Source organism: Caballeronia udeis, from assembly GCF_001544555.2.
Taxonomy (GTDB): Bacteria; Pseudomonadota; Gammaproteobacteria; order Burkholderiales; family Burkholderiaceae; genus Caballeronia; species Caballeronia udeis.
In genome coordinates this window covers 1-52,028 of the sequence record NZ_FCOK02000072.1, presented here as the reverse complement: position 1 = coordinate 52,028, position 52,028 = coordinate 1, and the positions used below count along the sequence as shown (strand labels likewise).

49 protein-coding genes and 7 pseudogenes are annotated in these 52,028 nt (G+C 58.2%); 39 read left to right on the top strand and 17 right to left on the bottom strand.

Annotated elements, in window-relative coordinates; genetic code table 11:
* Window positions 1-113: pseudogene (locus tag AWB69_RS48195) on the bottom strand (IS110 family transposase); the annotation flags it as partial.
* A gap of 255 nt (window positions 114-368) precedes the next feature.
* Window positions 369-954 (bottom strand): annotated as a pseudogene (locus AWB69_RS35255) (FadR/GntR family transcriptional regulator).
* 303 nt (window positions 955-1,257) lie between these two features.
* Between AWB69_RS35255 and AWB69_RS35250 the strand changes: the two are divergent.
* Both AWB69_RS35250 and AWB69_RS35245 read left to right on the top strand, forming a co-directional pair.
* The gene (locus AWB69_RS35250; RefSeq protein ID WP_062091421.1) at window positions 1,258-1,779 is read left to right on the top strand and encodes a DUF302 domain-containing protein; all 522 of its coding nucleotides are present in this window, start codon (window positions 1,258-1,260) and stop codon (window positions 1,777-1,779) included.
* Between the two features lie 7 nt (window positions 1,780-1,786).
* Complete coding sequence (locus AWB69_RS35245; RefSeq protein ID WP_062091420.1) at window positions 1,787-2,512, top strand: hypothetical protein; 726 nt, start codon at window positions 1,787-1,789, stop codon at window positions 2,510-2,512.
* 235 nt (window positions 2,513-2,747) lie between these two features.
* Here AWB69_RS35245 and AWB69_RS35240 read toward each other — a convergent pair whose 3' ends face one another.
* A complete protein-coding gene (locus tag AWB69_RS35240) occupies window positions 2,748-2,993 on the bottom strand; it encodes a hypothetical protein (protein ID WP_062091419.1) in 246 nt (81 codons plus the stop codon).
* A 134-nt stretch (window positions 2,994-3,127) separates the two neighbouring features.
* Between AWB69_RS35240 and AWB69_RS35235 the strand changes: the two genes are divergently transcribed.
* From AWB69_RS35235 to AWB69_RS35205, 8 genes and pseudogenes are all read left to right on the top strand, one after another.
* On the top strand, window positions 3,128-3,463 hold the full coding sequence (locus tag AWB69_RS35235) for a MarR family winged helix-turn-helix transcriptional regulator (RefSeq protein ID WP_331712707.1): 336 nt from the start codon (window positions 3,128-3,130) through the stop codon (window positions 3,461-3,463).
* Window positions 3,464-3,513: 50 nt separating this feature from the next.
* Window positions 3,514-5,013: an efflux transporter outer membrane subunit gene (locus tag AWB69_RS35230; protein WP_062091418.1), complete on the top strand. Its 1,500-nt coding sequence runs from the start codon at window positions 3,514-3,516 to the stop codon at window positions 5,011-5,013.
* Window positions 5,014-5,070: 57 nt separating this feature from the next.
* The gene (locus AWB69_RS35225) at window positions 5,071-6,231 is read left to right on the top strand and encodes an HlyD family secretion protein (protein ID WP_062091417.1); all 1,161 of its coding nucleotides are present in this window, start codon (window positions 5,071-5,073) and stop codon (window positions 6,229-6,231) included.
* Window positions 6,232-6,310: 79 nt separating this feature from the next.
* Window positions 6,311-7,867 (top strand): DHA2 family efflux MFS transporter permease subunit, encoded by a 1,557-nt coding sequence (locus tag AWB69_RS35220; protein ID WP_062091416.1) that lies wholly within the window; start codon window positions 6,311-6,313, stop codon window positions 7,865-7,867.
* 105 nt (window positions 7,868-7,972) lie between these two features.
* Window positions 7,973-8,137, top strand: a pseudogene (locus tag AWB69_RS51115) (IS6 family transposase); the annotation flags it as partial.
* 18 nt (window positions 8,138-8,155) lie between these two features.
* Window positions 8,156-8,505 (top strand): annotated as a pseudogene (locus tag AWB69_RS46315) (transposase); the annotation flags it as partial.
* Between the two features lie 207 nt (window positions 8,506-8,712).
* The gene (locus tag AWB69_RS35210; RefSeq protein WP_062091414.1) at window positions 8,713-9,030 is read left to right on the top strand and encodes a DUF4148 domain-containing protein; all 318 of its coding nucleotides are present in this window, start codon (window positions 8,713-8,715) and stop codon (window positions 9,028-9,030) included.
* A 480-nt stretch (window positions 9,031-9,510) separates the two neighbouring features.
* Window positions 9,511-9,888, top strand: coding sequence for a copper resistance CopC family protein (locus tag AWB69_RS35205; protein ID WP_062091413.1), 378 nt, complete (start codon window positions 9,511-9,513; stop codon window positions 9,886-9,888).
* A gap of 548 nt (window positions 9,889-10,436) precedes the next feature.
* On the opposite strand, the gene AWB69_RS35195 is transcribed toward AWB69_RS35205, so the two are convergent.
* Window positions 10,437-10,646, bottom strand: coding sequence for a hypothetical protein (locus AWB69_RS35195; protein WP_062091411.1), 210 nt, complete (start codon window positions 10,644-10,646; stop codon window positions 10,437-10,439).
* 419 nt (window positions 10,647-11,065) lie between these two features.
* Between AWB69_RS35195 and AWB69_RS35185 the strand changes: the two genes are divergently transcribed.
* On the top strand, window positions 11,066-11,314 hold the full coding sequence (locus AWB69_RS35185; protein WP_062091409.1) for a hypothetical protein: 249 nt from the start codon (window positions 11,066-11,068) through the stop codon (window positions 11,312-11,314).
* A 28-nt stretch (window positions 11,315-11,342) separates the two neighbouring features.
* On the top strand, window positions 11,343-11,789 hold the full coding sequence (locus tag AWB69_RS35180) for a hypothetical protein (protein WP_062091408.1): 447 nt from the start codon (window positions 11,343-11,345) through the stop codon (window positions 11,787-11,789).
* A 472-nt stretch (window positions 11,790-12,261) separates the two neighbouring features.
* Here AWB69_RS35180 and AWB69_RS35175 read toward each other — a convergent pair whose 3' ends face one another.
* From AWB69_RS35175 to AWB69_RS35165, 3 genes are read right to left on the bottom strand one after another with little or no spacing between them, the layout of a single operon-like run.
* On the bottom strand, window positions 12,262-12,507 hold the full coding sequence (locus tag AWB69_RS35175) for a hypothetical protein (protein WP_062091407.1): 246 nt from the start codon (window positions 12,505-12,507) through the stop codon (window positions 12,262-12,264).
* Window positions 12,504-13,043 carry a sigma-70 family RNA polymerase sigma factor gene (locus AWB69_RS35170; protein ID WP_062091425.1) on the bottom strand — a complete coding sequence of 180 codons (540 nt, stop codon included), beginning with the start codon at window positions 13,041-13,043 and terminating at the stop codon, window positions 12,504-12,506. The genes AWB69_RS35175 and AWB69_RS35170 overlap by 4 nt, the downstream gene beginning before the upstream one ends.
* Window positions 13,044-13,103: 60 nt before the next feature.
* Window positions 13,104-13,439, bottom strand: coding sequence for a porin (locus AWB69_RS35165; protein WP_062091406.1), 336 nt, complete (start codon window positions 13,437-13,439; stop codon window positions 13,104-13,106).
* 499 nt (window positions 13,440-13,938) lie between these two features.
* Between AWB69_RS35165 and AWB69_RS35160 the strand changes: the two genes are divergently transcribed.
* From AWB69_RS35160 to AWB69_RS35145, 4 genes are all read left to right on the top strand, one after another.
* Window positions 13,939-14,202 (top strand): DUF4148 domain-containing protein, encoded by a 264-nt coding sequence (locus AWB69_RS35160; protein ID WP_062091405.1) that lies wholly within the window; start codon window positions 13,939-13,941, stop codon window positions 14,200-14,202.
* 32 nt (window positions 14,203-14,234) lie between these two features.
* Entirely contained in the window at window positions 14,235-14,567 is a 333-nt protein-coding gene (locus AWB69_RS35155; RefSeq protein ID WP_062091404.1) for a DUF4148 domain-containing protein, read from the top strand.
* Window positions 14,568-14,911: 344 nt separating this feature from the next.
* A complete protein-coding gene (tatA, locus tag AWB69_RS35150; RefSeq protein ID WP_062091403.1) occupies window positions 14,912-15,151 on the top strand; it encodes a Sec-independent protein translocase subunit TatA in 240 nt (79 codons plus the stop codon).
* A gap of 384 nt (window positions 15,152-15,535) precedes the next feature.
* Complete coding sequence (locus tag AWB69_RS35145) at window positions 15,536-16,090, top strand: cytochrome b (protein WP_062091402.1); 555 nt, start codon at window positions 15,536-15,538, stop codon at window positions 16,088-16,090.
* An 852-nt stretch (window positions 16,091-16,942) separates the two neighbouring features.
* Here the strand turns inward: AWB69_RS35145 and AWB69_RS35140 are convergent.
* From AWB69_RS35140 to AWB69_RS35115, 6 genes are all read right to left on the bottom strand, one after another.
* Entirely contained in the window at window positions 16,943-17,824 is an 882-nt protein-coding gene (locus AWB69_RS35140; RefSeq protein WP_062091401.1) for a copper resistance D family protein, read from the bottom strand.
* Window position 17,825: 1 nt separating this feature from the next.
* Entirely contained in the window at window positions 17,826-18,206 is a 381-nt protein-coding gene (locus tag AWB69_RS35135) for a copper resistance CopC family protein (RefSeq protein ID WP_062091400.1), read from the bottom strand.
* A gap of 14 nt (window positions 18,207-18,220) precedes the next feature.
* Complete coding sequence (locus AWB69_RS35130; protein WP_062091399.1) at window positions 18,221-19,117, bottom strand: hypothetical protein; 897 nt, start codon at window positions 19,115-19,117, stop codon at window positions 18,221-18,223.
* Window positions 19,118-19,225: 108 nt separating this feature from the next.
* A complete protein-coding gene (locus AWB69_RS35125) occupies window positions 19,226-19,606 on the bottom strand; it encodes a DUF2946 domain-containing protein (protein WP_062091398.1) in 381 nt (126 codons plus the stop codon).
* A gap of 163 nt (window positions 19,607-19,769) precedes the next feature.
* The gene (locus tag AWB69_RS35120; protein ID WP_062091397.1) at window positions 19,770-20,114 is read right to left on the bottom strand and encodes a cupredoxin domain-containing protein; all 345 of its coding nucleotides are present in this window, start codon (window positions 20,112-20,114) and stop codon (window positions 19,770-19,772) included.
* 36 nt (window positions 20,115-20,150) lie between these two features.
* A complete protein-coding gene (locus tag AWB69_RS35115; protein ID WP_062091396.1) occupies window positions 20,151-21,095 on the bottom strand; it encodes a metallophosphoesterase family protein in 945 nt (314 codons plus the stop codon).
* A 388-nt stretch (window positions 21,096-21,483) separates the two neighbouring features.
* Between AWB69_RS35115 and AWB69_RS49820 the strand changes: the two genes are divergently transcribed.
* The 7 genes and pseudogenes from AWB69_RS49820 to AWB69_RS35080 all read left to right on the top strand — a co-directional run bounded on the left by AWB69_RS49820 (window position 21,484) and on the right by AWB69_RS35080 (window position 28,461).
* On the top strand, window positions 21,484-21,630 hold the full coding sequence (locus AWB69_RS49820) for a DUF4148 domain-containing protein (RefSeq protein ID WP_231937334.1): 147 nt from the start codon (window positions 21,484-21,486) through the stop codon (window positions 21,628-21,630).
* A gap of 280 nt (window positions 21,631-21,910) precedes the next feature.
* Complete coding sequence (locus AWB69_RS35105; protein ID WP_082913726.1) at window positions 21,911-22,714, top strand: MFS transporter; 804 nt, start codon at window positions 21,911-21,913, stop codon at window positions 22,712-22,714.
* A 726-nt stretch (window positions 22,715-23,440) separates the two neighbouring features.
* Window positions 23,441-23,980, top strand: coding sequence for a sigma-70 family RNA polymerase sigma factor (locus tag AWB69_RS35100; protein WP_062091395.1), 540 nt, complete (start codon window positions 23,441-23,443; stop codon window positions 23,978-23,980).
* On the top strand, window positions 23,980-24,765 hold the full coding sequence (locus AWB69_RS35095; RefSeq protein ID WP_062091394.1) for an anti-sigma factor family protein: 786 nt from the start codon (window positions 23,980-23,982) through the stop codon (window positions 24,763-24,765). The genes AWB69_RS35100 and AWB69_RS35095 overlap by 1 nt, the downstream gene beginning before the upstream one ends.
* Window positions 24,766-24,967: 202 nt before the next feature.
* A pseudogene (locus tag AWB69_RS48190) lies at window positions 24,968-25,110 on the top strand (IS6 family transposase); the annotation flags it as partial.
* Between the two features lie 1,057 nt (window positions 25,111-26,167).
* The gene (locus tag AWB69_RS35085; RefSeq protein WP_063977975.1) at window positions 26,168-27,865 is read left to right on the top strand and encodes an adenylate/guanylate cyclase domain-containing protein; all 1,698 of its coding nucleotides are present in this window, start codon (window positions 26,168-26,170) and stop codon (window positions 27,863-27,865) included.
* Between the two features lie 368 nt (window positions 27,866-28,233).
* Window positions 28,234-28,461 carry a hypothetical protein gene (locus AWB69_RS35080; protein ID WP_062091392.1) on the top strand — a complete coding sequence of 76 codons (228 nt, stop codon included), beginning with the start codon at window positions 28,234-28,236 and terminating at the stop codon, window positions 28,459-28,461.
* 110 nt (window positions 28,462-28,571) lie between these two features.
* On the opposite strand, the gene AWB69_RS35075 is transcribed toward AWB69_RS35080, so the two are convergent.
* Entirely contained in the window at window positions 28,572-28,784 is a 213-nt protein-coding gene (locus AWB69_RS35075) for a hypothetical protein (protein WP_062091391.1), read from the bottom strand.
* Between the two features lie 156 nt (window positions 28,785-28,940).
* Here AWB69_RS35075 and AWB69_RS35070 point away from each other — a divergent pair, with 156 nt between their 5' ends.
* The 8 genes and pseudogenes from AWB69_RS35070 (at window position 28,941) to AWB69_RS35030 (ending at window position 39,055) form a co-directional block, all read left to right on the top strand.
* Entirely contained in the window at window positions 28,941-29,984 is a 1,044-nt protein-coding gene (locus AWB69_RS35070) for a patatin-like phospholipase family protein (RefSeq protein WP_062091390.1), read from the top strand.
* A gap of 883 nt (window positions 29,985-30,867) precedes the next feature.
* A complete protein-coding gene (locus tag AWB69_RS35060; RefSeq protein ID WP_231937333.1) occupies window positions 30,868-31,077 on the top strand; it encodes a sporulation protein in 210 nt (69 codons plus the stop codon).
* Window positions 31,078-31,994: 917 nt separating this feature from the next.
* Window positions 31,995-32,328: pseudogene (locus AWB69_RS35050) on the top strand (DUF3734 domain-containing protein); the annotation flags it as partial.
* A gap of 697 nt (window positions 32,329-33,025) precedes the next feature.
* Complete coding sequence (locus tag AWB69_RS35045; protein WP_062091386.1) at window positions 33,026-34,699, top strand: FAD-dependent oxidoreductase; 1,674 nt, start codon at window positions 33,026-33,028, stop codon at window positions 34,697-34,699.
* Between the two features lie 797 nt (window positions 34,700-35,496).
* Complete coding sequence (locus tag AWB69_RS48185) at window positions 35,497-35,634, top strand: hypothetical protein (RefSeq protein ID WP_156529068.1); 138 nt, start codon at window positions 35,497-35,499, stop codon at window positions 35,632-35,634.
* A 12-nt stretch (window positions 35,635-35,646) separates the two neighbouring features.
* Window positions 35,647-35,922, top strand: a pseudogene (locus tag AWB69_RS49815) (DHA2 family efflux MFS transporter permease subunit); the annotation flags it as partial.
* Window positions 35,923-36,918: 996 nt separating this feature from the next.
* Window positions 36,919-38,373: a catalase gene (locus AWB69_RS35035; RefSeq protein ID WP_197500387.1), complete on the top strand. Its 1,455-nt coding sequence runs from the start codon at window positions 36,919-36,921 to the stop codon at window positions 38,371-38,373.
* Window positions 38,374-38,440: 67 nt separating this feature from the next.
* Window positions 38,441-39,055, top strand: coding sequence for an ankyrin repeat domain-containing protein (locus AWB69_RS35030; protein ID WP_062091383.1), 615 nt, complete (start codon window positions 38,441-38,443; stop codon window positions 39,053-39,055).
* Between the two features lie 615 nt (window positions 39,056-39,670).
* Here the strand turns inward: AWB69_RS35030 and AWB69_RS35025 are convergent.
* Window positions 39,671-40,360 (bottom strand): TetR/AcrR family transcriptional regulator, encoded by a 690-nt coding sequence (locus AWB69_RS35025; protein WP_231937332.1) that lies wholly within the window; start codon window positions 40,358-40,360, stop codon window positions 39,671-39,673.
* A 75-nt stretch (window positions 40,361-40,435) separates the two neighbouring features.
* Between AWB69_RS35025 and AWB69_RS35020 the strand changes: the two genes are divergently transcribed.
* The 3 genes from AWB69_RS35020 (at window position 40,436) to AWB69_RS35010 (ending at window position 43,266) form a co-directional block, all read left to right on the top strand.
* Window positions 40,436-41,452: an alcohol dehydrogenase catalytic domain-containing protein gene (locus tag AWB69_RS35020; protein ID WP_062091381.1), complete on the top strand. Its 1,017-nt coding sequence runs from the start codon at window positions 40,436-40,438 to the stop codon at window positions 41,450-41,452.
* Between the two features lie 160 nt (window positions 41,453-41,612).
* Entirely contained in the window at window positions 41,613-42,590 is a 978-nt protein-coding gene (locus AWB69_RS35015; protein ID WP_062091380.1) for a zinc-dependent alcohol dehydrogenase family protein, read from the top strand.
* 76 nt (window positions 42,591-42,666) lie between these two features.
* Window positions 42,667-43,266: an NADPH-dependent F420 reductase gene (locus AWB69_RS35010; RefSeq protein WP_062091379.1), complete on the top strand. Its 600-nt coding sequence runs from the start codon at window positions 42,667-42,669 to the stop codon at window positions 43,264-43,266.
* Between the two features lie 206 nt (window positions 43,267-43,472).
* Here AWB69_RS35010 and AWB69_RS35005 read toward each other — a convergent pair whose 3' ends face one another.
* Together AWB69_RS35005 and AWB69_RS35000 are read right to left on the bottom strand one after the other, a co-directional pair.
* Window positions 43,473-44,900 carry a cytochrome P450 gene (locus AWB69_RS35005; protein ID WP_062091378.1) on the bottom strand — a complete coding sequence of 476 codons (1,428 nt, stop codon included), beginning with the start codon at window positions 44,898-44,900 and terminating at the stop codon, window positions 43,473-43,475.
* Between the two features lie 617 nt (window positions 44,901-45,517).
* Complete coding sequence (locus AWB69_RS35000; RefSeq protein WP_062091377.1) at window positions 45,518-46,447, bottom strand: LysR substrate-binding domain-containing protein; 930 nt, start codon at window positions 46,445-46,447, stop codon at window positions 45,518-45,520.
* A 190-nt stretch (window positions 46,448-46,637) separates the two neighbouring features.
* Here AWB69_RS35000 and AWB69_RS34995 point away from each other — a divergent pair, with 190 nt between their 5' ends.
* The 5 genes from AWB69_RS34995 (at window position 46,638) to AWB69_RS34975 (ending at window position 51,294) form a co-directional block, all read left to right on the top strand.
* On the top strand, window positions 46,638-47,576 hold the full coding sequence (locus tag AWB69_RS34995) for an amino acid ABC transporter permease (RefSeq protein ID WP_062091376.1): 939 nt from the start codon (window positions 46,638-46,640) through the stop codon (window positions 47,574-47,576).
* Complete coding sequence (locus AWB69_RS34990) at window positions 47,573-48,376, top strand: amino acid ABC transporter ATP-binding protein (protein ID WP_082913725.1); 804 nt, start codon at window positions 47,573-47,575, stop codon at window positions 48,374-48,376. Before AWB69_RS34995 ends, AWB69_RS34990 begins: the two co-directional genes overlap by 4 nt.
* A gap of 49 nt (window positions 48,377-48,425) precedes the next feature.
* Window positions 48,426-49,748, top strand: coding sequence for an LLM class flavin-dependent oxidoreductase (locus tag AWB69_RS34985; RefSeq protein WP_062091375.1), 1,323 nt, complete (start codon window positions 48,426-48,428; stop codon window positions 49,746-49,748).
* A gap of 71 nt (window positions 49,749-49,819) precedes the next feature.
* Window positions 49,820-50,320: a flavin reductase family protein gene (locus AWB69_RS34980; RefSeq protein WP_062091374.1), complete on the top strand. Its 501-nt coding sequence runs from the start codon at window positions 49,820-49,822 to the stop codon at window positions 50,318-50,320.
* A gap of 59 nt (window positions 50,321-50,379) precedes the next feature.
* On the top strand, window positions 50,380-51,294 hold the full coding sequence (locus tag AWB69_RS34975) for an ABC transporter substrate-binding protein (protein WP_062091373.1): 915 nt from the start codon (window positions 50,380-50,382) through the stop codon (window positions 51,292-51,294).
* Window positions 51,295-52,028: the final 734 nt, after the last annotated feature.

The following is a 52,028-nucleotide window of genomic DNA, read 5'->3' as shown; positions in this document are numbered from 1 at the left end:
ATTAAATCGTCGCGTCCGAACCGGCGGTTGGCTATCTCGCCAGTTAGCGCGTCGACCCAGTACATCTGGAACACCCGCTTTGCAACATCCAGTCCATATGTCGTAGCATTCATTTAGGGCCTCCGTTCCTCAAGTGGTTGTGTCGCAACTCCACTTTGGCACATTGATGCCGTTCGGTTCTGGAGGCCCTCCATCAAGCCCACTTCCCCGAAGGGAGGGCGGTGTCCATTCCATCTCGGCCACGACGCGCCTCAGCTCACCGGTTTTATTGCCAGTAGCCTGACACGAAGGATCAAGCCGATATCCCTCGCCCTGCTGCGGACGGCACCAATCCGTACATCCCACATTGTGAAGACGTTTGAGACTTTTTATTTTCCGCTGACACTTTTAATTTTTACGATCACCGCGCCGCCCGCCATGATGGCCGAAAAGATGCGCTGATGATCTTCCTGTGAAGCCGCGCGCAACGCGGACGTATGGGAGTGCTCCTCAATTTTTTCCACAACGGGTCGGCGCGCGAGTTGTCCTACATCGTGGTCACCACGAGCCGGAGCATTTCGTTTCCCGCCTCCCGCGCAATCGCCAGATGGAACTTGCGGACAGCGGTCTCGTTCGAGGCCTTGTCGTTTATGTTTTCCCGCATCGCGCAACGCAGAGAAGAGCCGGTCGAGGTCCGAATCCTTGCGTTCGGTCGCGGCGAGCGCCGCGATTTTGCTTTCGATCTCCGCCCGCGTGCGCAGCGTCTCGATCGGGCCTGGCCCGCGCGGCACTTCGAACGTCACGGACCGCGACTCGGGTGCTTCGGCCACCTAGATGCCCGACCCTACACGCACGTCGCACACCCGGCACTTCCAGCGCGATGATCGCCTCCCTCACCTGCATGCGGCTCACGCCGATTGAACGATGAAGGCTTCTCCAGCGATATGAAGCACGCGGGCGACTTTCGAAACTAATCTCCTCGGAGCAACAAACTAATGCTCCTTTCAAGAATTGTTTATCCGCTCGGGCGGTACTAATCTTTGTGTGGTTGGATGCCTTCAGGCAACAGTGACAGACCGGACGACTGGTGCATTCACCATTGCGAACCTTGCCTTGGACCGAAGCGGCGTCATTACTCAAAAGCCAGTCAGGCGACGAGAGCTCGAAAACGAATCCCGATTCTGCTGCTGCACAAACCATTGACTGCCACCCAAACCGGGTGGCCCGACTGCTTCCGCGAGCGATGCTTCACGGCTCAGAAAATTGAGGAATTTCACGATGAAGAACGAACCCAAAGTAACAGAAAGAAGTTTTGCCGGCGTACGTGTGGAGGTTGCGACGACGGCCTCCTTTGATACAGTCCTGTCGCGACTGCGCGACCTGACCGGACAAGTAACTGTCTCAGGAGTGGTTGATCTTGCAAAGACCGACATCTCTGAGGCGGAATACGTCAAGGAAGTCGAGCGGAAATTTGTCGGATCCAGCGGTTTTATGGTCTTTAGCGCGATCGATCACGGGGGATGGATTGCCAAGTTTGGCATTAAACGGCGCACCATCCGCTGGATTCTGGGTAATCCTTTGATCGCGATCACCATGATTCGTCATGATCTGACGGCGGGGTTGTTTGCTCCGGTAGAACTTTTGCTCACTGAGTGCGCGGGCGGTGAAGGTTGCGCGGTGACGTACGTCCGTCCGTCATCTCTCATCTCGATCGACGATGCTAATCCCGACCTTAAAGAGGCTGCACTGAAGTTGGATGCGAAGTTCGACGCTCTGATCCTTAATGCCACGACGGTTTAAGAGAACCATGAACGAACTACTGCAACTCGCTTTGGATGCGCATGGTGGCCTCGAAAATTGGCGCAAAGTCGAACGCGTCGACATCCGTCTAAATCTGTCGGGTTTCCTCTTTGAAAAAAAGAAACATCCTGACGGACTGAACAACGTACTGCTAAGCGTAGATACGAAGCACATGCGTACGTTGATCTCGCCGTTTCCCGCACGTGGATTCCAAGGCGTTTTCGAGAACGGGAAAGTCTTCATCAAGACAGATGCGGGAAAAATTGTCAGTCAGATGGACAATCCGCGGGAGAGCTACGAAGGGCATACGCGGGAAACCCCATGGACCGACCTGCAGTTTTTGTATTTCATCGGCTACGCATTCTGGAACTACCTGAATATGCCATTCATCTTTACGTCCGAGGGCGTAAAGACCGAAGAGATCGACCCGCACGAAGAAAACGGCCAGACCTGGCGTGTGCTAGCCGTGAGCTTCCCTCCGTCAATCGATACGCATTGCGCGCAGCAGAAATTCTACTTCAACGAGCAGGGCATCTTGCAGCGGCACGACTACTTCACAGACGTGGCAAAGGGCGATGCTGCACACTATTGCTACGACTCTCGCATCTTTGACGGATTCACCTTTGCAACGCGTCGTCGGGTGGTGGGAAAAGACAAAACGGGCTACGCCAATCTAAGTGGACCGTCGAGCGTTTGGGCCTTGGTGGAAGCAATCGTTGTTCACAAGGAGTGAGCTTGGCGCACGCGACGGTACTGCCGGCGCGTGCCACTCGTTCACCCTGTGCGCTTGGGGCAAGCATTTCATTCGTAGTGAAACTTACGGCGTCGAAACGAATGAGGCCGGGTAATTGAACACTCGACGATTCAACGGATTTTGCCCAGACCACTGTCATGAATTTTCATGATATTTCGGTCTCGATCTCAATCCGAACCCACTGGGCAGGATGGTCCTTACATCCGCCCGTCTGTTATCGAAATCGCGCTTTCGCGAGCCTGAAATCATTGAGATCGATCGAGACCATCAAGTGGTCACGACGCAGTTGCAGGTCGTCCGCGCCCAGATAAGCGCGCCGCTTCGTCGGAAAACGCAAACCGTCCACCTCAACGAAGTCGTAGACGTACTGCTCTGCGCCATCCCCCTGGGCCACGTCCACGCTGTAGTTCAGCTCTTGATTCTTGCGCCCGACGTTAAAAATTGATGCACCGACGAGCATTGATCGCGCACCGCAGCGCCACTACATTTGTGCACATGCACAGTAGAACACCCGAAAACGACGACTGCTTCGCGGTTCGTCAAGCGGCTCGGCACATTTCCCAGTTGTACGACCGGCACCTGTCCCAGGTGGGCATGACGACGACTCAGTTCAGCATCCTTGGTGCGCTCGACGGTGGTTCCAGCTTGACGATGATGGAACTGGCGCGCGCAATGGTGATGGATCGAACCACACTGGTGCGCGTGCTGGGACCGTTGTTGCGGAATGGTTTTGTCGCCAGTGAGCCTGACTGGCGGGTGAATCGCCGTCTCCAATTCGCTCTCACCGGAAGCGGCCGCGTGAAGCTGAATGAGGCAATGGTGCATTGGCGTGCTGCGCAGGACGAGTTCGAACGCAAGTTCGGGCCTGAGCAGGCGGCCTTTCTAAGATGCGAACTGTTCCGCGTTACGAGAGACGTTTCGAATACCTAAAGAAATATTTAAATGACGGAAACAACTTTTTGAACTAATAGGAAATCGCGATGACTATTCCTCAGACTTTGGTTCGCGTCCGAACAAGCCGCGCAGCCGCCGCAGTGATGGCTTTGGCTCTTGCAGGGTGTGTGAACTACGCTGGCATCCGGAGCGACAAGCATATATCGTCGCCGGCACAGTACGAGTCCAGCCGGAGCCTGCCAGACGAAGGTGGCCAATGGCCGTCGCTGGATTGGGCCAGCCAGTTCGGTGACCCGCAGTTGCCTCGGTTAATCGATGAATCGCTGCAAGGCAACCCGTCGATCTCCCAGGCCCGGGCTCGAATCGAAAAGGCAGCCTCGTATATCGATTCGTCGAAATCGGCGCTCTACCCGAAGGCTACCGGCAGCTATTCATGGAGCCGGGAACTGTTCTCGGGCACCGCGCTTTACCCCCCGCCATATGGCGGAAACTGGTACAGCGAGAACAATGTGCTGGCGAGCGCGTCGTGGGATCTGGACTTGTGGGGCAAGAACCGTGAGCGTCTCGGGCAGGCGGTGTCGCAGGAAAAGGCCACCGAAGCGGACCTGCAGCAGGCCCGCGTGACGCTCGCCGCTTCAGTGGCGAGCACCTATAACCAGCTGGCGCGGTTATACGAACTGCGTGACATTGCCTCGAATGAAATCCGCGATCGCCAGGACATCAGCCACATAACTAACGGGCGAGTCACAGCCGGGCTCGACACCAATGTCGAGAAGCAGACGGCGCTAGGCGACATTGCGACGAGCCAGACGAACCTGAGCGATCTCGATGGCCAGATCACCGTGGTGCGCTATGAGCTCGGCGCACTGCTCGGCAAGGGACCTGACCGTGGCCTGCAGATTACACAGCCAGCCCTCACGACCGGCAATGTCGTCGCGCTGCCGGATAAGCTGCCAGCTGATTTGGTGTCGCGCCGCCCGGATATCGTGGCCGCACGCTGGCAAGTCGAAGCCGCGCTGCATGACGTGAAGGAAGCCAAGGCGGAGTTCTTCCCTGACGTCAATCTAGCTGCCGGTCTTGGTTTCGATGCGTTCGGCTGGGGACGCTTCCTCACGTCTGCGAGCCGTCAGATCCAGTTTGGTCCGGCGGTGCATCTTCCGATCTTTGATGCCGGTGCCCTTCGCTCGCAACTGAAGGGTCGTTATGCGGATTTTGATCTCGATGTCGCGAACTACAACCAGACGCTGATCAACGCGCTGGCAGACGCGGCGACACAGATCTCGACGATCCGTTCGATTGACCAGCAGTCGGGCGACGCGCAGCGTGCGCTTGACGCATCAACGAAAGCGTATCAACTGGCAGTCGTCCGCTACAAGGCTGGCCTATCCGAACAGTTGCAGGTGCTGAATGCCGATCAGAACCGTCTCGCCGCTGAACAGACGGTGACGAACCTGAAGATGAGTCGCCGCAGTATGCAGATCGCTCTGATCAAGGCGCTCGGTGGCGGTTTCGATGCAACGCAGACGGGGCTTGTCGTGCCGACAGACGCGCCAGCCACCCCGTTGAAGCAGACCGCAGCTAACTGAACCCTTAACATCCACCCGAGTAAATAACACGCATCGAGAAAACCAAGGAGCATATTCATGAGTACGCCTGATAAATCCACAGAAAGTATAAAGCCGGCAAGCAATCGCAAACGCAAGATAACGATGATTCTTCTTTTCATCGTCATCCTGATCGCCGCTGTCGCCTATGGCCTCTATTACTTCCTTGACGCACGCTTTCATGTTGACACAGATGATGCATACGTAAACGGCAATGTTGTACAGATTACGCCGCAGGTCACCGGTACGGTTGTCGCAGTGAATGCGGACAACACGCAGACAGTCAGGATGGGCGAGCCGGTAGTAGTGCTGGATCCGGCTGACGCGCGCATTGCGCTGCAGCAGGCGGAAGCCGATCTCGCGCAGACCGTGCGCCGCGTGCATGGCCTGTATGTCGACGACGATCAATACCGCGCAGACGTCGCGCAGCGGGAATCCGACCTTTCAAAGGCGCACGATGACCTGCAGCGCCGGTTGGCGACGGGGATGACAGGCGCTGTTTCCGATGAGGAAATCTCACACGCGCGTGATGCGCTGAGATCGGCGCGGGCTGGACTCGACTCTGCGCAACAACGGCTCGCTTCGAACCGCGCTCTCACCATGAACACGACGATCGAGCGGCATCCCGACGTGCTTGCCAGTGCCGCAAAGGTCCGCGATGCGTATCTGGCCTATGCCCGCAACACGCTGCCGGCGCCTGTAACAGGCTATATCGCAGAGCGTTCGGTACAGGTTGGCCAGCGGGTATCGCCGGGCACGCCGCTGATGTCAGTCGTGCCGCTTGAGCAAGTCTGGATCGACGCAAATTTCAAGGAATGGCAGCTCAGAAATATTCGGGTGGGACAACCCGTCTTGCTCACGGCGGATGTCTACGGTTCGTCGATCACATTTCGCGGCAAGGTCGTAGGTTTTTCTCCTGGGACCGGGTCCGCGCTTGCACTGCTGCCGGCTCAGAATGCGACCGGCAACTGGATCAAGGTAGTGCAGCGTCTTCCCGTGCGGATCGAGGTGGACCCGCGGCAACTCGGCCGGCATCCGCTGCGCGTTGGCCTGTCGATGAATGTTGACGTCGATATCAAGGATCAGAGCGGTGGCCAACTCGGCGATCCACCGCACTCAAGCTATACGACGAACGTGTTCGCAAAGTACGGCGACGAAGCTAACGCCGAGATCGAACGCATCATCGCGGAAAACAGGTAATCGGGTGTAGCCGGCGCGCCGCAGGTTGAGGCGGCCGTGCCGGTTACGCAAGGACAGGTTGCATCTAGTCGAGAACGCTATGTCAAAAACTCAAACGATTCACCCTCCGCTGACGGGAGCGAAATTAGTTCTAGGCTCGCTCGGCGTCGGTCTTGCCGGCTTCATGACCGTGCTCGATTCATCGATTGCCAACGTTGCCATTCCTACCATCTCCGGAAATCTCGGCACGTCCGTGGACATAGGCACATGGGTCATCACCGTGTTCGCGGCGTCGAACTCGGTGTCGATTCCGCTGACCGGGTGGTTGACCCAGCGGCTCGGTCAGGTTCGCCTTTTTATCGGGTCCATTTTGTTGTTCGTTCTGTCTTCATGGCTGTGCGGGGTCGCGCCGTCGCTACCGGTGTTGCTCTTCGCGCGTGTGCTGCAAGGGGCGGTTGCAGGACCGCTGATCCCGATGTCGCAAGCGCTCTTGCTCAGTTCGTGGCCGAAAGAGAAGTCCTCGATGGCGCTTTCGCTGTTTTCCATGATTGTTATCACCGGTCCAATCGTCGGGCCCGCGCTTGGCGGCTGGGTCACCGACAGTTACAGCTGGTCGTGGATTTTTTATGTCAATATCCCGGTCGGTCTCTTCTCTGCTGCCGTTGTCTGGGCTCTATATCGCGAACGCGACACGCCAACCAAGAAACTGCCGGTGGATCTCGTCGGGCTGTTGCTGCTGATCACTTGGGTGGCATCGCTGCAGGTAATGCTTGATCAGGGCAAGGACCTTGACTGGTTCTCGTCGACGACAATCGTCGTATTGGCCGTAGTGGCGTTGATCGCCTTCGCATTTTTCGTCGCGTGGGAGCTGACGGACAAGAATCCGGTGGTCGACTTGTCGCTGTTCAAGCAGCGTAACTTTCTCGGCGGCACGATCTCACTCTCGATAGCTTACGGAATATTTTTCGGCACTCTCGTGTTGCTGCCTCAGTGGATGCAAGAGTATTTGGGTTACCGTGCGCTCGACGCGGGGTTTGCCACTGCACCGCTCGGCTTCTTCGCAGTGCTCGGTGCTCCTATTATGGGTAGGATTCTGCCGCGCTCCGATGCACGAATTCTCGCCACGTGTGCGTTCATTGGATTCGCGATTGTGTACTACATGCGGTCGTATTTCTACACCGACATCGATGTCGGTCACATCGTCCTTCCGACGCTACTACAGGGCATTCCCATGGCACTGTTCTTCGCGCCGTTGACCGTGATCATCTTGTCGGGACAGCCGCCAGAAAAAGTGCCTGCGGCAGCAGGGCTGTCCACCTTTGGCCGGATGTTTTGTGGAGGAGTGGGGACATCGATCGCAAACGTGGTGTGGAATAATCGGACCATCATGCACCACGAGATCCTGACGGCGCAGTCCAATCCCACCAACCCGCTTTTCAATCAACAACTCCACGGCTATCACTCCCTCCTGGGACTCAATACAGGGTCTTCGTATGCGTTGTTCGATAACCTTGTGCAGACACAGGCGGCAATGATGGGCCTGGACGATATCTTCTATGCATCGGCGATCATCATGATCGTGATCATTCCGTTAATCTGGATTACGAAGCGAGGCAAAGCTAGCAGTGCCGATGCCGCTGCGAGCGCCGCGCATTGATGTGACAACCGGTGCTTTCACGTGCCGGTTCTCGCGGGTGGTTCTGTCGCTGTAAGCCGATCTGGGCGTTGTCAGGTTGCGTGACCCGCCGGATAAGATAGGGCGATGAAGAAATCGAAATCGTTCTATCACGGTCACCGTTTCCGGGCTGGTGTCATCAGCTGCGCTGTTCGATGGTATTTCCGCTTTCAATTGAGTCTGCGCGACATCGAGGAACTGCTTTTCGAGCGCGGCGTGATCGTGACATGCGAGACGATCCGATGCTGGTGTCTACGAAACAGGTTCATGCGGATCTATCCAACTGTACTGGGATTGCAGGCGATGCGTGGCGTGCAGTTCACTATAGCCGTAGGCATGCTTTCTGAGGTCGGCGATCTGTCGCGCTTCGAGCACCCGCGTCAATTGATGGCTTGGATGGGCGTTACGCGACCGGAACATTCATCGGGCGACAAGCAGCGCCGGCGCAGCATTGCAAAAACTGTCAACAGCTACGGCAGGCAGTTGCTGGTCGAGGCGGCCTGGAGCTACCGATATCCTACGTGTGTGAGCCCGAGATCCAGCGCCGGCGCAAGGGCATCCCGACGCTCATCATTGATCGCGCCTGGGACGCGCATGCTGGACCATGTCGGCGCTATCGCATTCATGGTGTCTCGCTGGTTCCAGGGCATTTGAGTCGAGGCAGTTGAATTACCCGGAAGTGTCAACCATGACCCCGGGTTATACATCCTGCGAAACCGAATTGGGAATAAGGAGGACGGTCTGGCGGTTTACCAGTGCAGGGCGTCATGCTGCGCAGTCAAGTCGATTGTGGACATCATTCGCTCGAACATTCAAGGAGTATTGACATGAAATCGAATTCGCTGAATCGGCTTGTTGTTCATTCCACGCGTGGTTCGCTCATCGTGAGTGCAGTGCTGATGACAACCTCGGCCTGTGTGTACGCGCAAACGTCGCTGGAACCCGGCACACATCAGCTCACCCGTGCAGAAGTGCGGCATGAACTCAAGGAGTTGGAGTCGGTTGGATATCGCCCGATTCCCAATGATCTCTACTACCCAGGTGACGTTCAGGCGGCGGAACAAAGGCTGGAGACCAAACATCAAGCGGAAAAGAATGCGCTGACAGGTGGAAACCAGATAGCGCAGACTAAGACCGGGCCCTGAATCCGGCGGATTGCGAGTACAGCTCGCGCCCCGTGCTCGATGCTGGCTTGGGTCGGTCTGAGGGGCGCGTGTCGATGGTTCCGAACAAGGCTTTCGGCTTGGCCAAGAATGCAAGAAAAAGGTGCAGGTGTCGAGTGGCTTAGCAAACGACAGCCGGACTTTGGATATTGCCGGTGAGAAGGCCACGACGCGAGGCGTCTGGCAGGCTAATCTCGATAGCGAGCATCATCCGGAGTGAACAGTTTGATCGCGAAGCGCTGATGGACCACGCCGAAGTGCATGGCATTGGCCAAATCATGAAATTTGTGTTTCAACCTGTGAACCATACGCACGACTTTGGGGCGGTAGGCGGCACCTCCGATTGCTTCGCCGGTTTGCTGACGGCTCCGGCTAACGGGTCGGTGGTGGCCGTGTCTTTCCGGCCTCGAAGGATGTCGATGACCTGTTTCCCAACTCTCCAGGAAAAACGCTGATCTATCCATGAAAACCTCTTTCCTGACTGCACCGACCGCGCGCGGCCTCGTTGCGTCGCTGACACTGGCGATCACGCAACTGGCACACGCTCACGCCTTTCCGAAGCACGAAGTGCCGGCCGCTGGCTCCACGGTGCCCAGTTCGCAACAGGCGGTGACTATCGATTTTGATGACGGACTCGAATCGGAATTCAGTGCGATCACCGTGACTGATGCGCGCGGCATGTCCGTAACGAGTGGCAAGGCGGTGGTCGATTCGTCGAACGCGAAACACATGTGGGTGGCGCTGAACGCATTGATGCCCGGGGTGTACACGGTCACGTGGGTGGCGGTCGCCGCGGACGGGCACCGTACGCAGGGTGAATACACCTTCACGGTCAAGTAGCGATGGAGTCGCTCGTCGACGTGGAACCCGTAGTCGCCGTCGTGCAGGGCATACTGTTCGGGATCGTGGTGGTGGGCACTCGCGGCCGCCGGCGCGGTCGTCTATGCGGCGCTATCGAAGTCAATTGCGACCGCTCGTCTACGCTCAACACCAATTCGGCCTTCGGTTGTCCCATTGACATGCTGGTACCTCCCGTTCCGTTGATACCAGCATCCTACGCAAACATAGGTCAGCTACTGTAACAACAGAACGGAACACCAGATTCAATGAACGAAAGTATCGGGTTGAGAAGCAACAGCGAGGCTGGTCTTTAGCTGCAGGCAGTGTGCATTATCGTAGCCGGCTAAGGCGTGGCCAGTGCCAATTGGGGCTACACGCAATCGCGGATGCAGTAGCGGCGCAAGGTACCGCGACGCACGAGCAGGTGCACCTGCAATTGCTCGAAGCGGAAAGGGGCTTATGCCTATCGACGACGTGACCTACCAGGATCTGGTGAGCGCATACGCATAACGGATTCAGATCGGCCGGTCAGCGTCGTACCGCACGGCTTACGCCGCGGACCTTTTCCTATGCGTGGTGCGCGGTTTTTTTGCGGGCTTCTGATTGCCGTTTTGGTCCGCCGTGGCTTGACGTACCGCATCGGCAAATTGCTGCAATGCCCACAGCGAACCACATACGCTCTGGTATTCCTCGCGACCGATCCTTCCGTCGAGAAGGACCGCCATTCCCGACGCACGGGCCATGTCGATGAGGTCCATTGTGACGCCTCCCTTTCGTGTCTTTTCACTGTGCAAGACTGTCGGTTGCGGTCGGTTATTCCCGAATCTACCGCGGCTACGGGAGCGACTCCTGAGCAACGCGGGTGCCTAAAAGCAACGGCGCTGCGTTCATGCTGCCGTCGGGGTGCCGCTGCGGCGAGCGGACGCACCACCTTGTGCAGAGATAACGGCTAACCCGACTAACGAAGCAACCTGTCACGATGACTTCACCGCGTATCAGCAGTAGTTGCTGAACCGCTGGCCGAACGTGGGAAGTTCCGAAAAAATTGCGACTCGGGAATAAGACGGACACTGCGGTGGTCTGCTCAGTGTACGCCGCACGGTTGACAAGTTCTGGCATACCGCTAGTGACCAGCCCACCGGCGTGAGTAGTGAGGCCGAAGTGGAAGGAGAAGGACATGAACATCGCCGAGAAGTCCCTGCGTTTCCTGGTAGAAAAATGGCTCGCGCCCGCTCCGACGATGCGGATCCGCGTAGTCCAATCTGGTCGAATGGGCTTACGCAAGAGACGCTATGTGCGCGTCGAGGCCTCAGCCGCGACCGGTTCGCGAGCAATTTTTTTCTTTCGGCACGACGACGGCTCGTGGTGTGTGTTTCCGCCTGCGATCGCGCGCCCGGCAATGATGGGTTATCGGCTTGCAGCGTAAGAGGGCCATAAGGCAGAAGGAGCATGAGATGAAAACGGAAACGACAGCTTTCCTGAGCCACCAGGAGATCTTTGATCGTGCTGCCATGCACTTGCAGCAGCAGGGTCGGGCGGGTCTGTTACAGCGCGGCGGCGGCGCCTACTGCGGTTACCTCGGCGGGTGCCCAGTGGGTCGCCTGATCCAGCCGCGCGATTACAGCACGACGATGGAAGGGGTGCCCGTTCGATTTCTCGCGAAGGCGTCGAACGAGATTCCCGCCTATATGGATGCCGGGGTCGCAGCGTTGAAAAAAGCTCTATTGCGCGCGCACATCAATGTGTATGACCCGACAACGATCGCTTTGCTGAGTTGCCTGCAGAACGTCCACGACGTCTTTGGCACATGGGAATGGCAAGCACGTCTCATTTCCATCGCCAGGCAGTTCGGCGTGAGTGCCGAGCGAGTGACTTCGGCGATCTGGCGCATTGCCTCTTGACCCGAGGAAAGTGTGCGAGCAGGGGCTGCCTGTAGCACGATTGCCCCTCTGAGGAAAGGGTCCGGCGCGACAAGAACAGCAGGTCGAGTGGCGACCATACGTGAAGTACCAGTTGCGTGGGGCGTGAGCCGTGCGCCCGTCGGATTTTCGTGCATAAACTGGTCACCAGGCGCACTTCGCCCGGCAACAGACGCCCGCCGACCAACGAATAACAGGCCTCCCGACTTGATGGCACCCACAGCGAATGGTTCAGACGTTTCGACAGGCAACTGTTCAGATGTTCTTCTTCGGTGACCGTGACCTCGACCGGATGATGCCATTTGGGCGCATAGACCGGACAGGCGACGTCGACGTGTTTTGCGAGCGTCATTGGATAGTTGACGATGCCGTTGTTGATCCAACGCGATGCCAACGCACCGAGCGCGAGCGTCACGTCTGTTCCGGGCACGAGCAAACACGCCGCGATGCAGATTCACCACCAAGGGTCTGGGGCATGTACAACGACGGACGGATGTTCATGCGCGGGAGCGCTGAATAGCGCTTTTAGCGTGGACTTCTGCGCACGCCAGGCCGCGACCTGCGCGGCGGCATGGGGATCGTTTACAAGACGCGCGAGTACGCCAGCGCGCTCCGCATCCGGCAACTCGTCGTCGACGAACGCCGACAGCGTGGGCAGTTCGGGTCTGAGCAGGTAATCAGGATCATCATTGTTGTTCATAACGGATCTCTCACTACTTGCTGTGGTGAGTACTTGCTCGTCGATCCCTCGGTCAGCAACACGCGAAGGTGTGCACGCGCGCGCAGGCGTTCACGCGCGCGCGACAGCCGCGACATCACCGTACCGATAGGCACGCCGAGCACGCTCGACGCTTCCTGGTATGTCAATTCCTCGACGCAGACGAGCAGCAGCACTTCGCGCTGTTCGACCGGTAGCCGATAGAGCGCCCGTTGGACGTCGCGCAGCACGAGCCCGTCGAACTCGCCGCGGGGCGCCTCCAGATTGCACCACGGCGCGTGTTCATCATCAACGGCAATCTCCCGACGTACCCGCAACTGATCGATGTAGAGGTGCTGAAGGATCGCGAGGAGCCACGCACGCAGGTTACTGCTCGGACGGAATGTCGTGCAGCGCGTGAGCGCGCGCTCGGCGGTGTCCTGTACCAAATCGTCGGCCCACGCGGGATCGTTCGTTAGTCCACTCGCATCGCGGCGCAACTGCGGGAGCCATGAAACGACCTCCGCTTCGAAACTCATCGAACGAATTCCAGAGCTACCGACGGGCGATTCGCCCGAGAGGACGCGGGACATCTTCATTTAGTCGCTCCTTCTCTCACGCATTTTAGCCGTGCCGTTGCGTAGTGCGAATGATGTTCTTTCTGTTTGCGCCGGGCGGCTACCGGCTTCGAAATAACCGGCTTCGAAATCGCCGAATTCGAAATCGCCGAATTCGAAGTCTTCCAGATAGTCCGCCGCGCCGGCGTACTGACGACCCAGCGTGACGGTTCCGTACCGATTGCTGCTCAGGCCGACGATGGCCTGGCGTTCGAACTTGGCACCGCCCTGGCCGAGCTTTCCGGTATTGAGTTCATAGCCGTTCTCAAGTGTGAATACCGCGACCGGACCACCGCCCTGATCCCCGGTGCCTCTCAACCCCCACGGGACTGTTCAGACCGAAGGTTGTATCGAGTAAGCACTGTCGACTGCCGGTGGTCTTGCCGGTCACGCGCATATTACTTAGCGCCTCGAGGCCTTTATCGATCAGGCCATATGGCGTCACACGACTTTGCGCACGCATAGTACCCGCCGGTGGGCACAAGATTACCAATGCGAGAAGCTGCTTCTTCATTGAGTGATCCCCAAAGCACTAGACGGGCTTTTAAGAAATTGGAACACCGGGCCAACGAGTGACCGACTTCCAGCTTTCGTCATGCACGATATCCCGATGACGCCGCAGCCGTTCGCGCGGCACTCCAGCGGGCGAAATACGCGGCCGGACAAGAATGTTTACCTTGATCACAGGGCGTTTATTCCCATCGCACTTGAAATTATCTTTAGGCTCTGCGAGCCGCATTTTTTGAGTGGCGTGGGAATATCCAACGCCGAAACGGCGTCTACTCATTGCTACCGCACAACACACTCAGGAGCTGCAATGAAGAAATCTGCAATGGTTGCCATTTCTCTGGTCGTTCTCGCATCGTCGAGCGCATTTGCTCAAGGCAAGACCCGCGCCGAGGTCTATCAGGAACTGATCGAAGCACAACAGAATGGCCTGAACTACATCACTGAATCTTCGTACCCGGACGTCAACCCGCTGTTTGCAGCACAGGTCGCCCGCATGAAGGAGAAGCACCTGACCCAACAGAACGCATCCAAGGCGCCAAATACCGGAACGGCAGAGAGCACCGCCAATTGACATCCAAGGTCCGAAATACAAGGAGTACTGACGTGAAATCGAAATATTTGAGTGGATCTATCGTCCAGCCAATGCTTGGTTCGCTCATCGTGAGCGTAACGCTGATGGCAACGTCCGGTTGTGTGTACGCGCAAACGTCGACGGAATCCAACAAGCATCAACTCACTCGAGCAGAAGTGCTGCATGAGCTCGAGGAGCTGGAGGCGGTCGGTTACAACCCTTCTCAGGGCGACGACGGAGACTACCCCGCCGACCTTCTTGCGGCGGAACAAAAGGTTGCAGCCAAACATCAAGCGGAAAGGAACGCGCTGGCGGGCGTAGGCCAGGCCGCGCAGATAAAAACGACGTCTCAGCCGTCGCCTTGAGTCGGCGCGAGCGGATCCGCATCTACGCCAGATTACCGTCCAGATCCGATAGGTGAGCACCGTACGGCACTAAGGCGGTGTGCGATCTGATTGAGAAGTGCCTGGGTGCGTGGAGGGGGCTACCTGCCGAAGCAGCCAGTGACGCTGGGCGTCACAGCCGAGAAGGCCGTGAGCTGCGCGTCGCACCAGCGTGGATCGCGCGACCAGGGAAGCCCCGCCCTAGCTCATTTCCGTGCAACGGCACCCGATGTCACGCAGATCAGGAATACGCGGTTCGATTCAGGCCGCAAGGCACAAGATATTCGCCGTGTAGAAACGCGAGGGCGGGGCCAGGGAGAAAAGTCATGGGTTCGTTGAGTATTTGGCATTGGCTGATCGTTTTGCTGATCGTCGCGCTGGTGTTTGGCACGAAGAAGCTGCGCAATATCGGCAGCGACTTGGGCGTTGCGGTGAAGGGCTTTAAGGAAGGCACGAAAGAAGCAGAGACGCTAGCGGCCGATGCGCAGCAGCGCGAACTGCCGCGCAACGACACCGTCGATGTCGACGCGAAGAAAAAGAGGCCGCGCTTTGGTGATTGCCGCTAAACCCCGGTTACATCGCGGGCTGGCTTATACCTCATTTCATGCTGGGCCTCCGTCTGGTTGCAGCGCGAGAGGGTCGGGAATAAAAAAGCGGGTTTCGCAGTCTATCCGTGCGAAGCGTGTCTCCACGGAGTTCAATCGGCTATGGGCATCACCGGTCAGAAGGTCAAAGGCGCAATGACGTGAAATCAATTTCGCGAGATCGGCGTATCGCCCAATCGATCCGTGGTTCGCGCATCGCGAGCGCAGCGCGGACCCACGGTGCGGGCCTTGACGGCAACTCCGACCCAGTAGTTGTCCCCGCAGCGCCGAACCACCCGGCAACCCCCGTAAAGAATCATCACCAAACACAAGCACCATTTTTCTCCCAAGAGAGGGAAACAGCTAATGAATAAACACACTACTCACTATAGTTTTCCCGCTCGCTCGCTGCACTGGCTCATGGCAGTGCTCATTGCCGCGATGTTGATCATTGGTCTGGACCGGAACCTGCTCGGGCTCCACAAGCCGTTGGGCATCTTGATACTGGTCCTGGCGGTGATCCGCATCGTCGTGCGGCTGAAGAACGGCACGCCGCCGCTGCCACGCGACATGCCCGGCTGGCAGCGTCTGGCGGCTTCGCTATCGCACCTTGCGCTGTACGCGCTGATGGTGACGATGCCGCTGGTGGGCTGGTCAATGCTTTCCGCCGAGGGCCATCCGATTGTGCTGCTGGGCTCGCTGCATCTGCCGCCGATTGCACCGCATGACATGCACCTCTACCTGATGCTGCGTAAGGCCCACATGTTTCTCGCGCTACTACTGTCCGGGACTTTCCTGATGCACGCGTCGGCGGCGTTGTTCCACGGATTGATCCGCAGGGATGGCGTGTTTTCCAGCATGGCGAGCGGAGGCGAAGCGCCCAATGTTGATCGACCGAAGCGTGGTGCACGGGTGACGTGACAAACGCACAGCGGCTATTGATTTCGCTTTCGCTTTCCATCAGATACTTCTACTCGCCTTGTTGCCGGCTGATGCGACAGAACCCGCCTAGTCGGCCCGGACCGAGCCAAAATTCGAAATCTTAAGCTTTTTGAGGGGCACGTTGTGATGGAACGTCATCATCGGTGTTCCCTCAGCACGACACGGTCGAGTGAACGGTCGCGCTGCAGGACGACCGTGCCGAGCAGCACCAGACGCCTAGGCTGAATAATGTCAGCCTCGCGTCGCATCGCGTCTTACTCAAGCAATTTGGCTACGAATTTCGAATGGTTGCGAGGTGCCTGAAAATCGCTTGCCAACATCCGTCGTAGCGAAGTGGTCGTACGCCGGGTGGCGCGATCGAGTTCGCCACGATCATGCCGTCGATCAATTGGACGAAAGACGCCGGATTTCGGGGAATCAATGCGGTGACCAAACGAGTGGCGGCGATTCACACGCCAGTGTCATTAACCCGCTAAGCCGCACAGGTCGGCAAGAAAAATTGTCCCGGCGAACCCTGATCGTCCAAAGGCGAACCTTTGGACGAGATCGCCAAAATGTCCGACAAGCTATCGCAATGGGGATATTCATCCAGCCGATCGACAGGGTTGAACTGCTATGGCGATAGCCTCTTTTCGTATTTGCTGGACTGGGCTCGATGAGGGCCGACAAGGGCGTGGTCATCGTTCGTGGGCTCACTTCCGACCATCCAGTGCGGGCAGCCAACCAGCGAAAACGCGACACCTAAGCTGTCGTCAGCGATCTCGACATCATGGGACAGACGTTGACTCGTGACGTCACGAGCGTCGCCGATACGGAAACGGTGTATGGCGGTTAGCCGGCCGCGGCAGGGATGCTGTGTCCCAGAACCGCGGCCGCCGTCAGCACGATGAGCATCAGGACGGCCTCTACCTTTACTAGCCGCATAAAGACAGGTAGTGCACGAGAATCGCCCATGCGTATGCGTTTCATGAAGGCGAAGCGATTAATCGCCCCGATCGTGATGACCACAATCACAATTAGCACCTTCGCTTGCAGCAGTTGGCCCCAGAGGCTGTTGGTCAGCGGAGCCAGCGATCCGCCGAGTCCGCGATACGCATTCATGAGGCCGGTCCCGATCGCGAACAAGAACGTGAGCGTTGCCACGTTCGACAGTCGCGTGATGTGCGCGACAGCGTTCGGCGTGACCGTAAATGTTCGTCGTAACGGCCAAGCCGCAGCGATAACTACACCCGCCCATCCTGCTGTCGCCAGCAGATGGATGAAATGCACCAGTTCTGCAGCCGAGAAGTTACCAGCATCTGCCGCGTGCGTCGAAGCGGCATGGGCGAGGGCGACAACGATCAATCCGGTCATAAGCAGACTCGTCCAAGTCGACCTTTTTTTTGCCGGGCGCAGCGCAAACGCCGCGATCAATGCGGTGAATCCGGCTGCGGTTCCAATCGTCCACATTAGCCCAAAGTGTGACTTCGTGATCACGAGCGGAATCGCGGGCAAGGCATCGCCAAGTGTCATGCCAGACATCACGCTCGCCTGCAAAGGCAGATAGAGTCCTTGCAAGGCGAGCCACACGACAAGCATTGTCCGCATGGCACGAAGGCGCACTGCGCCTCCAACGGCGAGTAAGGCGGATCCCACCGCAATCGCGAACGCAATGTCAGCGCCGGCAGCTAGCACCATCTGCGCGATGACGGGCGAGTCGAAGGTGTGTTGCACGCTATTTCACGTCGAATGAATAGTCGCCATGGGTACGATGCCCATCAGAGGCCACAGCGGCCCAATGTACGGTGTAGTGACCCGCCGATAGAGAAGGCAGGGGGACGGAAATTACCGTCGGTTGCTGAGCATCAACGGCGGCTTTTACGGTGTTCACCTGCTTACCGCTGGTATCAGTTACCGTCAAAGTGCTAAAGGACGGCTCCAGTTGCCCGTCAAATGCAATTTTGATCCGCTGGGGCGACGCGACCGTTGTGCCGGCTCCTGGCTCCTGCTTCTGCGGGAAAACATGAGCGAACGCAACGCTGGCGAGGCAGAGCGCCGCGACAGACGCAAGACACTTCTTCGCTAGCTGCCGACAAACGTTTCCGTGCTCTTTCATCGTTTGCTCCTTCATCACTGGAATAGCGGCTTGCCGATCGTAGTCGGCGCTACATCGTCAAAGAAAATGTGGGCCTGCATCAGGATACCCACGCGTGAACCGCTCGCCCGGTTGATTGGAATCTGAGCCTCGATGCCAAATTGACCGTAGCGGTTGATCCAGATGAGGCCTGGGTTGACGGTCCCCGTCGTCTGGCCCTGGCTTCTCGACAATGGGATTTCGACGAGCGGGATAGTGTTCGCCAGCGGTTGCGGCAAACCGATGTCATGCACGTGCTGCTGTAGATAGGGCAGGCTGTATTGCGCCGTAAAACCATAGTTGAACGCGTTAGGTTGCCCTGCGCCAGTGGCTAACGCGGGGCCAGCCTCGCCCGTCACGGCGATCGGACGCAAATAGGCAAGTGAATCAGGCAGATCGCCAAATCCCTTGCCAACGAACACTGTCGGAGAAATGGTCGAAAAACTGGCGGCAATTGCCTTGCTTCCTGTGCCACCTAGCTCTGCATTGACGCCGATGGACGACATGAATTCGTGCGGCTCGTTGACATACAGCAGATACTTCAATCCAACCCCAAAGTTATCAAAGCCGCGGGCCGTCGGATTGTTTTGCAACACATACGTGCCATCGACCGATAGCGCCAGCCTCTGCGTGATCAGCTTGTCATATTCGAATTGGAAGGTGTTGATGCTTTGATCGCCGTTGTCACCGGGAACGCGTTGATGACCATATTCAAGGTTAGCTTCGTCACCTACGCCGGGATCGTCCACGGCGAGTGTCGACGGAAACACACGGTCTCCAGCGATCGCGTGAGCGGTGGCGAGCGAGGGCATGAGCAGGGTTGCATTTGCTGCAGCCGAAACGATTGACGCCGCGAGCAACGGTTTCCCGCGGCGCGTTGAAATGATATGCATGGTTCTGGTTCATCCTTATTATGGGTCGTAGTAAGCCCTCGCGCATCTGTGAAAAAACGTGCGACGACATCGCGATGCGGTAAATGCATCGCTTCGGTGTGACTCAAATCAGGACGAGACTGGAGGAGCCCGAGGCTGCGAGGAGGTGATCGGTTCGATGTGGCGGACGCTCTCGAAGCGAGCCGTTACGCGGTGCGCGGCTGCCCTGACCGTGATGGCGAAAGGCGCTTGCACACTGGGCACCACTGGCATGTGCGCAAGCAGACTGCAATAACAGCAGGTCTGCCCGTCGGACATCAATGACTGCGGACCGGACTTGATGTCTGGCACATGGTCTCGCATCGAAGGCATGGAACAATGCGCACTCGACACGGTGTTCACACGTCGACTCGCGGCGAGCGCTTGCGAGACCGTCGGCGCGAGCGTCGCCATCAGGATCGCAAGCAATCCTAAAATGCCGCCAATCTTCCGGTGGAAACGACTGAGCATATGCCAGGCGGACGCAGATAATGCAATGACGATAGGGCGCGCTTAATGGGAAGGTGTGAGCGCCGCCAAGGCCCGCGATCAAGTTCGCGACGGCCCCGTCCTCGAACCTCGGCTTGCAAACGGTCTCCCGATTTCGCGCGGCGCTAGCTCCGGTAGAGCGTACTTACTGGACGGTAATGGTCTCCTTCATATTCGGGTGTATGCCGCAGAAGATTTTGTAGACACCCGGTTTATCGAAGGTGTACTTGTAGGTGTCGTTCTGATCGAGCGCGCTGGAGCGGAATAGGCCGGAATCGTTGACAACTGTGTGCGGTTCGCCATCAAGATTTTTCCACGTCACGGTCGAGCCGGCCTTGATCGTGAGCGACATCGGCGAGAACATGAAATTCTTCAAAACAACGGCGTTGGTCTCCTGTGCTTGCACGACGGAGAAATCAGCGGATGCCGCCATGAGCATCCCGACCCCGAGGGAGAGGAAGAAGGCGCGGCGAAGAGCGGTGGTTAACATGACGTGGTTCCTGGTTGGTGAGCGCGATGTGGAAATTCAGACGAGTGTCGTGTCAGAGAGCGTCGCTTTGAGCGGATGGCGCACGATCTTGATGCTGGTCACGCCAAGCATCTTCGGAAGCTGATCGCTCGCCACCTTCAGCGGCCCAGGTCCAGGCCCGTTGCCGGCCGTCGGTTGCGGATAGGCCGTCGAGCGCGCCGTATGGAAGGTGATATTTCCTTCCACCTTCGACACGATCTGATGGATATGTCCATTCAGGACCGTGACCGAGCCGAAACGCTTCAGATAGCTCATCGCCTGGCCAGCATCGCCAGTGCCCCAACCCCACGGTTCGTAGATCGTCCACATCGGCATGTGCGCAAAGACGACAATCGGGGTGCTGGACGAGCGGCCCTTCAGATCATTTTCCAACCAGGCGAGTTGGTCGTCGCCCAGACCACCCAAACCGTTTGGCTTGAAATGCATGACATTGACGAGACCGATAAAGTGCACGCCGTTGTGGTCAAAGCTGTAATAGCCTTTGTTGTCGGAGGCTTGGCCGAAACGCTTGAAGTATTCCGTTCCTGTCCCATCGGTCACATCATGTTCGCCGGGCACGGTATGCAACTCGGTGATATTCAAACCTGACATCAATTGGGCTGCCAGGTCGAACTCTTCCGCCTTGGAGAGATGCGTAATATCGCCCGTGTGAATCGTCAGCGCCGGCTTGATTGGCATGGCGTTCACGTAGTCAATCGTCTGCTTGAGCGTGCCCGCGACGTCGGGATTGGCTTCCTTGTTGAAGCCAATATGAGAGTCGCTGATCTGGAGGAACAGGGGGATCCCCGAGGCAACTGACGAATCCTTCGCCGTGGCGGCGAGAGCCAGGTCCACCGGCGCGAGAATACCGCCGGCCAACACAAATACGGTGCCCACGCCACCGAAAGCGAGACATTTCAACGCGCCGCGACGGGATGGATCGGATGGAAGATTTGACGACATAGTGACCTCACGAATAGATTCAAGAGGTAGATCGCCGGAGTATCCGACGGGCCTTTTGAATGGGTTCGATAGCTAGACTGTCGGGCCTTTCGTTTTATTCCAGGATGCGTGACATTTCGACTGAGGCCGTGGGTTCCGCGTGACCGGTTCCCGTCCTGGTTGACGGCAGTGCCCGCTTAACTGGCCGTGCACCTGGGTAGCATTGGCCAGGTGCGTCGCGACGACGTGATCAGACCGCTGGCGGATACGGACCTGCTGTCTGATGCTGGTTAGCCACTGCCGAGCTGATTTAACGGACGCTCAATGTTTTTATTGAAAGCGCGGGAATATTTTGCGAGGAACCGGCGTCTATTCATTGCAGATCGCACAACAAGCTCAGGGGGCTGCAATGAAGAAATTTTCCATGATCGCCACTTCTCTAGCGGATTTCACGTCGTCGAGCGCGTTTGCTCAAGGTAAGACCCGCGCCGAGGTCACTCAGGAAATGATCGACCCGCAGCAGAACAGCCTGAACCACATCACCGAAACCTCGTAGCCAGACGTCAACCCCCCGATGTTCACGGCGCAGGTCGCCCGCATGAGGCAGCAGTTGGCGCAACAGGATGCAGCCATAGGGAACAGCGCCGCCAATTAAACAGCAAGCGTATCGTCCCGACTGCCCAGGCGTAGCGGATGTTGCGCGAGTTGTGAAGTAAGCAGCGAATGGAACTTGGGGATAAGGAAATCGGCTCGGCTGTTTTGTTGTACAGAGCGTCGCTTTGACTAACCAAGTCGATAGCAGGCCTCACGCTTTCGATACCTTGAGGAGCGTTGACATGAAAATATTCTTCGAGAGAGTGAGCGTGAAGCATCGTAAGCTGGCGGCGCTCTTCGCGATGTCAGTGTTCGGCGGCTTCGCTATGTTCTCGCTGCTGTTCGACGTCCCACTCTTGTTCCAGGGAGGCTTTGGCATGTCTCCGGTCCACTCCGGCATGCTGATCACCCCCCTCGTAATGGGCACGACCGTGGGTAGCACTATCAACAATCGGATTGTCACGCGGGTCAAGCGAGCTAACATCACGATGTATGCCGGTTTTGGCCTGTTCACGATCGCCTGCCTCTGCGTGATCGCCATCACGAGCAAGATGCCTCATCTCGTCTGGGTGATGTGCATGGGCACCAGCGGGATCGGACTCGGTTTGGTGGCGTCGAACCTCACGATCTTTTCACAGCAAATTGTAGCGCGCGGTCATCTCGGTGCGGCCACCGCGTTGCTGCAATCGCTTCGGACTTTGGGCGGCATCCTCGGTACCGCGATGACCTGCTCGCTGCTAAGTCACTTGTACGTGCGCGGTGTGCACAGCTCGCTGGACTCCTATCAGGCGATGCAGTGGTTCAAGTCGTTCGCGAGTCCGGCACTGATGATCGACCGGACAGAGCAGGCGGCGCTGGTCAGTCGACTTGTCGAGGCAGGCCACGCTGGCGATGCAATCATGAATTCGGCGCGCAGCGCACTTATTGAATCGATCCACGTCGGTCTTGCGCTTGCAGCCGCAGCGGCGCTCATCGGGCTGTGCATCACGTGGTTTGTGCCGCCGGTGCGAATGAGCGATCTCAATTTCAAAGTGCGGGGCGAATAGCGGTGGCTGAGGCTTGCATCAACGCCGCCGGCGAAGGCCGGTAGCCTCTTGCGCAAGACGATGTCGCGCAGCGGACTCTAACTGCATTCTGTTGCAACCAGCCACCGTTCAGCTTGTCGATTCAGTGCGCCTCAAGGGTTCGCTTGGCCGGACTCACGCCCGCTCTTGACTCGCCAAACCGCCCACCGAGAATTCGAAAGAGGCACTACTCTTCTATCTGAAGCGGCTGTGATCGATGTGGAGGCGCAGCGCGAGTCGGCATCGCGTCCGAAATCGCGGCTTGCGGCGCTGGAGCGGGGCGTCGGTTACGGGACAGGTCGCCCGTGAAGACGATGAAGTCAGCTCGTTGCGGGAGGCGTTGTTGACGCCTGAGACGGCTTTCTGCCGGGCACCGTGTGCGTTGGGTTTTAGCACCCACTCAAAGCCACGGTTATTGTCTGACAGTTGTATGAAAAAACGTCGGATTGTCTGCCGCACTAGCCCAGTCCGGCAGTCGACCACCCGATCAGGCCGGAGGCGAAAACGACTCCGGCAAGTCCGACTGGGTAGATGAGATTGCGTATGTTGAGGGTGTTCTTCGCATAGGTCTACGGATCACTTGACCGGTGCTTGTTATGCCTGAACAACTTGGGATCTGTTTGTGGCGATGGGTCCGGGAATAAAAATGGCATGCCGGCGGTCTATTAACTGTCGGTCACGGATTGCGGATACTGCAGGAATTTGACAATGGCCGATCCAGTCAACGCGCAGCGCTTTGAGAAGCTCGTGTTACCTCATATGAATTCGGCCTTCAATGTTGCGCGATGGCTGACGCATAACGATCAGGATGCCCAGGACGTCGTACAGGAGGCGTACCTTCGCGCGTTCAGATTTTTTGGCGGATTCCGCGGCGAGGATGCCCGCGCCTGGCTATTGAGTATCGTGCGCAACACCTTCTACACGTGGCACCAGCAGAACCGGGGCCACGCGGCGGACACCACCGAGTTCGAGGAAGACATGCATAGCCTTGAGACGAGTACCGCGGAACACGACGACAGCCCTGAGGCAATGCTCATACGCAGCCAGAGCCAGAAGCGGGTGCATAAGGCGCTGCAGAGTTTGCGGCTGGAATACCGGGAGGTGGTCGTGCTGAGGGAGCTTGAAGAATTGTCGTATAAGGAAATCGCCGCCATCGTGGGCATCCCGATGGGCACGGTGATGTCTCGCCTCGGGCGCGGACGCCAGCAACTCGCGGCGCTGCTGGCACCGACGGATCAGGAGGCGTGATGGACCACGAACAGTCGTTTGAACTACTGCCAGGCTATATCGACCAGGAACTGAGCCTGTCCGAGGCGCTCGAGTTCGAGCGCCATCTTTCCGGCTGCGAAGAGTGTCAGCGGGCCTACGAGGAGCAGCGTCAAGTCAGCGTGCAGCTCAGACAGGCTCATTTGCGCGTAGAGGCGCCGGCGGAGCTGGTGAAGCGTATCAAGGCTGCGTTGCCAGGCCGGCGCTCGCTCTGGCAGCGGATGGGCGACCGATTTGGTCAATGGAGCGGTGGCGGATCGTTGGGCTGGGCTCCGGTTGGCGCGATGGTGATGAGTGTGGTCGCCTTGAGCTGGAGCGCGGGGTTGTACTTCTCGGTGCCATCGACCGAGACGCGCCTGACTCAGGAACTCGTGGATAACCATATCCGTTCGCTGCAGTTCAATCACCTCTCCGATGTGATTTCAACCGACAAGCATACTGTCAAGCCCTGGTTCAATGGCAAACTGGACTATACCCCGCCCGTGGTTGATCTTGCGCAGCAGGGGTATCCGCTGGTCGGCGGTCGGTTGGACTACCTGAATGGGCGGTCAGTAGCTGTGATGGTATATCGCTACAAGCTGCACCCGATCAATCTTTATGTATGGCCGGGTAGCGACGCGGGCGCCACGCCTCACATATACGAGCAGCAGGGCTATCACCTCGCCCACTGGAGTGCTGCAGGGATGAACTACTGGGCAATTACCGATGCCGGCGACAACGAGTTGAACAACTTCATCGTGGACCTGCGTGCGCATGCCGCATCCTAGCCGTCGCAATGCGGTAGGCGCACGGTTCCCTGCCGCGTTGCATTAGACACACAATCAGGGCAAGGAATACCACAAGCTTTACTCACATCCTCAGCTCGTGCTGTCTTGAGATAGCCTGCAGCTTGCGGCGGACCATCTCGCGTGTGGCGAGTATGCTCACCGGCCTTTCCACGTTGGTGGGCCTGTTACGTAAGATCGCGTGATGAAGAAATCGAAATCGCTTTATCACGGCCACCGCTTCCCGGCAGCGGTCATCAGTTGCGCCGTGCGCTGGTATTCCACTTTCAGTTGAGCTTGCGCGACATCGAAGAGTTGCTGTTCGACCGCGGCGATGTCGTCAGCTACGTCCCGAAGGAAGTCCCGTAGGGATGAACCAATTCGGCGCTGGTGCGACAAGCTACCAAAAAGGGTGCGAGTCGGGAATAAGACAGACACTGCTGTGGTCTCCTCAGTGTACGCCGCACGTCTGATTTCCATCGCCAGGCAGTTCGGCGTGAGTGCCGAGCGAGTGACTTCGGCGATCTGGCGCATTGCCTCTTGACCCGAGGAAAGTGTGCGAGCAGGGGTTGCCCGCAGCACGATTGCCCCTCTGAGGAAAAGGTCCGGCGCGACAAGAACAGCAGGTCGAGTGGCGACCATATGATAAGGATAACGTCTCTTATCCAGCAGAGCTAGGCTGCACTCTGATAAGCTCGGCAGCGCAGCAGAATCTGACGAAATTCGCCAATTCTGTTAGCGGTATTGCTTGGTCATGCTAGCTAAAAGGCCCCGAAGACCACGGACAAATAAAGCCGCCAGCCAACAAACGCAGCTTTCTGGCGCATTGCGTTTCAGTGACGGTCGCATGGCCGATTGTTCATTAATTTTGCTAGCGCGTCCTACGTACCCTTTAATTCCGTAAATGCGTCGGATGGTCATCCCCCCTGGCAGCTATAACGCACAAATAGCGATGGAGGTGCGGGCAGATTGAATGTGGCATGTTTTAGGGCCTGCGCGATAGGCTGTCGGGAAAAACCGTCTAACGCGTAGTCGCGTAAAGTGGCGTGTGAAGGCAGCATGCCACCGGGCTAGAAAAATTAACAAACTTCAACATCAGGTCCGCTGACACCTGCCCGGTAACCTTGCTTTCGCAGTAGCCGACGGAGTCGCTCTGGACATACACCGCCATACTCTCTCAATCAGAAAAATGGTTGCGAGGCTCATGGACCAGGTCGGGCCGCGCGACGACAAGCGTGGCCAGGTGATATTCAACGGCCGACTGTCCGCCTCGGAAACCGCCGCAAGCACGCCGCGTGGGGGAAGCAGGAAAATGTATTCCACATGCTGGTGCCGGGCCGGCGAATACCCGGCTTGTGCCACTCGAAAAATTGCCGATGTCTGATCGAGAGGGGGAGGGTAGAGCATGTCGCGCTTTCCCAGTTTTCGGAGGTTGCGGCCGGCGGGAGTGCGATCGGTCCGGCTGACCACCGGGTTGGTGCTGTTCACCTACGTAGGCACGCACCTCCTGAATCACTCGCTGGGGAATATCTCACTCGCCTGGATGGAGCGCGATCTGCTTGTGCAGAAGTTCATCTGGCAGGGATGGCTTGGAACGGGCGTGCTGTATTGCGCGCTGGTGACGCATTTCTTCCTGGGTCTGTGGGCTCTGTACGAGCGGCGCTCCGTGCATTGGACTCCGGGTGAGGTGACGCAGCTCGTCCTCGGCTTATGCATACCGCCCCTGCTAGCCAATCATCTCGCGAATACTCGGGTCGCGTTTGCCGAGTTCGGCCTGAACAAGGGTTACGCGCAGTTGCTGTACTCGTTCTGGATCGCTTCGCCATTCTTTGGCCGTGCACAGTTGATGCTGTTGGTGGTCGCGTGGCTGCATGGATGCTTCGGTATCTGGTTCTGGTTGCGGTTGAAACCATGGTTTGGTGCGTGGCGGAGCGTGCTGCTGAGTGTCGCGGTGCTGCTCCCGGTGCTCGCGCTGCTAGGCTTCTTGCAGGGCGGACGCGAAGTGATCGCGCTTGCGCAGGATCCCGTCTGGCGCGCCTCGGCGACTCGGCCGTCGATCATCGGGACTGGATTGCAAAATCTCTGGCTCACCGATCTGCGCAACGACTTTTTGTTCTTCGATGGTGGTGCGCTGCTGCTGGTACTCGCAGCGCGGCTAGTGCGCACGGTGCGGGAGCGCCGCGTCGGGCGGCTCTGCATTGTGTATCCAGACGGGCGAAAGGTATTCGCGCCGCTCGGATTTTCGGTGCTAGAGGCTAGCCGCATGGCCGGCATTGCCCATGCCAGCACGTGCGGTGGCCGCGCCCGATGCACCTTGTGCCGGGTGCGCGTGCTCAGCAATGTACCGCTGCCCGCGCCGGCCGAGGCGGAGCAACGTGTTCTGGAGCGGTTGGGAGCTGACTCACAGACAGTGCGCCTCGCCTGCCAGTTGCGGCCGATCCATGATCTCTGCGTGTGGCCACTGGTGCCGCCGGGCGCATCCACGGTCTTCTTGCAACGGCGCCAGCGGGACGTCATGCCGCAAGAGCGATTCGCGGCCTTCATGTTCGTAGATATGCGCAATTCCACACAGCTTGCTGCGGCACAATTACCGTTCGACAGCATATTCGTGGTCAGTCGGTTCCTGGGTGCGGTCTGCGCCGCAGTGGTCCAGGCGGGCGGCCTGCCAAACCAGTTCCTGGGAGACGCTGTGCTCGCGATCTTTGGCTTACGCAGCGAGCCGGCCGTCGCTTGTCGCCAGGCGCTCAGCGCGGTGCCGCTGGTTGCAGCCAATATTGACGAACTCAACGCTGCGCTCGAGCAGCAGCTGCAAACGCCAATCCGGTTTGGCATTGGGTTGCATTGCGGCCGGGCCGTAATGGGTGAGATTGGGTTTCGCGAGCATGTGACGTTCACAGCGATTGGCGACCCTTTGAACGTGGCCTCGCGACTTGAGCAGTTAACAAGAGAGATCGGTTGCGAGGCTATCGTCTCGGAACAGGTGTTCCAGCATGCCGGCGTTTCGGCCTCAGGCCTGCCGCAGCTTGCTGCACGTCTGCGAGGCCGCGATGACCCGCTACCCGTCCGTGTCCTGTCCAGGGCTGCGCAGATGCCTCGGGCCTGACACTTTGAGATATTGAGCCGGACATGAGGATAGGAACGACACGATCGTGGTGACTGAGGACCGACCGAAACGCAGGCACGCCGCGAATCGAGTTCGAGTATGCGGCGCGCGGAACCGGGTTCGCCACTCGTCGTGCACCTGAGCAGCACTGATTGCCGACAGGCGCCACGTCAAATCACCGGGGTCGCGTCGTGCGTCGCGACGACGTGATCAGAACGTGTGACAGATACCGCCCGGACCGGCTGCCGAGCTGATTTAACGGACGCTCAATGCTTTTATTGAAGGCGCGGGAATATTCTGCGAGGAAACGGCGTCTATACATTGCAGATCTCACAACAAGCTCAGGAGTCTGCAATGAAGAAATTTGCATGATCGCCATTTCTCTAGCGGATTTCACGTCGTCGAGCGCGTTTGCTCAAGGTAAGACTGTCGCCGAGGTGAGTCAGGAACTGATCGAACCGCAGCACAACAGCCCGAACTACATCACCGAAACCTCGTACCCGGACGTCAACCCGATGTTCACGGCGCAGGCCGCCCGTATGAAGCAGCAGTTGGCGCAACAGGAGGCAGCCACAGGGAACAGCGCCGCCAATTGAACAACCACGCCGATTCTTGGGCCAGGGCGCGTCTGATCACACAGTATCTAGCCGGCGACAAGACGAACCGGCGCGCTGCGGGTGTGCCGGACGTGTCGTTCAATAGCGGATCAAACGGTCTTGCCCAGGATCACGTTGGCGCTTTCCCCTGAGAGCATCGTCGCGAACACGCAGACCCGGTCATCAACCACGCTCTCAAGGGCACTGCTTTCAAGGTGATCATCGATACGTCCCGGCTTAAGGGCGCGGGCGATGGCGACATGAGGTCGTGCGTCGCAGCCTGCAACGTAGCCCTTCTTTTCGGATACCTTTGGTTCACGCAAATGTTTTCGCAGGGCGCGAGGATGGGCGTGAGCGGCGATTCTTTTCGGAACTCGGCCAAGCTGGCTTGCCGCCGGCTAATCATAGGCATGCCAGAACGGCCGGGACAGGTGGGTAATCGGGGGGCGTGGCTGGACCCGACATTGAGGAGGTTGTCGATGGTTACAAAGAACAGAAAACCGCCGAGCGTGCAGAAGACGATCGCACTCGCACTGCAAGGCGGCGGGATGCACGGAGCGTTCGCCTGGGGCGTGCTCGACCGACTGCTGGAGGATGGCCGACTTGAAATTGAAGGCGTCAGCGCGACTAGTGCAGGTGCGATGAATGCCACCGTGCTGGCCTACGGTCTGCTAAAGGGTGATTCCGGAAACGCGCGCCAGGCGCTGCATGACTTCTGGCGCGCCGTTGCACAATCGGCAGAGAGTTATAACCCCTTTGGCAAGATACCATGGTTGAAAGGCACCCACACGCTTGGGCTGGACCACTCGCCCATGTATCTATTGGCGGACATCATTCTTCGCATCCTGTCTCCGTACCAATTCAATCCCGGCAACATGAATCCGCTGCGCGAGATACTGGAGCAACACGTCGATTTCGCCGCGCTGCGCAGACATTGCCCGATACATCTACATCTGTGCGCAACTAACGTCGAGACCGGAAAAATACGCATCTTTTCTGGCCAGGATATGTGTATGGAGGCGGTGCTTGCTTCGGCCTGCCTGCCAACACTGTTCCAGGCGGTAGAGATCAACGGCGAATATTACTGGGACGGGGGCTATGTTGGTAACCCGGCAATTTTCCCGCTGATCTATCACTGCAGAACACGCGATGTGGTGATTGTCCACATCAATCCGATTGTGCGCCCCGGCGTACCGACCAAGGTGGCCGACATCCTCAACCGCATCAACGAAGTGAGCTTCAATTCGTCACTGATGCGTGAGATGCGCGCAATCGCCTTCGTCACCACGCTGATCGAGCAAGGCAAGGTTGAACCCGGGGGGATGAAGGAAATGTTGATCCACTCAATTCGGTCCGACCAGACAATGGCGGCACTAGGTGTGTCGAGCAAGTACAACGCCGACTGGGACTTCCTCTGCTCGTTACGTGACAAGGGACGGACCGAGGCCGGAGCATGGCTCGAGGAAAATTACCACCACATCGGCCAGCGCTCGAGCGTTGACATCAGGAAGCAATTTCTTTAGGCAATAGACGGTGATTGAAGGGGTGCGAATGTCCCGTTTTTCAGTCGTGCAGTCGGATGCAAGCGCTTTTTACTCATAGGTGAAAATGATCGCCGGTGGACGGATGCGTTCCATTGACGAATCCTGATGGGACGTCTCCCGCTCGGCGTTCACCGCGTACAGCGCGGCCAGATTAGGGCCGCTTTATCGATGGATGGTTACCGTCGCGTCGCTTCGATTCGAATGGTCCGAAAGGCAGCCCGTTCGCGCTCGCTATGGAAATCGTTGCGCGTACTTCAACTTGCGTGAGATCTACCCTCAAGACCATCGCCAGGACGACCCTATTCAATCCATCTTTCAGTTCGAAGCTGGAATAAAATGCACGCGACTTCGGTAAAGGCCAAGAGAGCATGGCAGCGATCAAGCAGACAGTCTGCCTGGAAATTCGCGGTGCATGAACGAAATGCGCCGAGCCGGCGCGGGCCTGAAGGCAGGAGAGCACCGCGATGTTCGAGAGCAAGTCCACCAGCAAAGAAAACTCAGCCCCACCGCATCTCGAGGCAGCATGCGACCTCGCGCCGGCGGAAGCGGGGTGTCAGGGATGCCGAAAATCTGGACCAGGGCGCCTATCTGCGTGTAGTTCGTTTCTTCGACGGTTCCCATGGCGACAATGCGCTCGGACGGACGCTTGTGACTGGGCACACCACCTGGTTCACGAATGGCAACGACGGCGCCAGACCGATGACAGCGCCTCCGTAATTAGAGGGGTTCCGTCAAGCCGATCAACAGAGTTCTGGCGGGAACCACGTCGGATTCGTCGCAATATGTAAGCCATTCGAGACGCAAGGTGATCTTCGTGCGGATGCGCTCCCTGTCCAGTACTCGTGTATGCCTGAGGTCGATGATGAAATCGCTGCTGAGCCACCATGAGATTGCCATTCTGTTTCTACTGCTCGATGCGCCCAACCAGGTCGCTCCTGGTGATCCAGATGCGATCGCTCTTCAAGAAGCGCGCCTTGTCGAAATCGTGTCTACGGCTTTCGACGATGGCGGATTTCGGCTGACGCCGGCAGGGGCGGAACTACTCCGTCGTCTTGGTATGACAGCGAGTTGAAGAACTCGCATATCAGATGCCAATTTCTGATCGCGGGCGGGAAACTGCGTTGGCATGCCGCACCGATTGAAAGTCGGCGCGCGGCGATAGATTTGCTTATGCAGCGCTCGGGATGGACGAGTATCTGCCGGATATCCGAAAGGCCGAACGGCCTTCTGAACGAATTCGCGCGGCGTGTAAGCTTCTGACGAGTACACCGCTACCCCGATGGCCATGTTTGGCCGCACTTGCAATTGCTAGCGCCAGCTCACGTTGCCCTCGACGGCGGCTTGATCTGCGAGACTGAGCCAAGAACAGTGGAAGTCCGGGAATATACCGCTGCTCGCGAGAGTTATGTCTGTATGGCAGTGCTGACTGTGCGACGCTGGCCATATCGACCTTAACCTTCGGGGTGAGCCTTGCAACGGAAGATGCCGTGCATCCGAACCCCATTCCAGCAGGAGTCTAGAATGAATAAGTCCCGCATCGTTTGCGCTCTGTGCGTCGTCTTGACGCTTGCATTTTCGTCGCTGGTAACGGCCTGCTCATCGGAGAGTGGCATGGGTGCATCCAGTACCAGCAGCAGCGCAGGTAGCACAGGTGGCTACTGAGTGCCACTGTCAGATTGAGATCCTGGTCCGGCCTGCTGCGGCCGGCAGGCATCGAACAATCCTTAGCATCAGGGGACATTCAGGTTACGCTCTTGAGCGTGCGCTTTCCGGCAGAGCGACCTCTCAGGGTGAGGAAGGCAGTAATGGCCTTTCGTAAATGAATGGCTTTGCAGAGCCAGCAAACGGCGAATAAAAGGTCGCCCGACAACCGTGAAATTCCCGGTCCTCAAAAAAACTGACCAGGTGTTCCGCCCACGAACTACGTCCGTTTGGCCGCGCCGAGCATCGCTCGATACGTGACTCACGACACGATGAAGGTCGCCGGCGCCGCCCGATCTGCTCAAGACCGATCCGCATTTCGTCTCGCTGAAGAAGCGGCGGACGGCAGTGCGATCAATGTGGTCCACCTCATCTACAAGAACAAGCCTTATGAGGGGCACTACAAGGACTATGAGTTCAGCATCGACACAATGCAGGAGCACCGGGAAAGCGGTCTGGAAAACATCCGCGATTCATTCGCTCATCGGGAGTGGTTCGATGTGCCGAGCCGCGAACAGTGTTCGTGACGCACGACGTGCATCGCCGGCTTGGCTCTGTGCCGCAGTCTGATCGCGAGATGCCTGAATTGCCTCTTGGCGTGGAACGAAAAGCCGCTGCCTGAACGGGCGCGCATCGGGAGGTCGCCGGATTCAGCGTATGCCATGCGAAATACGAGGGTTGCGATTGTCGTAGTTCAAGGCTAAGTGCAAGTGTCTGATCACAGTCAACGTTGAGATGTGGTGGTTGATTCGTTGCTAGCATCCTGGACGAGATACGAATCTCTTTCAGGATGCAGATCGAACATGCCCAAATCGACGATGGAGTCATTCTCCTGTCCGCAGGCAAACAAAGTCAGATTCGCGTCCGACATGCGACCACGGGGGGGCGCGAAACGCTATTCCAATCGATACAGGCTCGGCTATAACCGATCGATCGGCGTATCACTAGGAAAATCCGCTCAGAGCCAGGTAACAGAAGTTCGGTCTAACAGCCGGACGCTTGGACGATCCTGCGCGACGACGATTCTCGAATTGCTGCCCAGTAGACCGCTGATTTAAGTTCGGCTCGCGACAGTCGAAGTCACCATCGCTCTTGATTCGCACGAATGCCCGACACGGGGCACATTTCGGCTACTGGATCGTACTCGTCAAAGAGACGATAAAATCGAGAAAATACCCTTGTTGTAGCTGGCATCAGGTGCCGCGATACATGGTCCGCAGAGAGCGGCTCGATCGTGTGTCGCAACCGGAGATATCATACCCCTTGTGGATGCAGCAGTTCCACGAGCAGGATCACGTCTCAACTTGATGGAATCCGCCATGGGCAAAGACTCTTCAGGCAATCCCAACGAACTGTCGTCAGGTGGCAGCCGCTACCATCAGGTGTATCCCACGCTCGATGAGAGGCAACTGGCGATATTGGAGGGATACGGCGAGCGACGCAAGCTCAAGCCCAACGACATCCTCTATTCCGAAGGAGACCGGCACACCGGGATGTTCGCCATTCTCTCGGGAACGATCGAGGCGTCCAGAGCGTCCGTTCAGGGCCCCCTATTATTGGGTACACATGGCCCAGGCAGTTTCACCGGCGAGGTCGCCACGCTCGCCGGCCGGGCTGCGGTCGCAACGACACGCGCAATCTCCGATTGCGAGGTCATCGTCATTGATGAGGAATCGCTCCGCGCGCTCGTGATCGCTGAAGCCGAGTTGAGCGAAACGATCATGCGCGCGTATATCTTGCGCCGGGTCGCTTTCATCCAGGGCCAACACGTAGGCGTGGTGGTGATTGGGAGTACGTCCTCGGGCCCCACGCTACGCCTGCGCCATTTCCTGAGCCGCAACGGTCAGCCCTCGGCCTACTTCGATATCGTCGATCACGCCGAGGCGAAAGAACTCCTGAGGCACTATGACGCAACGGAAGCCGACCTTCCGGTTGTGATCACGTTGCAAGGCTCTGTGCTGAGACAACCCAGCCACAGGGCCGTCGCGGACGCAATCGGTCTGAGTCCGGACAGACTCAATGGCGAGCACTTCGATCTCGTGGTGGTGGGTGCGGGGCCCGCAGGTCTCGCGGCCGCGGTGTATGCCGCATCGGAGGGATTGAAGGTGGCGGTTCTGGATGCCAAGGCGCCGGGAGGCCAGGCCGGCACCAGTTCGAAGATCGAAAATTACTTTGGCTTTCCGACTGGCATATCGGGGCAGGCGCTAGCCGGCCGCGGCCTGTCGCAATGTCGCAAGTTCGGTGCCGAGGTCGGCGTTCCGATCGAGGCGTTGACGATCGACTGCACGGACACTCAATCGTTTCACATTGGCCTCAATCAGGACGAATGCGTTTACGCTCGAGCTGTCGTCATTGCAACCGGGGCGCGCTATCGGAAGCCGGATCTTCCCCGTCTTGAGCATTTCGAGGGTCGAGGCATCTACTACAGCGCGACCTTCATGGAGGGCGCGTTCTGCAACAACGAAGAGTTGATTGTGGTGGGCGGCGGGAATTCGGCCGGACAGGCTGCGGTATTCCTTGCGAGGTTCGCGCGTCGTGTCCACGTCGTAATTCGCGGCGACGGACTCAGTGCAAGCATGTCGACCTATTTGATCAGACGAATCAACGCGGCGGCCAACATCACGCTTCACGCGCGGACGCAGATCGCCGAGTTATGCGGCGAGTCGAGACTCGAGGGGATACGGTGGGATCGGCAGGGACAGATTGAGCACAAGCCTATCCGGCATGTTTTCTTGTTTCTCGGGGCCCAGCCCAATACCCGGTGGCTTGGCGACTGTGTTGCCGTGGACAAGGATGGGTTTGTGCTGACAGGCGCGGATACCGGCGACAAGTGGACGGCAGACCGGCCGCCGCATCATCTCGAGACAAGCCGGCCCGGCGTCTTTGCCGCCGGTGACGTGCGGAGTGGCTCCGTCAAGAGAGTGGCGGCTGCCGTGGGAGAGGGGGCCGCCGCCATTCAGGCCGTTCACCAATATCTTGCAAGTCGAGGGTGACGTGGGTCGAGCGCTACCCGAATTGTTCGCCATGGAGGGGTTCAAGTCTCCCTTGTGGATTACCCGCATTCGCATTTTTCGGAAGCGGCAATTGGGGAGACCTAACCGGCAGTTCCATGGATGCCCCGATTTGCACCGACTTTCAGACATTCGCTGATCTTGGCCGAGGGCCCGAGTAACGCCCAGTTTTCTCGCGAGCTGACGCTCGCAGGCGCGCACTCGCAGGCCTGCTGTTGCGGCAATAACGCGGATTGTCACGGCAGGGAGCTGGAGGCGTGTCCCGGAGCCCACCTTCGGTGACGCGCCGTCCCGTGCTTTCATACTTACGCGCTATGCATCTGACCCGGACAAGATAGCTGCGATAGAGACAGGCTTTGACGCTCACATGACGAAGCCGATGGACGCCACCAACCTGGAGGAATTTTTGAGACGCGCGGGCCTCGAAGAAGCCAGCCGACTAGCTCACATTGACTGAGCGGGCAGCCCCCTGAGCGTCACTCCAGTGTTTGCGCCACGAGCGCTGTTTCACGGAGAGATTTGTTGGATCCCCACAATCGACGCTTCGTCGGTGTTGTTGACGAGCAGATGCACCACGTCACTTGCATCTGTAGGAACGTTACGCAGACCTGCTTATAAAGACCTTGGATCGATAGCCCACTCGTTACCAGTCGAGTCTCAGTCCGGCCTCTGTCGCCCGATGCCGGTCATCGTCGTCCGCATGCAGGTACTGGCTGGTCGTCGAGATCGATTCATGCCCCAGATTGTCGGACCTGGTGAAAATAGGTGGCGTGGCCGAGATGTATCTTATAGATATGGATACCTTATCGATTGAACAGGACAAGATTCCTGGCGGCGAGTGCAACGATGTCCTCGAGCGCGAAAGCGGAGAGGTCGAAGTACCTCTTGCGAATGCGATGTATCAACTCGATGCCTGAAATCGTGGTCGCGGCACGATCTCACTCTCGATAGCTTACGGAATATTTTTCGGCACTCTCGTGTTGCTGCCTCAGTGGATGCAAGAGTATTTGGGTTACCGTGCGCTCGACGCGGGGTTTGCCACTGCACCGCTCGGCTTCTTCGCAGTGCTCGGTGCTCCTATTATGGGTAGGATTCTGCCGCGCTCCGATGCACGAATTCTCGCCACGTGTGCGTTCATTGGATTCGCGATTGTGTACTACATGCGGTCGTATTTCTACACCGACATCGACGTCGGACACATCGTTAATTATGCGAAGTTATTTAGCTATATGGTAAACATCCAGTCCCGAAACAGCGGCCCATGGTTCGTCGAAGCGTTTGCATCCCCGTTTTCGACAAAGGTATCTGCGTGACCTGATCCGGCTGATCCGGATCAGGCCCTGAGTCAGCGCCTGCGCGATTACAGCGCATATGGGCACTGCAAATTTTGCATCAGGATTGCCTCGGGCAGAAGGGCGGCGACCTTGCTGGCGGACGCCTTAGCCCTCATCGCACACCATACCTTCCGTCATTGACCAGGAATCTCAAAGCAACGGAAATCCGTGACGCAAAAACCTTACTGAAAAATCTCCATTTCCTAACTTGGGTGGATTGATCCGGTAATCCGGCCAGATTATCCCGTTTCCTCAGCGGTTCTTGCTTCCACGCCTCCTCCATATTTGAATATTTAGTGATCTACATAACAATAAAATAACTCGAAAAAAATAGAGACAAACAATCAACGCTTCATAAGTTACATCCCTAAATTTACGCAATTGTGTTTTTCTAAATCCAAACTGCCTTAACAACATTTTTCAGCACACCGGTACGCAGCACCCTCATAAAACGTCGCCTTCGGCCACCACAACGCTCTCTCAGGACTGCGATCGAGCATGCATTGTTTATGAAACAGCAATGCAAAGACGCATTGATCGGAGTTTTCGCTGTAAATCGCAATAATTCACTGCTTTCACATTCGCGTCATATATTTCGATGATTTATCAGAGGGCCGCCGTTCACATAACAAGACTTAATCCTATTTCCTTTTTCTTCTGTAATGTTTCTTAATACGAGGAAAAACAGTTGCTATTGCTTCCATAGAAAAAAGAGATTGGCGCCTCGAATAGCCGAGCCCTAGTATTCCTGCGGCTTCCCCCTTGAAACAGGAATACAACGTGAAAATTTCCAAGAAACAAATCGCCGCAAGTACCTTCTCGTTTATCTCAGCAATAGCAATTGCCCAATTCGCCCACGCTGAAGGCATGACCGCAGATAGCGGTTCGCCGGTCGGCGATAACCAGAACTCCCAAACGGCGGGCCCTGAGGGTCCGGTTCTTTTGCAGGACTCGCACCTCATCGAAAAGCTGCAACGCTTCGATCGGGAACGCATACCCGAACGCGTCGTGCATGCGCGGGGCACCGGGATTTTTGGCGAGTTCGTTCCGACCAGCGACATCAGTTCGCTGACCGAGGCTGCGGTTTTCACTCCCGGGACGAAGACACCGGTGTTCGTGCGATTCTCGACGGTGATGGGCTATCGTGGATCGCCGGAGCAAGCACGCGATCCCCGTGGTTTTGCTGTCAAGTTCTACACGCAGCAGGGTAACTGGGACGTGGTCGGTATCAACTGGCCGATCTTCTTCATTCGCGACGCCATCAAGTTCCCGGACTTCGTACATGCGAACAAACCATCGGCCGTGACCGGTGTGCAGGACCCGAACCTGGCATTCGACTTTTTCGCCCATTCGCCGGAAGCGACGAATATGCTCACGCACCTTTACACGGACGAGGGCATGCCGGATTCATACAGGCACATGGACGGCTACGGCGTGCACGCGTTCAAGTTCGTCAATGCCAAGGGCGAAGTCCACTACGTGAAGTTTCACTGGAAGAGCCGTCAAGGGGTCGAAGGTATCCGGCCTCAGGACATCCCGCATTCGATCGGCGCCGACTGGAATTTGATGACCAACGACCTCTACAACTCGGTCAAGGCGCATTCGTATCCGCAGTGGGACCTTTACATCCAGGTGCTCTCGCCCAAGGATCTGGACAAGTTCGATTTCGATGCGCTTGACGACACTAAGGTGTGGCCATCGTCCATCCCTGAGCAGAAGGTCGGCACGATGACGCTCAACCGCATCCCGGATAACTACTTCGAGTCGACGGAAGAGTCGGCGTTTGCGCCCTCGCGTCTCGTGCCGGGCATCGAGCCTTCCGAGGACCGGATGTTGCAGGGACGCTTGTTTTCGTACGCTGACACGCAGATGTATCGCCTTGGCCCGAACTACAACCAGTTGCCGATCAATCGCCCAGTCGTTCCGGTCAGCAATAACAACCAGGACGGCTTCATGAATGCCGGCGATCGAAAGGGTGAGGTGAACTATGAGCCTTCTGGAGTCGCCGAGATCGCCCAGCAGGACAAGTACAAGTCCGTGCAGACGTCGCTCACGGGCACGACACAGCAAAGAGCGATCCATAAGACGCTCGACTTCCGTCAGGCCGGTGAGTACTACCGGACGCTGTCTGAAACCGGCAAGAGCGACCTCATCACGGCGCTGTCGGGTGACCTTGGCCGCGTCACCAACGACGCGAACAAGTACGCCATGCTCTCGTACTTCTACAAGGCCGATGCCGACTACGGTACTCGCCTTGCGCGTGCAACCAACGCGGATGTTGCGCGGGTGAAGGATGCGGCAGCGCACCTGAGCGAAAACTGAAGCACTAAGGGAGCCCGCGCCAAGCGGACTCCCTATTGGTTGAATACGGTTCATCACGGAGAACACAATGCGATGCTTTTCCAACGCGCGCCATCTTGTTCGCGCAGCCACGGTCTCCGCTATCGCCGCACTATTGATGGCAGGTTGTGCGGAGCACGCCTATGTGTCGGGCGGCTACTCGGGACCAGTCGATGCCACGCGAATTTCGGACGACTGGTTTGCCGCCGCGCGTGCCGGGCGTACGGATATTGTGCGGGCGCTGATCGATGCACATTACCCGCTGGAGACGAAGACGCCCCAGGGATATACCGCGCTCATCCTTAGCGCATACGACGATCACCCCGATACGTTGAAGGCACTTCTTGCAGCGGGGGCCAACGCTTGCGCCGCCGACGTGCACGGCAACACGGCTTTGATGGGCGCGCTCTTCAAGGGCGAAACGAACATTGCAAAGATACTGCTCGACACGCATTGCGATATCGATCAAACAAACAACGCGGGGGAAACGGCATTGTCGTTTGCAGCGCTATTTGGCCGGCTCGATATGATTCCCGTGCTTGTCGCCCACGGTGCTAACGTCAATCATGTTGACGCACGTGGTGGAACCGCGTTGCAAATGGCGACCGCACAACGCAACACGGTTGCGGCGGATGCACTGCGCCATGTCGGCGAGACGCAATAAACGTGTGCCCGTAGAGCATTACCCCCCGGGCCAGACCTCGAGCGGGTAGTGCGGGAGCGACGCGTGGCCGGCCCTCAGGGAAGGCTCCTCGCCTTGTTCGCCATAAACACCCGCACTCGCTTCCCCCCGCAAACTCAGGCTTCCCAGTACCAGCTTCTGATATTCCAGGTGTTTGACTGGACATTCGCGTTCAAGTGAAACCCTGCAAGCTTTGCTTTCGTATCTTCAACCGGCGATTGCTGATCGATCGGGAAAAATGCCAGGTCATCACTTCCCAGGTTTGCTGACGACGTGAAGCGAAAGTTGCAGCGCAAGCAGCTTGGCCGCTCACCGCCGCGATTTAGTGTGCTATCGGGCGACCCGTGTGGTCGCCTGCCAAAAACGGCGGCGGAGGGCGCGCGCGTTATGGTTACGATTCCGGATTTTAGGCGGGCCCCGTAACGAATTCGGACGAACTAGGTAGTTGGGGTGGCGCATCGCCGGCTGTTTCACAATGGCACGTTACTGTTGCGCCCACCTCGGATCGTGTGACGGCCAGTCGTGTCCAAACAAAGCTGACTGTCACCAGCGCCTGCCGGTCGCCGATGTTGCCACTACTCCGTCCAACGCCGCCGGTCAAGCGACGCGAGTTCCCCGAGGTCTTGCAGATTTTCTCCGATGGCTTTGAACCGGCCATGCTTGCATGGCGATGTCCGCGATTGTTTTCAGCTTTTGCTGGCTAGCTCCGTCTCGCGCCTGGACGGCCATTCCGCGAGTCACGGCGCTGTAGAAGGCGGCTAGTGCGGGCACGTCGGTGCCAGGCGGCAGATCGCCGTCTTCGACGCCCTTGCGCAACCGCTGCGCCATCATCTCTTCAGCGTTTGCGCGGTGTCCAGCCATCGTCTCACGAATAGAAGTGAATTCGGCGGGCAGATGAGTGCCGGCCAGAGAGATCATGCAGCCCGACGGGTGGCTGTGTCGAGTGAATTCCACGGCGGTGGCGTCGAGAAGCTCCTTGAATGCTTCACGGGTGTCGACTGTGCCGCACAGTCTGCCAGCGAACCAGACTCCTGACATGCTCAGGTATGCGTCAGTCGCTTCCTTGTACAACCGCTCCTTGCTGCCGAACGAGTTATAGAAGCTCGAAGGGCTGATCCCCATGGCCTGGATCAACTGGTCGAAGGAGGTTCCTTCGTACCCCTGCTCCCAGAAGAGCTTCATGGCCCAGTTCAGAGCTTCCGTACGATCAAAGGTCGAGGGCCTGCCGCGGCTACGCCGGGGTTGTGTATCATTTTTTGTAGCCATAGCTCCAGAAATCGTTGACATGTTGTAGAGGCGATCCTATTATCGCATAAAGGAGTGATCGCTCCAATAATAAAGTCCTTGCGGAAGGAGTCTGTGATGCAGCGAATTGTTCACACCAACCACGGCGAGCCCGCCGAGGTGCTCACGCTGGAAGCATTTGCCAATGCCCCTTCTCTTGTGAGCGGAATGGCGCTTGTGCGTGTGTCCGCCGCACCGGTTCATCCGGGCGACTTGCTGGGCGTCTCCGCTTCCCCCGCCTTCGGGGCGGCTCCCTTCATCCCGAGGGGAGGTCGAGTGCCCGGCGTCGAAGGAGTAGGGGTGGTGGAAGCGCTGGCCGCTGACATCGACCCTTCGCACCGGATTCAGGTCGGCACACGTGTGGCCTTCTTTCCCGTCAACGGCGCCTGGAGCTCCAGGATCGCCGCGCCTGTCCAGTCGCTGATACCCGTGCCCGATGAAGTGAGCGATGAGGTCGCAGCGCAGATGTTGGTCAACACGTTGACTGCACGCCTTGCGATGCGGGCTGGTCACAACGCGCTGCCTGAAGACGGGCGCGAAGATGTCACGGTCATTCAGACGGCTGCCAATTCCGCCGTCGGAAAGCGGCTCACTCATCTGCTCGTCGAGGTGGGCGTCAATCCGATCCTGCTCGTCGGCTCCGCTGCGAGCGCGCAAGCGCTTAAAGCTGCTCGCCCCAACCTTTCTGTCATCGTCACTGAGAAGCAGGGCTGGAAGGACGAGCTTCGCAATGCGATTGCGAACAAGCCCGTCTACGTGGCGTTCGATGGCGTCGGCGGCCCGCTCTTGCCCGACGTAGCCGGCTTCCTCGCTCGCGGTGGAACGATCGTTAGCTACGGCTCCCTGGGCGGCGCTACGACGGACATTCGTTCCATCGCCCCTCGAGCGCTGACCATCAAGGGTGTGTCGTTGTTCAACTGGCAATTCGAACCTGCGGCGGTGCACGATGCAGACGTGGCCAAGGCGCTCGACCTCGCACGCAACTTCCCGAGCCTTTTCCCCGTAGCGGAACGATATCAGGCGAGCGACTACCTGGGAGCGCTCGAACATACGTACCGCAGGGGAAGGACCGGCATGGTGCTGCTCGCGTTCTAGCGCTACGCGCCGCGCCCTGCGCGACGTGAGGCGCTCCTCGTCATGAGGGGCGGCCTGGTAGCGTTCACCCGGGTATTTGCACGATTTCGAAACGAGCTCTGAGTGCCGAAGGATTGCCTCCCAACTATCCAGCCAAGCATCTTATGAAAGGGCGTAAGCCATGCGTGCTATCCAGAACACCGCTTTCGGCGACCCCGTCGAGACGCTGAAACTCGTTGACCTTCCGGAGCCGGCCAACCCCGGCCCGGATGAAGTCCTGATCGCGATGGAGTATGCCCCCATCAACGGCAATGACCTGGCCGTCATCACCAATCGCTTCGCCTACTCGACTCCACTGCCCTCGATCGTGGGCAACGAAGGCGTCGGGCGAGTTCTGCAGGCAGGTTCGAATGTCTCCAACGTGAAGGTCGGCGACCGCGTGTTGCCCCCGCTTTATGCGTTGACCTGGCGCGAGCGCCTGGTGATCCCGGCCAAGGGGCTGATTGCGCTGCCTGCCAACGTCGATCCACGTCAACTGGCCATGCTGCGCATCAATCCTCCCACGGCCGTACTTCTGCTCGGGCGCTTCGTTGACCTCAAGGAAGGCGACTGGATCGTGCAAAACGCGGCCAACTCCGGCATCGGCCGCACGGTGATCGCGTTGGCGAAGAAGCGTGGCCTGCGGACCATCAACTTCGTACGTCGTTCGGAACTGGTCAAGGAACTGGAAGCAGCTGGTGGGGACGTCGTTCTCGTCGATGAGCCGGGCGCCATCGACAAAGCCAAGGCCGCGGTCGGTCCGGGCAACGTCCGTCTGGCCATCGACGGCCTGAGCGGTTCGGCTGCGGTGCGCCTGATCGACGTGCTGTCGCAAAACGGTACGCTGGTGAGCTATGCGTTCACAAGCGGCGAGCTGGTCACGCCGCTCAAGGTCGTGGACCTGCATCTGCGCGGCATCGTCGTGCGCGGCATATACATCGACCTTCCCGAATACCTGCCGTACATCATGGACGCAATCAAGGAGTCTGCGGAACTGATGGCTCGCGGCGAGCTTGACCTCCCTGTGGCTGCCGTCTATCCGCTTGCGGACTACCAAAAGGCCGTTGCTCACGCAATCAAGGGTGGCAAGGTGCTGCTCGACTTGCGCTCATCGAACTAACCTGGCTGTTCTCCCAAGCGCCGTGCTCCTGGACGAGCATGGCTTCGTTGACTTACGTTGCCGCTGAGGTGTCGAAATGAAGATTGGTTTTATTGGAGCCGGTGCTGTAGCGCAGTCCATCGCCAGGAGTGCCATTCAAGCAGGACATGAGGTTGTCTTGAGCGCTCGTCGTGGGCCGCACGCTTTGAGCGATATCGTGACCGGACTCGGTCCGAGGGCTTCGGCAGATACGGTCCAGGAGGTGGCACGGCTCGAGCTGGTCATGCTCGCAGTTCCATGGCTTCAAGTCCCGTCGGCCCTGGATGGGCTGCGCGATTGGGCAGGTCGCATTTTGGTAGATACCACCAACCCTTTTACGCAGCTCGAGCCTGAGCTCGTTCTGGCGGACTTGGGGGGCACGGGCGCCAGCGAGATCGTCGCGGCACACGCGCCAGAGGCTCGCGTCGTCAAGGCGTTCAATGCTATCCGGATGGAGCACTACGACAAGGGCCCGAAGTTTCATGACGGAAAGCGCGTCATCTTCGTCTCCGGCGACGACAAGGACGCAAAGGCGGTGGTGATGGGACTCGTCAATGATTTTGGCTACGTACCAGTGGATCTTGGCGGTCTGGTTTCGGGCGGTCGCATGCAGCAAGCGGGTGGTCCGATTGCTGGCCACGACTGGGTCGTCGCATAGGACTGCAAGGTATGCAAACCAATGTCGCGTTATGTCAGGACGCAGAGCAGCTGGATGTCCGGTTGAATCCGCCTGCGTAAGCGGACATCGACGTGGCTGGTTGCTGCACCGAAGTCAGGGGGTTCTTTTTAGTCCAGACGCGATGAATTCGACGAATTCGCGCCCCGGCAAACGCGTGGTTCGCCCCATCGGGAAATAAGCATGAGTCACGCCGGGCGCATTTCAAGCCTCATCGGCATGGTGTTAGGGACCATCGTGAAGGCGGAGACTTCCTGGATCGAATTTGGATCGACGGCGAGGCGCGCAAAAAAACTCGCCGACAGCATGGAGATGACCAGCCGCATTTCCACCGTCGACAGATGCCGACCCGGGCATACACGCGGCCCGGCGCCGAACTGAAGATAAGCTCGCGTTTCATGTGCGCCCCGTCCCGGTGTCCGGTCATGCATCCAGCGTTCGGGATTGAACCGCTCGGGATGCTCGAACTTGTTAGAGTCGAGCATGGCCGGACGTGTCAGGAAGAACATCTTTGATCCTGCGGGCATCCGGATGCCATGATGCTCGGCTTCCTTCAATGACTCGATGGCGTGCAGTGCGACCACCGGCCGAAACCGGCTCGCCTCGGTGCAGACGGCTTCGCACAAGTCGAGGCCTTTGAGCGCCTCGTAGCTTGGACAAACGCCGCCTTCACCCAGTACACGTAGCGAGACATCCGCCACGCGACGCTGGAGCGCGTCGTCCGTGCCAAGGTACAGCATCGCCCACGCGATCGAATGCGCCGTGGTGTCTTCGCCCGCGAGCAACATGGTCAACACGTTCCCCGCAACGTCGTCGTCGGTAATGTCGGAGCCGGGGGCATCGCGAATCTGAAGCATGGCGTCGAGTAGATTTTCCGGCTCTTGATGCGGGCGGTCGCGATTGCGTTCACGCGCACGAGCCATCAAGGTCCGCACGTACTTATGTACTTCCACCAGCGCCCGGCTGAGGCGGCGGTCCCGCGGCAACTCGACATAGCGCCAGTAGGGAAACGGCGCGTTGATGCGGCTCATGATCATCGGGAAGATGAGCTTGAGATGCTCCTGTATCACGTTGCCGTCCTGTTCCAGCGTATTCGGATCCTCGCCGAATGCTAGGGCGCTGGTGACATCGACGGTATAGCGCTTAAGATCGTCGTTCATCTCGACCACTTGATGGTTCTGCGCGGCCCTTTGCCAGCGCAGCCTAAGACGTTCGGTAATCACAGCCATCTTCGGATAGAAAGCCTTGATGTGAGATGCCGTCATTGCCTGCATCACGAGCTTTCGCTGTGGCGCCCACGCTTCGCCTTCGGCCGAGAACAAACCGCAGCTGCCCATTTCGGCGATGGTCGACTCGATTGTCGAATACCGCCGATACCCGTAGGGCCGCTCGCGCAGGATTGACTGGAGTAGTTCGCTGTCATCCCAGACAGTGAGCGATGTCGAACAGATCTGGAATCGATATGGCGTGCCGAATTCGCGAGCCCATTCCTCCAGGATCAAATGCGCGCGTGCAGGCTTTAACTGCAATGCGTTGCCGAGTATCGGTACGCCGTGTGGCGACGGCAGATCCGCTACTTCGCGGACGCTCCCACGCACTTCGGATGCTGTGGACATTTTGGCGCCCTCGATTCGTTAAACTGAGGAATAGGATGGACTTCGGTACTACTCTAGAAAGCATAGGTCATGGTTTGGAGATCGAGCCCGCTGCACGAGGACTATATCTAGTCCGGAAGCGCCGAATGAGCGGCCATCTACGACAGATGGTCATTTATGAAGGCGCAGATAAATTGAGGCAGGAGTCTTTGATTTTCGCTCCCGCCTGGTCGGTGGGTTTTCTCTTTTGCGCTCGGGTTTATGAGGCAGTGCTTATCTTCCGGATCACGCCCAGACCTCGCCTACGTCAACGGAGGATTCGTCATCTAAAAAGCGATCGAAGGGGCGAATGACGCTTTGTGGCCGATCGACGTCAGTCTCGGTTCATCCACAAGATTGTGTTGTAGAGCCTGTGTGTGGTGAACGTCATGAGTATCGGGCTACCATTCTTTCTTTTTCGATAACAAAGACCATTGAAAGCAGGATTCCAGTAAGAGACGTCGAAATCGGCCGCCCGAGCTTCAGCGATCCGGCGCTGGGCCGCTAATTAGCTTCGCTCATTCGCGTTCGCGTATTTGCGTTTCTCCACAGTGCCTGTGCGCCCATCGTCCTGTTGACGCGGGGCCATGGTTTTTTTGTCAGGTCGGCCAACGCTTCGACGCCCGCGGTGCCTTCTTTGCCTGGTCGAATTCGAGCAGCAGCATGTCGCGAAACCCCTTTGCCGCCGTAGACAACGGGCGAGCGGTCGACGTAATCAGATACGCGCGATAGTCGATGCGCGGCTTGAACGCGGCGATGTGATAGCCGAGATGCGCGAACTCGAGCGCCGACTCGTGGATCACGAGCCCGACGCCCAGACCATGCGCCACCATATGGCAGACCGTCGATGCCCACGGTGTCTCCGCGCGAATGCGTCGCTCGACGCCGCTCGAATCGAACACCGCATCGATCGACGTGCGCGCCTTCACCTTGGCGGCCATCGAAATGAAGTCTTCGCCGGACAGATCGGTCGGCTGCAACAGGGGTCGCCCCGTCAGGCGGTGCCCTTTGGGCAGGATGCAGACAATCTCCGAACTGGTGATTTCCTCGCTGCGCAAACCCTCGCGATCCGACGCGCGCAGCGCAATACCGAGATCTATGGTTTGCCGCGACACGGCTTCGATCACGCTATCGGTCGACATCGGCTCCAGCGACGTCAGCAGTTCCTCACGCCCCGCGACATAGCGCGTGATGCGCTCGGTGATCCAGCCCTCGGCGAATGCGGGAAATACGCCGACGCGTAAATAGCCACGCCGCGTGGTGCCGATTTCTCTCGCCACTTCGTTCAGATAATCGAGGCCGCGATATACCTGCGTGACTTCGGCGAAGAAGATTTCCGCTTCCGGCGTCGGCACCAGCTTGCCTCGGCGCCGCTCGAAAGCGACGAAACCGGCCTCCTGCTCGAAGCGCTCGATCATCCGGCTCACGGCCGGTTGCGATACGTTCAGGCGCTGACCGGCGGCGGTGATCGAGCCGTGCGTCATCACCGCGACAAACACTTCCATCTGCTTGGCATTGAGTCTGGCCACGAGCGTGTCACCTCGATTATTGGTGCAATGCGGCAGCGTTGAAAGCCCACCGTGCAGTGATCTTAGGGCATTACATAGAATAGGATCAAACGAACAAAATTGTGTTGGATGTAATAGTTTTGCCTGCCTATAGTCGCTTCATCGACGCATTGCGCATCTTTCGAAACGACTGCTTCACGAGGACAGGCCAGTGGACATTGAAGCTAGAAAAGACATGCAGGACGCCGCTGCGTTTTTCACGGAGACGCCGCTCGGCCACCTGCATAAGAGCGAAGCGTACAGGCCCGGCGGGCAGTCGCCTGTGGGCTCACGCATTTACGCTCGCCCGAAGAAATCCGACTGGTTCTGGTACGCCATGCTGTTCGTCGTCGCCGTACTGTTCGTCGAACTGGTGGTCGAAAACCAGCGCTGGCAATGGGACATCGTCGCCCATTACCTGTTCAACAAGCGCGTGATGAAGGGTTTAGGGAACACGCTGATCCTGACCGTGCTGTCGAGCGCGCTTGGCCTGTGTTTCGGGGTCGTGGTCGCCGCCTGCCGGATGGCGGACAACGCAGTGCTGCGCGCCGCCGGCTACGTGTACATCTGGATCATCCGCGCGACGCCGCCGCTTGCGATGCTGCTGTTCCTGTTCTTCCTATCGGCGCTGATTCCGCGGCTCTATCTGCCGCTGCCGTTACTTCACGCGAATCTGTTCGACGTCGACACCAACCAGATCATCTCGCGCTTCAGCGCGGCCGTGATCGGGCTCGCGATGTACCTCGGCGGCTATAGCGCGGAAATTTTTCGCGGCGGCGTCTCAGCCGTTGATCGCGGACAGCGGGAAGCCTGCAAGGCGATCGGCATGAGCGATTTCCGGACGATGTGGCATGTGGTCATGCCGCAAGCGGTGCGCATCATCATTCCGCCGCTCGCCAACGAACTGATCACGATGTTCAAGAACACGTCGCTCGTCACGGTGATCGGTTATGTCGAACTCCTGACGACCGTGCAACTGATCTACGCGACCAACTTCGAGACGATTCCGCTGCTGACCGTCGCCTGTATCTGGTATCTGGCGCTGACGAGCCTCGCAATGGCTGCGCAGAGTCTGCTTGAACGTCACTTCAGGAAAGGAGTGCGGACGTGAACACGATCCTCAAGGACACATCGGCGATGAACGACACGACACGCTTTCTCGACATGCGCGCCGTCACGAAGCAGTTCGGCCACTTCACTGCGCTAGATGCTGTGGACTTCTCGCTGTCCAAAGGAGAAGTCGTTGCGATGATCGGGCCGTCCGGTTCGGGCAAGAGCACACTGCTTCGCTGCATCAATATGCTCGAATTGATCGATGCCGGCAGCATTACCTTCAAGGGCGAAGTACTCGGCACGGAAATGCGCGGTACGCGCTGCGTCCGCCTGCCGAACAAAACGCTCGATCGGCAACGCCGTTACTTCGGCATGGTGTTTCAGGGCTTCCATCTATTCCCGCACTATTCGGCGCTCGACAACGTGCTGGCCGGCCCGTGCATCGTCGGGCGCAAGCGCAAGCGCGACGTGATGGAGCGTGGCAAGTATTTGCTGTCGCGCGTTGGACTTGCGGACCGAATGCACCACTACCCGGCCGAACTGTCCGGCGGGCAAAAGCAGCGCGTCGCGATTGCGCGCGCACTCGCGATGGAACCAGAAGTGATGCTGTTCGACGAGCCCACCAGTGCGCTCGATCCGGAACTCGTCAACGAAGTGCTCAACGTGATCAAGGAGTTGGCGCTCGCGGGCACCACGATGGTTGTCGTCACGCACGAGATGGAATTTGCGCGCAAGGTGGCGAGCCGCGTGGTGCTGATGGACGGCGGCCGCATCGTCGATGAGGGCACACCGGCCTACATCTTCAATGGCGGCGGAACCGAACGCTGCAAACGCTTTCTTTCCAGCCTGCGCACCTAGTGCATGACGGTTCATCGGTGATTTGGAAACTTCGATCGGGATTTTAAAAATGACTGCTACAGACGGAAAAATCAGAATTGGCCTGTCGATGCGCTATCTGGGTTATCACATGGCCGCATGGCGGCACCCGGATGTGCCGGCAGCAGGCGCCATCGATTTCAATTATTTTCTTCGGACTGCAAGGAAAGCTGAAGAGGCTAAACTCGACATGATTTTCTTTGCCGACGGAATCGGCATTCGCGCAAACGATACGCCCAAAGGATCGCTCGCCCGTGACGCAAAGAATGCCGAACTCGAACCGCTGACGTTGCTGGCGGCGATCGGTGCGTGCACGTCGCACATTGGCCTGGTCGCGACGGCTTCGACGACGTACAACGAGCCTTTCCATATCGCTCGCAAGTATGCGTCGATCGACCATATCAGCGGTGGTCGCGCGGGCTGGAACGTCGTCACGTCGTGGTCTCAGCAAGAAGCCTGGAATTTCAGCCGCGACGAGCATCTCGGCTATGAAGAGCGTTATGAGCGCGCGGACGAGTTCGTCGAAGTGGTCAGGAAGCTGTGGGATAGCTGGGAAGACGACGCGTTTATCCGTGACAAGGCGAGCGGTATCTTCTATGACGAGGCCATGCTGCACGTGCCGAATCACAAGGGCAAGCACTTCAAGGTGCGCGGCCCGCTGAACTCCGCGCGCACGCCGCAAGGCCGTCCGATCATCGTGCAAGCCGGCGCCGCCGAAGCAGGACGCGAGCTTGCCGCACGCTATGCCGATGTCGTCTATAGCAACGCAAGCAGCATGGAAGGCGCTAAGGCCTACTACGACGATCTCAAAGGCCGCCTTGCGAAATATGGCCGCACGCAAGATCAACTTTTGATCATGCCCGGCGTCACGCTGTATGTCGGCAAGACGCGCGGCGAAGCGCAGGACAAGTTCGATCAGTTGCAAAACCTGATCGATCCGCTTAGCGGACTGGCCATTCTGTACGGCGTGCTCGGCGATCTGTCCGAATACGATCTCGACGGCCCGGTACCCGATGTCGGCAATCAGCGTGTGCGCAGTATCGCGGAGAATCTGCTCGCGCTGGCGCACAGGGAAAACCTGACGATCCGCCAGATGTACAAGCGCGTGGCCTCGGGTAATAACTGGCAGATCGTCGGCACCGCGGAGGACATCGTCGACGAAATGGAAAGGTGGTTCCGTGCCGGCGCTGCCGATGGCTTCAATATCTGCCCGGCGACGTTGCCGCAAGGTGTCGACGACCTGACGCAATACATTCTTCCCGAGCTGCGCAAGCGCGGACTGTTCCGCACAGAGTACGAGGCGAGCACGCTGAGGGGCAATCTCGGACTGCAGCCCCTGCACTTTGGCGACTAAATTTCGGTGACTAAAAAATATCGTGCGCCGCTTGCCGCAGAGCGGCGCACGCCTGACGCGAGGCGTATCACATGAGCACCGACACGACCGACAAACTTTTCCGCAACGCGATGGCGCGCTTCACCAACGGCGTCACGGTTATCACAACCGCTGAAAGCGGCACACCGTTCGGCCTGATCGCGACATCGGTGTGCAGCCTGTCAGCCGATCCGCCGACGTTGCTCGTCTGCGTGAACCGAAGCGCGAGCGCACACGACGTGATCCTGCGTGCGAAGGTGTTTGCCGTCAATCTGCTGTCCGCCGATCAGAAGAACGTCGCGCAACGCTTTGCCAGCGAGAAAGGCCCGTCCCGTTTCGATCCGGCGCAATGGACAGCGGGCAAGAGTGGCGCGCCGTTGCTGACTGGCAGTGTCGTCTCTCTCGATTGCAAGGTAATCGCGACGCACAACGGCTATTCGCATACGATCTTTATCGGCGAGATCACCGATTCATCGACGCATGACGATACGTCCGCCCACTGCCTGTTGTGGCATCAGCGTCATTTCGCGGCCGCGGCGGTGGAAACGCGATGAGCGTCACAGCAGAGCGTACGCTTTAGCCCGGTCAACCCCCATTCGAATCACCCCACATAATGATCACGCCCGTCCGTTTCACCCGAATCATTGCGCGATTCACCGTCGCCGCCGCGCTCAGTCTGAACGTTGCGCCGTGCGTCGTGTCACCGGCTTTCGCCGAAGACGCGCCGAATATCGACGCGGTCCCCGCCGACCCCGCGCTTTCCGCGCTCGTGCCGGAGTTCTATCGTCAGAAGCAACCCATTACGGTTGCGGTCAATCCGGAGATCGCGCCCGTCAAGTTCATCGACGAAGACGGCGACGTGGCGGGTTTCGCGCCCGATCTGATCTCTGCTGCGGCTAAAGTGCTGGGGCTGAAAATCAAGTTCGTGCAGGCATCGTTCGATTCGTTGATTCCAGGCCTCGCCGCTAACCGCTTCGATGTGCTGCTGTCGCTTGGCGATTTTCCGTCGCGTCATGGCAAGGTGACGTTCATCGACTACTTAAACGTCGGCCAGACGATCGTCGCCTCACCTAAGCGGCAATCGACGCTCAAGTCGCTCGACGATCTATGTGGGATGCAGATCGCGCTGCCGCGCGGCACGGCGCCGCTTCAACGGGCCAATGAAGTGAGCAACAAATGCGTGGCGGACGGTAAGAAAGCGATCTCGATCGCCACCTATCCGGACACCAACATGACGCTGATGTCGCTGACCAACGAAGCAAGCCAGGTCGTGTGGATCGACTCGCCCGCTGCGAACTACAACATCAAGAAGTTTCCAGACAAATACCAGGCGGTGTACTACTACAACCTCTCGTCATACGGAATCGGCTTTGGCGTCGACGACAACGGCAAGCGGCTCGCTCATGCGTTCCAGCAAGCCCTGATCAAGTTGCAGAAGCAAGGGCTCTATCAAAGTGTGATGCAGAAGTGGGGTCTGCCCACGAAAGACGGACGCCCCACTTTCCCGATCGACGATCCGCAGATGTGAAGCCTCAGGCCGGCAGCGAGCCGGCCTGCGTCCCCTGTTTCCTGCTGCTCTGCGTGGCCGCCCAGGCACGCGCGTGTTCTTGACATGCCTTGACACCGGCCGGTCGCAAGGCAAATATCTCACGTTCGTTAAACGAAACAGCGTTCGATATGCGCACAGCGACGCTCGCTCGAACCTTCAGGAAATGCCTGTTCGGGTTAGATACGACCTTGCGCGTGCGATCCATCAGGATGAGATCGCCGATATCGCCAAGATCAGCACAATGCTCGCCCGTCTCGATCGGTCTAGTTGCCCTGACGACGGGATCGGAAACTGAGATCACGAAGAGTATCGGAGTCAAGTAAGAAGCAGGCCAAAGGCAAGACTCAAAATTGTCAACGACCTACGGGCTTCTGTCGAGCGGCCGGTGTTGGGCGGCAGTACGCATTCACCCACCTCGTCGGAAAGCTGCCGTTGACTACTCCAATGTCAGCTACGTGGAACGTCTACGGAACTGGTGCTGACGGCCATGAAGGGACGCGTCAAAATTGACGACAATCCGCGACCGAGCGGGCGCGTCGGTCAATGACAACGTGTTAGACCCTTACAGTGAAAGCGGGCTTGCTCGGAAGCGTAAGAAACCCACGCTTCTACTGCCGGGGCTGCATAGAAACCAATTTGACCATGACCGACGAAGTCTCGCCTTTGACGATAGCGCGTAATATCAGGGTCGTGCCCGGACCCGATACATCTCG

Excerpts from the sequence above, each read along its gene's own strand:
- AWB69_RS35250 (WP_062091421.1), top strand. The coding sequence starts at position 1,258 with ATGAAGAACGAACCCAAAGTAACAGAAAGAAGTTTTGCCGGCGTACGT.
- AWB69_RS35245 (WP_062091420.1), top strand. The coding sequence starts at position 1,787 with ATGAACGAACTACTGCAACTCGCTTTGGATGCGCATGGTGGCCTCGAA.
- AWB69_RS35240 (WP_062091419.1), bottom strand. The coding sequence starts at position 2,993 with ATGCTCGTCGGTGCATCAATTTTTAACGTCGGGCGCAAGAATCAAGAG.
- AWB69_RS35235 (WP_331712707.1), top strand. The coding sequence starts at position 3,128 with ATGACGACGACTCAGTTCAGCATCCTTGGTGCGCTCGACGGTGGTTCC.
- AWB69_RS35230 (WP_062091418.1), top strand. The coding sequence starts at position 3,514 with ATGACTATTCCTCAGACTTTGGTTCGCGTCCGAACAAGCCGCGCAGCC.
- AWB69_RS35225 (WP_062091417.1), top strand. The coding sequence starts at position 5,071 with ATGAGTACGCCTGATAAATCCACAGAAAGTATAAAGCCGGCAAGCAAT.
- AWB69_RS35220 (WP_062091416.1), top strand. The coding sequence starts at position 6,311 with ATGTCAAAAACTCAAACGATTCACCCTCCGCTGACGGGAGCGAAATTA.
- AWB69_RS35210 (WP_062091414.1), top strand. The coding sequence starts at position 8,713 with ATGAAATCGAATTCGCTGAATCGGCTTGTTGTTCATTCCACGCGTGGT.
- AWB69_RS35205 (WP_062091413.1), top strand. The coding sequence starts at position 9,511 with ATGAAAACCTCTTTCCTGACTGCACCGACCGCGCGCGGCCTCGTTGCG.
- AWB69_RS35195 (WP_062091411.1), bottom strand. The coding sequence starts at position 10,646 with ATGGACCTCATCGACATGGCCCGTGCGTCGGGAATGGCGGTCCTTCTC.
- AWB69_RS35185 (WP_062091409.1), top strand. The coding sequence starts at position 11,066 with ATGAACATCGCCGAGAAGTCCCTGCGTTTCCTGGTAGAAAAATGGCTC.
- AWB69_RS35180 (WP_062091408.1), top strand. The coding sequence starts at position 11,343 with ATGAAAACGGAAACGACAGCTTTCCTGAGCCACCAGGAGATCTTTGAT.
- AWB69_RS35175 (WP_062091407.1), bottom strand. The coding sequence starts at position 12,507 with ATGAACAACAATGATGATCCTGATTACCTGCTCAGACCCGAACTGCCC.
- AWB69_RS35170 (WP_062091425.1), bottom strand. The coding sequence starts at position 13,043 with ATGAGTTTCGAAGCGGAGGTCGTTTCATGGCTCCCGCAGTTGCGCCGC.
- AWB69_RS35160 (WP_062091405.1), top strand. The coding sequence starts at position 13,939 with ATGAAGAAATCTGCAATGGTTGCCATTTCTCTGGTCGTTCTCGCATCG.
- tatA (WP_062091403.1), top strand. The coding sequence starts at position 14,912 with ATGGGTTCGTTGAGTATTTGGCATTGGCTGATCGTTTTGCTGATCGTC.
- AWB69_RS35145 (WP_062091402.1), top strand. The coding sequence starts at position 15,536 with ATGAATAAACACACTACTCACTATAGTTTTCCCGCTCGCTCGCTGCAC.
- AWB69_RS35135 (WP_062091400.1), bottom strand. The coding sequence starts at position 18,206 with ATGAAAGAGCACGGAAACGTTTGTCGGCAGCTAGCGAAGAAGTGTCTT.
- AWB69_RS35130 (WP_062091399.1), bottom strand. The coding sequence starts at position 19,117 with ATGCATATCATTTCAACGCGCCGCGGGAAACCGTTGCTCGCGGCGTCA.
- AWB69_RS35125 (WP_062091398.1), bottom strand. The coding sequence starts at position 19,606 with ATGCTCAGTCGTTTCCACCGGAAGATTGGCGGCATTTTAGGATTGCTT.
- AWB69_RS35120 (WP_062091397.1), bottom strand. The coding sequence starts at position 20,114 with ATGTTAACCACCGCTCTTCGCCGCGCCTTCTTCCTCTCCCTCGGGGTC.
- AWB69_RS35115 (WP_062091396.1), bottom strand. The coding sequence starts at position 21,095 with ATGTCGTCAAATCTTCCATCCGATCCATCCCGTCGCGGCGCGTTGAAA.
- AWB69_RS49820 (WP_231937334.1), top strand. The coding sequence starts at position 21,484 with ATGAAGAAATTTTCCATGATCGCCACTTCTCTAGCGGATTTCACGTCG.
- AWB69_RS35105 (WP_082913726.1), top strand. The coding sequence starts at position 21,911 with ATGAAAATATTCTTCGAGAGAGTGAGCGTGAAGCATCGTAAGCTGGCG.
- AWB69_RS35100 (WP_062091395.1), top strand. The coding sequence starts at position 23,441 with ATGGCCGATCCAGTCAACGCGCAGCGCTTTGAGAAGCTCGTGTTACCT.
- AWB69_RS35095 (WP_062091394.1), top strand. The coding sequence starts at position 23,980 with ATGGACCACGAACAGTCGTTTGAACTACTGCCAGGCTATATCGACCAG.
- AWB69_RS35085 (WP_063977975.1), top strand. The coding sequence starts at position 26,168 with ATGTCGCGCTTTCCCAGTTTTCGGAGGTTGCGGCCGGCGGGAGTGCGA.
- AWB69_RS35080 (WP_062091392.1), top strand. The coding sequence starts at position 28,234 with ATGATCGCCATTTCTCTAGCGGATTTCACGTCGTCGAGCGCGTTTGCT.
- AWB69_RS35070 (WP_062091390.1), top strand. The coding sequence starts at position 28,941 with ATGGTTACAAAGAACAGAAAACCGCCGAGCGTGCAGAAGACGATCGCA.
- AWB69_RS35060 (WP_231937333.1), top strand. The coding sequence starts at position 30,868 with ATGAAATCGCTGCTGAGCCACCATGAGATTGCCATTCTGTTTCTACTG.
- AWB69_RS35045 (WP_062091386.1), top strand. The coding sequence starts at position 33,026 with ATGGGCAAAGACTCTTCAGGCAATCCCAACGAACTGTCGTCAGGTGGC.
- AWB69_RS48185 (WP_156529068.1), top strand. The coding sequence starts at position 35,497 with ATGTATCTTATAGATATGGATACCTTATCGATTGAACAGGACAAGATT.
- AWB69_RS35035 (WP_197500387.1), top strand. The coding sequence starts at position 36,919 with ATGACCGCAGATAGCGGTTCGCCGGTCGGCGATAACCAGAACTCCCAA.
- AWB69_RS35030 (WP_062091383.1), top strand. The coding sequence starts at position 38,441 with ATGCGATGCTTTTCCAACGCGCGCCATCTTGTTCGCGCAGCCACGGTC.
- AWB69_RS35025 (WP_231937332.1), bottom strand. The coding sequence starts at position 40,360 with ATGTCAACGATTTCTGGAGCTATGGCTACAAAAAATGATACACAACCC.
- AWB69_RS35020 (WP_062091381.1), top strand. The coding sequence starts at position 40,436 with ATGCAGCGAATTGTTCACACCAACCACGGCGAGCCCGCCGAGGTGCTC.
- AWB69_RS35015 (WP_062091380.1), top strand. The coding sequence starts at position 41,613 with ATGCGTGCTATCCAGAACACCGCTTTCGGCGACCCCGTCGAGACGCTG.
- AWB69_RS35010 (WP_062091379.1), top strand. The coding sequence starts at position 42,667 with ATGAAGATTGGTTTTATTGGAGCCGGTGCTGTAGCGCAGTCCATCGCC.
- AWB69_RS35005 (WP_062091378.1), bottom strand. The coding sequence starts at position 44,900 with ATGTCCACAGCATCCGAAGTGCGTGGGAGCGTCCGCGAAGTAGCGGAT.
- AWB69_RS34985 (WP_062091375.1), top strand. The coding sequence starts at position 48,426 with ATGACTGCTACAGACGGAAAAATCAGAATTGGCCTGTCGATGCGCTAT.
- AWB69_RS34980 (WP_062091374.1), top strand. The coding sequence starts at position 49,820 with ATGAGCACCGACACGACCGACAAACTTTTCCGCAACGCGATGGCGCGC.
- AWB69_RS34975 (WP_062091373.1), top strand. The coding sequence starts at position 50,380 with ATGATCACGCCCGTCCGTTTCACCCGAATCATTGCGCGATTCACCGTC.